At 70.8% G+C, this 55,499-nt stretch carries 55 protein-coding genes and 2 tRNA genes; 16 read left to right on the plus strand and 41 right to left on the minus strand.

The genetic code is table 11. From position 1 onward, the window contains the following. Together K933_RS04255 and K933_RS04260 are read right to left on the minus strand one after the other, a co-directional pair. On the minus strand, nt 1-374 hold a 374-nt coding region (locus tag K933_RS04255; protein WP_023393456.1), incomplete at its 3' end, for an RDD family protein. Between the two features lie 69 nt (nt 375-443). Continuing rightward, entirely contained in the window at nt 444-902 is a 459-nt protein-coding gene (locus K933_RS04260) for an RDD family protein (protein ID WP_049947589.1), read from the minus strand. A gap of 124 nt (nt 903-1,026) precedes the next feature. Here K933_RS04260 and K933_RS04265 point away from each other — a divergent pair, with 124 nt between their 5' ends. From K933_RS04265 to K933_RS04275, 3 genes are all read left to right on the plus strand, one after another. Continuing rightward, entirely contained in the window at nt 1,027-1,449 is a 423-nt protein-coding gene (locus K933_RS04265; RefSeq protein WP_023393458.1) for a cobalamin B12-binding domain-containing protein, read from the plus strand. Beyond that, nucleotides 1,446-2,672 carry a methylmalonyl Co-A mutase-associated GTPase MeaB gene (meaB, locus tag K933_RS04270; protein ID WP_023393459.1) on the plus strand — a complete coding sequence of 409 codons (1,227 nt, stop codon included), beginning with the start codon at nt 1,446-1,448 and terminating at the stop codon, nt 2,670-2,672. Before K933_RS04265 ends, meaB begins: the two co-directional genes overlap by 4 nt. Nucleotides 2,673-2,771: 99 nt before the next feature. Beyond that, nucleotides 2,772-3,752 carry an alpha/beta fold hydrolase gene (locus K933_RS04275; protein ID WP_023393460.1) on the plus strand — a complete coding sequence of 327 codons (981 nt, stop codon included), beginning with the start codon at nt 2,772-2,774 and terminating at the stop codon, nt 3,750-3,752. Between the two features lie 57 nt (nt 3,753-3,809). On the opposite strand, the gene K933_RS04280 is transcribed toward K933_RS04275, so the two are convergent. The 5 genes from K933_RS04280 to K933_RS04300 form a co-directional block, all read right to left on the minus strand. After that, the gene (locus tag K933_RS04280; RefSeq protein ID WP_023393461.1) at nt 3,810-4,241 is read right to left on the minus strand and encodes a Zn-ribbon domain-containing OB-fold protein; all 432 of its coding nucleotides are present in this window, start codon (nt 4,239-4,241) and stop codon (nt 3,810-3,812) included. After that, nucleotides 4,238-5,413, minus strand: coding sequence for a thiolase C-terminal domain-containing protein (locus K933_RS04285; protein ID WP_049947590.1), 1,176 nt, complete (start codon nt 5,411-5,413; stop codon nt 4,238-4,240). Before K933_RS04285 ends, K933_RS04280 begins: the two co-directional genes overlap by 4 nt. A gap of 110 nt (nt 5,414-5,523) precedes the next feature. Continuing rightward, nucleotides 5,524-6,054: a 50S ribosomal protein L16 gene (locus K933_RS04290; RefSeq protein ID WP_023393463.1), complete on the minus strand. Its 531-nt coding sequence runs from the start codon at nt 6,052-6,054 to the stop codon at nt 5,524-5,526. Between the two features lie 84 nt (nt 6,055-6,138). Then, nucleotides 6,139-6,993 carry an endonuclease NucS gene (gene nucS, locus K933_RS04295; protein ID WP_023393464.1) on the minus strand — a complete coding sequence of 285 codons (855 nt, stop codon included), beginning with the start codon at nt 6,991-6,993 and terminating at the stop codon, nt 6,139-6,141. Between the two features lie 136 nt (nt 6,994-7,129). Further along, the gene (locus K933_RS04300; protein ID WP_023393465.1) at nt 7,130-7,324 is read right to left on the minus strand and encodes a cold-shock protein; all 195 of its coding nucleotides are present in this window, start codon (nt 7,322-7,324) and stop codon (nt 7,130-7,132) included. 324 nt (nt 7,325-7,648) lie between these two features. Between K933_RS04300 and K933_RS04305 the strand changes: the two genes are divergently transcribed. Continuing rightward, nucleotides 7,649-8,515 (plus strand): FkbM family methyltransferase, encoded by an 867-nt coding sequence (locus tag K933_RS04305; protein ID WP_023393466.1) that lies wholly within the window; start codon nt 7,649-7,651, stop codon nt 8,513-8,515. A 144-nt stretch (nt 8,516-8,659) separates the two neighbouring features. Here the strand turns inward: K933_RS04305 and K933_RS04310 are convergent, their stop codons facing one another. The 5 genes from K933_RS04310 to K933_RS18590 all read right to left on the minus strand — a co-directional run bounded on the left by K933_RS04310 (nt 8,660) and on the right by K933_RS18590 (nt 12,057). Then, complete coding sequence (locus K933_RS04310) at nt 8,660-9,478, minus strand: lamin tail domain-containing protein (protein ID WP_023393467.1); 819 nt, start codon at nt 9,476-9,478, stop codon at nt 8,660-8,662. Between the two features lie 115 nt (nt 9,479-9,593). Then, the gene (locus K933_RS04315) at nt 9,594-10,007 is read right to left on the minus strand and encodes a DoxX family protein (protein WP_049947609.1); all 414 of its coding nucleotides are present in this window, start codon (nt 10,005-10,007) and stop codon (nt 9,594-9,596) included. Nucleotides 10,008-10,186: 179 nt separating this feature from the next. Continuing rightward, nucleotides 10,187-11,041 carry an MBL fold metallo-hydrolase gene (locus K933_RS04320; RefSeq protein WP_023393469.1) on the minus strand — a complete coding sequence of 285 codons (855 nt, stop codon included), beginning with the start codon at nt 11,039-11,041 and terminating at the stop codon, nt 10,187-10,189. 248 nt (nt 11,042-11,289) lie between these two features. After that, nucleotides 11,290-11,363 (minus strand) — tRNA-Phe (locus K933_RS04325). A gap of 61 nt (nt 11,364-11,424) precedes the next feature. Then, nucleotides 11,425-12,057, minus strand: coding sequence for a hypothetical protein (locus K933_RS18590; protein WP_023393470.1), 633 nt, complete (start codon nt 12,055-12,057; stop codon nt 11,425-11,427). A 134-nt stretch (nt 12,058-12,191) separates the two neighbouring features. Between K933_RS18590 and K933_RS04335 the strand changes: the two genes are divergently transcribed. Next, nucleotides 12,192-13,154: a DUF7351 domain-containing protein gene (locus K933_RS04335; protein WP_023393471.1), complete on the plus strand. Its 963-nt coding sequence runs from the start codon at nt 12,192-12,194 to the stop codon at nt 13,152-13,154. Between the two features lie 32 nt (nt 13,155-13,186). Here K933_RS04335 and K933_RS04340 read toward each other — a convergent pair whose 3' ends face one another. The 5 genes from K933_RS04340 to K933_RS04360 form a co-directional block, all read right to left on the minus strand. Beyond that, on the minus strand, nt 13,187-13,669 hold the full coding sequence (locus tag K933_RS04340) for a RidA family protein (protein ID WP_161631403.1): 483 nt from the start codon (nt 13,667-13,669) through the stop codon (nt 13,187-13,189). A gap of 88 nt (nt 13,670-13,757) precedes the next feature. Next, nucleotides 13,758-14,591: an ABC transporter permease gene (locus tag K933_RS04345; protein ID WP_023393473.1), complete on the minus strand. Its 834-nt coding sequence runs from the start codon at nt 14,589-14,591 to the stop codon at nt 13,758-13,760. Further along, nucleotides 14,588-15,520, minus strand: a complete 933-nt coding sequence (locus tag K933_RS04350; RefSeq protein ID WP_023393474.1) for an ABC transporter permease — start codon at nt 15,518-15,520, stop codon at nt 14,588-14,590. The genes K933_RS04345 and K933_RS04350 overlap by 4 nt, the downstream gene beginning before the upstream one ends. Nucleotides 15,521-15,524: 4 nt before the next feature. Continuing rightward, nucleotides 15,525-16,757, minus strand: a complete 1,233-nt coding sequence (locus tag K933_RS04355; RefSeq protein WP_023393475.1) for an ABC transporter ATP-binding protein — start codon at nt 16,755-16,757, stop codon at nt 15,525-15,527. Nucleotide 16,758: 1 nt separating this feature from the next. Beyond that, nucleotides 16,759-17,880 carry an ABC transporter substrate-binding protein gene (locus K933_RS04360; RefSeq protein ID WP_023393476.1) on the minus strand — a complete coding sequence of 374 codons (1,122 nt, stop codon included), beginning with the start codon at nt 17,878-17,880 and terminating at the stop codon, nt 16,759-16,761. A gap of 317 nt (nt 17,881-18,197) precedes the next feature. Between K933_RS04360 and K933_RS04365 the strand changes: the two genes are divergently transcribed. Beyond that, nucleotides 18,198-19,307 (plus strand): pyridoxal phosphate-dependent aminotransferase, encoded by a 1,110-nt coding sequence (locus tag K933_RS04365; RefSeq protein WP_394295676.1) that lies wholly within the window; start codon nt 18,198-18,200, stop codon nt 19,305-19,307. A gap of 39 nt (nt 19,308-19,346) precedes the next feature. On the opposite strand, the gene K933_RS04370 is transcribed toward K933_RS04365, so the two are convergent. From K933_RS04370 to K933_RS04380, 3 genes are all read right to left on the minus strand, one after another. Then, nucleotides 19,347-20,621 (minus strand): M20/M25/M40 family metallo-hydrolase, encoded by a 1,275-nt coding sequence (locus K933_RS04370; protein ID WP_023393478.1) that lies wholly within the window; start codon nt 20,619-20,621, stop codon nt 19,347-19,349. 73 nt (nt 20,622-20,694) lie between these two features. Then, nucleotides 20,695-22,032 (minus strand): hemolysin family protein, encoded by a 1,338-nt coding sequence (locus K933_RS04375; RefSeq protein WP_023393479.1) that lies wholly within the window; start codon nt 22,030-22,032, stop codon nt 20,695-20,697. A 488-nt stretch (nt 22,033-22,520) separates the two neighbouring features. Continuing rightward, nucleotides 22,521-22,593, minus strand: a tRNA-Val gene (locus tag K933_RS04380). Nucleotides 22,594-22,748: 155 nt separating this feature from the next. Between K933_RS04380 and K933_RS04385 the strand changes: the two genes are divergently transcribed. The 3 genes from K933_RS04385 to K933_RS04395 all read left to right on the plus strand — a co-directional run bounded on the left by K933_RS04385 (nt 22,749) and on the right by K933_RS04395 (nt 26,680). Then, nucleotides 22,749-23,258: a DUF192 domain-containing protein gene (locus K933_RS04385; RefSeq protein ID WP_023393480.1), complete on the plus strand. Its 510-nt coding sequence runs from the start codon at nt 22,749-22,751 to the stop codon at nt 23,256-23,258. A gap of 111 nt (nt 23,259-23,369) precedes the next feature. Beyond that, nucleotides 23,370-25,328: an ABC transporter ATP-binding protein gene (locus tag K933_RS04390; RefSeq protein WP_023393481.1), complete on the plus strand. Its 1,959-nt coding sequence runs from the start codon at nt 23,370-23,372 to the stop codon at nt 25,326-25,328. A 110-nt stretch (nt 25,329-25,438) separates the two neighbouring features. Further along, nucleotides 25,439-26,680: a phosphoglycerate kinase gene (locus K933_RS04395; protein WP_023393482.1), complete on the plus strand. Its 1,242-nt coding sequence runs from the start codon at nt 25,439-25,441 to the stop codon at nt 26,678-26,680. Here K933_RS04395 and K933_RS04400 read toward each other — a convergent pair. Together K933_RS04400 and K933_RS04405 are read right to left on the minus strand one after the other, a co-directional pair. Continuing rightward, nucleotides 26,642-26,992, minus strand: coding sequence for a hypothetical protein (locus tag K933_RS04400; protein ID WP_023393483.1), 351 nt, complete (start codon nt 26,990-26,992; stop codon nt 26,642-26,644). The two genes, K933_RS04395 and K933_RS04400, sit on opposite strands and share 39 nt — an antisense overlap. Before the next feature lie 284 nt (nt 26,993-27,276). Next, on the minus strand, nt 27,277-28,077 hold the full coding sequence (locus tag K933_RS04405; RefSeq protein ID WP_320408817.1) for a YihY/virulence factor BrkB family protein: 801 nt from the start codon (nt 28,075-28,077) through the stop codon (nt 27,277-27,279). Between the two features lie 282 nt (nt 28,078-28,359). Between K933_RS04405 and K933_RS04410 the strand changes: the two genes are divergently transcribed. Beyond that, nucleotides 28,360-28,848: a metallophosphoesterase gene (locus K933_RS04410; RefSeq protein WP_049947593.1), complete on the plus strand. Its 489-nt coding sequence runs from the start codon at nt 28,360-28,362 to the stop codon at nt 28,846-28,848. 46 nt (nt 28,849-28,894) lie between these two features. Here the strand turns inward: K933_RS04410 and K933_RS04415 are convergent, their stop codons facing one another. Together K933_RS04415 and K933_RS04420 are read right to left on the minus strand one after the other, a co-directional pair. Continuing rightward, nucleotides 28,895-29,602, minus strand: coding sequence for a universal stress protein (locus tag K933_RS04415; protein ID WP_023393486.1), 708 nt, complete (start codon nt 29,600-29,602; stop codon nt 28,895-28,897). Nucleotides 29,603-29,656: 54 nt separating this feature from the next. Next, the gene (locus K933_RS04420) at nt 29,657-30,730 is read right to left on the minus strand and encodes a type II glyceraldehyde-3-phosphate dehydrogenase (RefSeq protein WP_023393487.1); all 1,074 of its coding nucleotides are present in this window, start codon (nt 30,728-30,730) and stop codon (nt 29,657-29,659) included. A gap of 143 nt (nt 30,731-30,873) precedes the next feature. On the opposite strand from K933_RS04420, the gene K933_RS04425 reads away from it, so the two are divergent. After that, nucleotides 30,874-31,824 carry an aminopeptidase gene (locus K933_RS04425; protein WP_023393488.1) on the plus strand — a complete coding sequence of 317 codons (951 nt, stop codon included), beginning with the start codon at nt 30,874-30,876 and terminating at the stop codon, nt 31,822-31,824. A gap of 273 nt (nt 31,825-32,097) precedes the next feature. On the opposite strand, the gene K933_RS04430 is transcribed toward K933_RS04425, so the two are convergent. Further along, entirely contained in the window at nt 32,098-33,030 is a 933-nt protein-coding gene (locus K933_RS04430; RefSeq protein WP_023393489.1) for a branched-chain amino acid transaminase, read from the minus strand. 227 nt (nt 33,031-33,257) lie between these two features. Here K933_RS04430 and arcD point away from each other — a divergent pair, with 227 nt between their 5' ends. Next, entirely contained in the window at nt 33,258-34,697 is a 1,440-nt protein-coding gene (gene arcD / locus K933_RS04435) for an arginine/ornithine antiporter ArcD (RefSeq protein WP_023393490.1), read from the plus strand. Between the two features lie 40 nt (nt 34,698-34,737). On the opposite strand, the gene ribB is transcribed toward arcD, so the two are convergent. Beyond that, nucleotides 34,738-35,418 carry a 3,4-dihydroxy-2-butanone-4-phosphate synthase gene (gene ribB, locus K933_RS04440; protein WP_023393491.1) on the minus strand — a complete coding sequence of 227 codons (681 nt, stop codon included), beginning with the start codon at nt 35,416-35,418 and terminating at the stop codon, nt 34,738-34,740. Continuing rightward, entirely contained in the window at nt 35,415-36,206 is a 792-nt protein-coding gene (locus K933_RS04445; protein WP_023393492.1) for a DUF120 domain-containing protein, read from the minus strand. Before K933_RS04445 ends, ribB begins: the two co-directional genes overlap by 4 nt. Nucleotides 36,207-36,541: 335 nt before the next feature. On the opposite strand from K933_RS04445, the gene argS reads away from it, so the two are divergent. Continuing rightward, nucleotides 36,542-38,320 carry an arginine--tRNA ligase gene (gene argS, locus K933_RS04450; protein ID WP_023393493.1) on the plus strand — a complete coding sequence of 593 codons (1,779 nt, stop codon included), beginning with the start codon at nt 36,542-36,544 and terminating at the stop codon, nt 38,318-38,320. 16 nt (nt 38,321-38,336) lie between these two features. On the opposite strand, the gene K933_RS18595 is transcribed toward argS, so the two are convergent. Both K933_RS18595 and K933_RS04455 read right to left on the minus strand, forming a co-directional pair. Beyond that, nucleotides 38,337-38,486: a hypothetical protein gene (locus tag K933_RS18595; protein ID WP_200862284.1), complete on the minus strand. Its 150-nt coding sequence runs from the start codon at nt 38,484-38,486 to the stop codon at nt 38,337-38,339. 60 nt (nt 38,487-38,546) lie between these two features. Continuing rightward, on the minus strand, nt 38,547-39,812 hold the full coding sequence (locus tag K933_RS04455; RefSeq protein WP_023393494.1) for a P-loop NTPase: 1,266 nt from the start codon (nt 39,810-39,812) through the stop codon (nt 38,547-38,549). A 249-nt stretch (nt 39,813-40,061) separates the two neighbouring features. On the opposite strand from K933_RS04455, the gene prf1 reads away from it, so the two are divergent. Further along, a complete protein-coding gene (gene prf1, locus K933_RS04460) occupies nt 40,062-41,318 on the plus strand; it encodes a peptide chain release factor aRF-1 (RefSeq protein WP_023393495.1) in 1,257 nt (418 codons plus the stop codon). 49 nt (nt 41,319-41,367) lie between these two features. On the opposite strand, the gene K933_RS04465 is transcribed toward prf1, so the two are convergent. Then, nucleotides 41,368-41,781, minus strand: a complete 414-nt coding sequence (locus K933_RS04465) for a DUF6276 family protein (RefSeq protein WP_023393496.1) — start codon at nt 41,779-41,781, stop codon at nt 41,368-41,370. Nucleotides 41,782-41,902: 121 nt separating this feature from the next. Between K933_RS04465 and K933_RS04470 the strand changes: the two genes are divergently transcribed. Next, a complete protein-coding gene (locus K933_RS04470) occupies nt 41,903-42,763 on the plus strand; it encodes a GNAT family N-acetyltransferase (protein ID WP_023393497.1) in 861 nt (286 codons plus the stop codon). A gap of 163 nt (nt 42,764-42,926) precedes the next feature. Here the strand turns inward: K933_RS04470 and K933_RS04475 are convergent, their stop codons facing one another. Beyond that, nucleotides 42,927-43,625: a V-type ATP synthase subunit D gene (locus K933_RS04475; protein ID WP_023393498.1), complete on the minus strand. Its 699-nt coding sequence runs from the start codon at nt 43,623-43,625 to the stop codon at nt 42,927-42,929. A 66-nt stretch (nt 43,626-43,691) separates the two neighbouring features. Here K933_RS04475 and K933_RS04480 point away from each other — a divergent pair, with 66 nt between their 5' ends. Beyond that, complete coding sequence (locus K933_RS04480) at nt 43,692-44,939, plus strand: bifunctional metallophosphatase/5'-nucleotidase (protein WP_023393499.1); 1,248 nt, start codon at nt 43,692-43,694, stop codon at nt 44,937-44,939. A gap of 45 nt (nt 44,940-44,984) precedes the next feature. Here K933_RS04480 and K933_RS04485 read toward each other — a convergent pair whose 3' ends face one another. The 10 genes from K933_RS04485 to ahaH form a co-directional block, all read right to left on the minus strand. Continuing rightward, on the minus strand, nt 44,985-46,061 hold the full coding sequence (locus tag K933_RS04485; protein ID WP_023393500.1) for a Brp/Blh family beta-carotene 15,15'-dioxygenase: 1,077 nt from the start codon (nt 46,059-46,061) through the stop codon (nt 44,985-44,987). Then, nucleotides 46,052-46,867 carry a lycopene cyclase domain-containing protein gene (locus tag K933_RS04490; RefSeq protein ID WP_023393501.1) on the minus strand — a complete coding sequence of 272 codons (816 nt, stop codon included), beginning with the start codon at nt 46,865-46,867 and terminating at the stop codon, nt 46,052-46,054. The genes K933_RS04485 and K933_RS04490 overlap by 10 nt, the downstream gene beginning before the upstream one ends. A 121-nt stretch (nt 46,868-46,988) precedes the next feature. Continuing rightward, on the minus strand, nt 46,989-48,425 hold the full coding sequence (locus K933_RS04495) for a V-type ATP synthase subunit B (protein ID WP_023393502.1): 1,437 nt from the start codon (nt 48,423-48,425) through the stop codon (nt 46,989-46,991). A gap of 5 nt (nt 48,426-48,430) precedes the next feature. After that, complete coding sequence (locus K933_RS04500) at nt 48,431-50,194, minus strand: ATP synthase subunit A (RefSeq protein ID WP_023393503.1); 1,764 nt, start codon at nt 50,192-50,194, stop codon at nt 48,431-48,433. After that, nucleotides 50,191-50,541, minus strand: coding sequence for a V-type ATP synthase subunit F (locus K933_RS04505; RefSeq protein ID WP_023393504.1), 351 nt, complete (start codon nt 50,539-50,541; stop codon nt 50,191-50,193). Before K933_RS04505 ends, K933_RS04500 begins: the two co-directional genes overlap by 4 nt. Then, a complete protein-coding gene (locus K933_RS04510; protein WP_049947595.1) occupies nt 50,538-51,590 on the minus strand; it encodes a V-type ATP synthase subunit C in 1,053 nt (350 codons plus the stop codon). The genes K933_RS04505 and K933_RS04510 overlap by 4 nt, the downstream gene beginning before the upstream one ends. Continuing rightward, a complete protein-coding gene (locus tag K933_RS04515; RefSeq protein WP_023393506.1) occupies nt 51,583-52,167 on the minus strand; it encodes a V-type ATP synthase subunit E in 585 nt (194 codons plus the stop codon). Before K933_RS04515 ends, K933_RS04510 begins: the two co-directional genes overlap by 8 nt. A gap of 21 nt (nt 52,168-52,188) precedes the next feature. Next, nucleotides 52,189-52,449, minus strand: a complete 261-nt coding sequence (locus tag K933_RS04520) for an ATP synthase subunit K (RefSeq protein WP_049947596.1) — start codon at nt 52,447-52,449, stop codon at nt 52,189-52,191. Nucleotides 52,450-52,736: 287 nt separating this feature from the next. Next, a complete protein-coding gene (locus K933_RS04525) occupies nt 52,737-54,974 on the minus strand; it encodes a V-type ATP synthase subunit I (RefSeq protein WP_023393508.1) in 2,238 nt (745 codons plus the stop codon). 4 nt (nt 54,975-54,978) lie between these two features. Next, a complete protein-coding gene (gene ahaH / locus K933_RS04530; protein ID WP_023393509.1) occupies nt 54,979-55,311 on the minus strand; it encodes an ATP synthase archaeal subunit H in 333 nt (110 codons plus the stop codon). Between the last annotated feature and the right edge of the window lie 188 nt (nt 55,312-55,499).

Raw genomic sequence — 55,499 nt, forward strand, 5'->3', positions numbered from 1 at the left:
CCGTCGGCGCCCACCGCGACGACGGCCGCGCCGAGGAGGTAGCCCGCCGGCAGCCAGTCGACGACGCGACACAGCGTCCGGACCGCCGCGGCCGCGGCGTCCGGGCGGCCGCCGGCGTCGGTGACGACGGTCAGGCCGAGCAGGCGCTTGCCGAGCGTCCGGCCGGCGAGCGCCTCCAGCCCCGCGAAGTAGCCGAACCAGACGACGGTGCCGACGCCGACGAGCAGCGACGGCTCCACCCGCCCGAACACCGCCAGCGGGACGCCGGCGACCGCCGCGAGGAGGGCGACGAGCGCGTGGTCGACGGCGGCGGCGACCGCTCTCCGGCCGAGCGTGCGGAGGTCCGCGCCGTTCGGTGGGGGCGGGCTGGACACGGTTCGCGCGTCGGACGGCCGCGAGAAAAGTCCTCCGGGGAGCGGGCCGACGCGCCCGTACGACCGCCGTTACTCCGCTTTCACGACGACGGTGTCGGCTACGATGTCGCCGATACGCTGGTTGTCGTCGGTGAGGAAGATGAGGATGAGCGCGACGAGATACGGGATGACGATCCCGAGTTGGTCGACGATCCGGAGGAGGTTCCGGACGGTGGCGGAGCCGTAGTCGCAGGCGCTGCCGTCCTCGTGGACCACCACGATGTCCAGCAGGCGCTTGCCGGGGGTCTGGCCGGACTTCCCCTCGAAGTAGATGAAGTAGCCGAACTGGAGGAGGAGTCCGACCAGCCCGGCGACGAGCAGACCGGCGCCGAACACGCCACGGCTCCCGAACCCGGCGCCGAGCAGGCCGAAGACGAGCGCCAGCGCGAAGACGACGACGCCGATCACCACCGTGTCGACGATGTACGCCAGGATTCGCGCGCCGATCACGTCACCCTCGGTTCCCATCCGCGGCTGTGGTCGAGCCATGCGGGGTCGGTTAGTTGTCGGTCTCAAAAGCGTTCCGACGCGGTCGGCGCTCCCCGCGGGTCGAGAGCCGTCACGCGGGTGACCCTCCGGTACAGTCAAACGCCGCGAACGCGAACCGTGTGACATGAGCACACAGGAGCGGGAGGAGCGGACGGTCCGCTGTCTCATCGCCAAGGTGGGGCTCGACGGACACGACCGGGGGGCGCACGTCATCTCCCGGGCGTTCCGCGACGCCGGCTTCGAGGTGGTCTACTCGGGGCTCCACCGCGCGCCCGAGGAGATCGTTCAGGCGGCCGTCCAGGAGGACGTGGACGTGCTCGGCATCTCGATCCTCTCGGGGGCGCACAACACGCTCGTCCCGAAGGTGATCGAGGGGCTCGAGGAGTACGGCGCGTTCGACGACACCCTGATCCTCGTCGGCGGGATCGTCCCCGACGAGGACCGCGAGAAGCTACTGGAGATGGGTGTCGCCGCCGTGTTCGGACCCGGCACGCCGATGTCGGAGACGGTCGAGTTCGTCCGCGAGCACGCGCCCGACCGCCGATGACGCCCGGCGACTCCGACGGCGAGACGACCGAGCGGGACGGGGCGTCGACGGCGAGCGGCGCGGCCGGAACCGAACGCGATACCGGCGGCGACGGCCGCGACGCCGACCTGGTCGACGCGCTCCTCGACGGCGAGCACCGCGCGCTCGCGCGCGTCATCTCGAAGATCGAGAACCGCGCGCCGGGCTACCGCGACATCGTCTCGCGGCTCCACGAGCACACGGGGAGCGCGTCGGTGGTGGGCGTCACCGGGTCGCCCGGCGCGGGCAAGTCGACGCTGGTGGACAAACTCGCGCGGGCGTACCGCGACCGCGGCGAGACCGTCGGCGTGATCGCGGTCGACCCCTCCTCGCCGTACACCGGCGGCGCGGTGCTGGGCGACCGCATCCGGATGGCGTCGAACGCGGGCGACATGGACGTGTTCTTCCGGTCGATGTCCGCCCGGGGGACGCTCGGCGGTCTCTCGACGGCGACCGCCGACGCGGTGAAGGCGCTCGACGCGTTCGGCAAGGACCGCGTCGTGATCGAGACGGTCGGCGCGGGCCAAAACGAGGTGGAGGTGGTGCGCACCGCCGACACCGTCGCGGTGTTGGTCCAGCCCGGCTCCGGCGACGACGTCCAGATGCTGAAGGCGGGCATCCTCGAGATAGGCGACGTGTTCGTGGTCAACAAGGCCGACATGGACGGCGCGGGCCGGACGGTCGCCGACCTCCGCGAGATGCTCCACATGCGCGACGGCGACGCGAGCGGCGTCGGCGCGGCTGCGGGCCACCACGGCGTCGACGGGGACGGCCGCGGGGCCGACGCGAACGGCGCCGCCGGCTCCGACGGTCCCGTCGGCGCCGCGGGCGACGCCGACCGACCCGACGACGCGACCGACGACGACTGGGACCCCGAGGTGCTCGAGACCGTCGCCACCGACGGCGAGGGGGTCGGGGAGCTGCTCGACACGCTCGACGCCCACCGGGCGTGGCTGGAGTCGTCCGGGCGGCTGGCCGACCGGGAGCGCGAGCGCCACGCGGCGGAGATCAGACACCTCCTCCGGAGCGACGCCGCCGCGCTCCTCGAACGCGAACTCGACGCGCGCGGCGGGGTCGACGCGCTCGCCGAACGGGTGCGCGCCCGCGAGACCGACCCCTACGCGGTCGCCGACGAGGTGCTGGCCCCGCTGGCCGACTGCGTCGGCGAGGGGCGCGAGACGGGCGACCGTTCGGGCGACGAGTGACCGACGGTCCCGGGTCGGCCCCCGCCGGCGGGTCCGTCGTCGCCGGGTCGCCGGGTCCGTGCCACCCGAACTAAGTCGTCCGGGACCGAACCGCACGACATGCGACCGAAGTCAGTTCTCAAGTCGACGCTCGCGGCGACGGCGGCGGGTGCGGTCGGGACGCTGGCGGCGACGCGCGCGCTCCGCCGGAGGGCCGGCCACCTCGAAGCCCCGCTGGCCGGCCAACAGGAGGCGTACCGCTGGCGCGGGATGGAGGTGGCGTACGCCGAACGCGGCGAGGAGAACGACGAGACGCTCGTCTTCCTCCACGGGATGAACGCCGCCGGGTCGGCCGGCGAGTGGCGCGAGGTGTTCACCGACCTCGGCGAGCAGTACCACGTCGTCGCGCCCGACTTCCCCGGCTTCGGCCGGTCGGACCGCCCGCCGCTGCGCTACTCGGCGGCGCTGTACGAGGACTTCGTCCGCGACTTCGTCTCGGAGTTCGACGACGCCCACGTGGTCGCCTCCTCGCTGACGGCCGCGTACGTCGCGGCGGTCGCCGACGACCTCGCCCTCTCGGGGCTCACGCTGGTCTGTCCGACCGGGACCGCCGGCCCCGAACCGCCCAAGACGTGGCTCCGTGAACTCCTCCGCGCGCCGGTCGCGGGCGACGCCGCCTTCGGTCTGCTGACGACCCGCGCGGGCATCCGCTACTTCAACGCCGACCACGGCTACTGGGACCCCGAGAAGGCGGGCGACGACTGGTCCGACTACGAGTGGCGGACCACCCACCAGCGGAACGCCAAGTTCGCGCCCGCGTCGTTCGTCTCGGGCCACCTCAACAGCGATATCGACCTCGGGAGCGCGCTCGCCGCCCTCGACGCGCCGGTGACGGTCGTCTGGGGGCGGGAGGCCGACCTCCCGCCGCTATCGGCGGGCCGCGACCTCGCCGAGACGGCGGACGCCGAACTCGTCGTCTTCGACGACGCGATGCTGCTGCCGCACGTCGAGTTCGGTCCCCAGTTCGCGGCGCTGGTGCGCGGCGACCTGCCCGACGGCCGGTCGGTGACGGTCGAACAGGAGTCGGGGTCGGAGCCGTAGCGACCCGGACGGAATCGGCTCACCCCGCGTCCGTGGGTCCCCGGGGCCCGAGTCACCTCACCGCGGGTCGAAGACGACCCGCCGGCGGGACCCGCCGTCGGTTCCCTCTCTCGGGTCGGTCGCCGTCGCGCCGACCGCCAGTCCGACGTCGACCGCGTCGGCGTCGACGCCGCGGACGACGCCGGTGAGCCGGACCGGCCCGAAGTCGGCTATCGCGGTCACGTACGGCGTCTCGTCGGCGAACGCGGGCGCGGCGACGTGGAGTTCCGAGAACGTGACCACCTCGCCCGCCTCGGGGAGCGGTTCCTCCGAGAGGTCGCGCGACTCACAGTCGGGGCAGACCCGCCGGGGCGGGAGCGAGCCGTGGCCGTTCGAGCACGCGAGGTAGAACCCCTGGCCGGCCGCGAGCGCCTCGACCCACTCGTCGTAGCCCGTGGCGCGCGGCGGGCCGCCCCCGCCCCCGTCTGCCCCCCCGCCGGAGCCGCTCACTCGACCACCTCCAGCACGTGGACCACCGCACTCGCGACGGTGCCGCCCGCGTTGTGGGTGACGCCGACGGTGGCGTCGGACGCGGCGTCGCTGTTGGGGTGGTCGCCGCGCAGCAGGCGCGTCAACTCGGCTATCTGGGAGCCGCCCGTCGCGCCGACCGGGTGCCCCTTCGCCTTCAGCCCGCCCGAGAGGTTCACGGGCACCGCGCCGTCGCGCGTCGTCTCGCCCCGCCGGGCGGCGCCGACCGCCTCCCCCGGTTCGTACAGCCCGAGCGACTCGAGCGCGAACACCTCCGCGACGGTGAAACAGTCGTGGACCTCCGCCACCCCGACGTCGGCGGGACCGACGCCCGCGTCGGCGTACGCCGCCTCGGCCGCGCGGTCGGCGGCGGGCGTCCGCGCGAGCTGTGCGCGGTCCTGGAGCGCCATCCGGTCTGCGCCCTGTCCGGTGCCGGTGACCGCGACGGGGGCGTCCAGATCGTTGTCGTCGGCGTACGCCTCCGAGACGAGCACGACCGCGCTCGCGCCGTCGGTGATGGGACACGCGTCGTACAGCGACAGCGGCGAGGCCACCGTCGGCGAGTCGAGCGCCTGCTCGACGGTTATCTCGCGCTGGTACTGGGCGTACTCGTTGTCGAGGGCGTTGGCGTGGTTCTTGACCGCGACGTGCGCGAGGTCCTCCCGGCTCCCGCCGTACGCCTCGAAGTACGCCCGCGCCATCAGCGCGTACGCGCCGGGGAAGGTGACGCCCGCGCGCACCTCGAACAGTTCGTCGGCGGCGACCGCGAGCGCCTCCGTCACCTCCGGCGTCGGGAGGTTGGTCATCCGCTCCATCCCGCCCGCGACGAGCACGTCCGCCTCGCCGGCGCGGATCGTTTGGACCGCGGCGCGGACCGCCACTCCGGCGGAGGCGCACGCCTCCTCGTAGCGCGTCGCCGGACACCGCAGGCCCGCCGCCTCCGCCACGAGCGGCGCCTGGTGGCCCTGCCGCTCGGCGAGCGCGCCCATGAAGTTGCCGTAGTCGAGTCCCTCCACGTCGCCCGCGGCGACGCCCGCGTCGTCGAGCGCCGCGAGCGCCGCCTCCGCGAACAGGTCCCTGCCGGTCCGGCCGGCGTGTGCGCCGAAGGGAGTCAGCCCGACGCCCGCGACCCGGACTCCGCTCGCGCGGCTCATGTGGGGGAGGAGCACGCGAGCGGCCATAGACCTGCCGGCGCGGCGGCGGCACTACGGAACGGCGAGAGCGCGGGAGAAGCCGGAGTCGGTGTCGGTCGTCGGCGACCGGGTTACCGGACGAGGAGGTCCTCGCCGCGTTCGACGACGATCCGGCAGGGCGGCGACATCTTGTTGTACGCCCGACGGAACGCCTCCTTGGCCGCGGTGGCGTCGTCGACGTCGACGTAGGCGGTGAAGATGTTCTCGCCGGCGCCGACGCGGGCGGCGGTGCCGACGGGCTTGCCGAACGCCTGGCGCATCCCGTCGGAGACGCGGTCCGCGCCCGCGCCGGTCGCCTGCTTGTTCTCCCGGAGCACCTGGTGGGGGAACTTCCGGAGCACCATCTTGTAGTTACCCTCGCCGAGTTCCTTCAGGAGGTGGCGGTTGGCCGACAGCCGCGCGGACTCCAACGAGCCGTGGCGGATCTGGAGGTCCTCCTCGCTCCGCAGCGAGATCTCGACGGGGTAGTCGTCGGGGTCGGCCTTTAGGTCGCCCATGTTGTGCTGTGCGATCTTCGAGCCCGGGATCCCCGTGATGTACTCGCGACGGGTGTACGACGGCTTGTCGATGTTCCGATACATCGACGCGGGTTTGTCGGACATGGTTACTTAGCGGGAGAACGGCGGTCCGGCGAATAAACCCTGCGTTTTGACTCCCGGCGTGCGGGGGGCCGTCAGAGTCGCTCGCTACGTCCGCTCGTCCGCGCCGCTCCCGTCGGTCGCCGCGGCGTCGCCGTCCCCCCGGCCGACGCCCTCGGAGGCTCCCGCGGCGCCCGACCCGTCCGACTCGGCGGCGTCCGGAGCGTCGGCCGCGCCCGCGGCGTCGTCGGGCGGGTCGACCGCGACGTGGCCTAACCCCTCCTCGGCCAACAGGTCGCGCGCCCGGTCGGTGATCGAAGGGGCGACCAGCACCCCCCGGACGGCGACGCCGTCGGGTTCCTCGCGTTCGACCGCACCGACGTAGCGGGCGAGTTGGCCCACCGCGTCCGGGCCGACCCGCCGGCGTTTGAGTTCGACGACCAGCGGGTTGCCGTCGGCGTCCGTCCCGAACACGTCGACCGGACCCGCCGCGGTCTCGCGTTCGGTCGCGGCCGGCTCGAACCCGTCTTCGACCAGCGACGGCTCCTCGACGACCCGCTGTTTGAGGTCGGCCTCGCTCCCAACGACGTCGACGCCGCGCCCGCCGGTCACGGGGTAGGACGCGAGATGCGAGACGGACGTGAAGCGCACGTCGAGCGTCTCGTCGGGCGAGGTGCGACTGCTCCGCACGCGGAGGCGGCCGTCGCGGACGGCGGCGCGGTGTTCGCTCCCCGGCGGCTGCCAGTTGACCGGCGTGCGGCCCTCGTCGGTGTGGACGAGCGCCGACCCGTCGGGTTTCAACACGAGCAGGCGCGCGCCCTCCCCGAGCGAGGAGGCGGCGCGCCCGTCGTACTCGACGGTGCAGGCGCCGAAGACGGTCACCATGTCGCCGCGGTCGAACGCCGCCTCCAGTTCCCACAGCGTCTCGCGGTGGCTCGGGTCGTGGAGGCTGACCGGACTCACGTTCTGGCGTTGGCCGTCGGCGGTGATAAGCCGTCTGCCGCCCCCGCCCGCCGAGTGGGGAGGGACGTGCGGGACGCTGTCCGGTCGTGAAAGAGGAGAGAAACCGTAGTTCGTCGTCGCGTCGGACGCGGCGGCCTTACAGGCGCTCGAGGTTCGTCGCGCGCGGACCCTTCGGGGCCTGCTCGATGTCGAACTCGACTTCCTGCCCCTCTTCGAGGTCGGGGCCGCCGATGTCCTCCATGTGGAAGAACACGTCCTCGTCCGAATCGTCCGTCTCGATGAAACCGTAGCCGCCCGTGTCGTTGAAGAAGTCAACTTTCCCAGTTGCCATACCGGTCAGAGCGGACGACGCCGTATAATCCTTGCGAGACCGGACGCGGCGCGTGAGACGGTGACGATGCCCGGATCGCCCGCAGAGTGGGTCGAGACCGGTTCCCGCCCGCGGTCCGGCGTGCGGACGAGCGACCCCGAGGGCCCCCTCACCGAGGCTTCCCCGTCGCGAAGCGCCCGACTCAGGTCTCTCCGCTGGAGGTAGTCGGCGTCGTCCGGAGTGTCGGCGTCCACAGGCCGTCGAAAACGCAGTCGATCGGCAATCTATTATCTATTCCGATAATTGGTTGATCACGTCTAAGTATCGGTAGACGGAGGAGTGAGTATGAGCGTCACCCGGGAGAGTTCGGTCGGCGAGAAGTACAGGCGGAGCGTCGAGGTGTTCGACGGGGAGGGCCTGAGCGGGCTAGCCGCGAGGGCGAACAAGTACCTGTACCACAACTACTACCGGCCCGTACAGACGCGGCTGACCGTCCGGCAGGGGACGATGGAACTCGACGTGAACGGTGTTCGGGGTCGATTCGACGTCTCGTCGGCGGCGAAAGCGAACGCGGTGTTGTACGCACGGGGGAACGAGCGGCGGCTGCTGGCCGACCTGCTCGGCGAACTCGAACCCGACGACACGGTCGTCGACGTCGGCGCCAACATCGGGATCGTCTCCTGTCTCGCCGCCGAAGCCGTGACCGACGGCCGCGTGGCCGCGGTCGAACCGTTCGGGCCGAACGTCGCGGCGCTCCACCGGAACCTCGAACTCAACGACGCCGCTGTCACGGTGGTCGAGTCGGTCCTCTCGGACGAACCCGGACTCGTGGAGTTCGCGTCGCCCGTCGACGAGGTCTGCGGGGTCGCCGCCATCGACCCCGCCGACTCGTGCGACGCGCAGGTCCGCGCGGAACGCGGCGACGAACTGGTCCGGCGCGGCGACCTCCCCGCCCCGTCCGTCGTCAAGATCGACGTGGAGGGCGCCGAGCCGCTGGTGATCGACGGGCTGGAGCGGACGCTCGGCGACGACGACTGCCGACTCGTCTACTGTGAGGTCCACCACGACAGCTCGAACCGGCCGTCGTCGGACGACTTCGGCGCGTCGTACGACGCCGTCGTCGGCCGTCTCGAGTCGCTCGGGTTCGACGTGTCCGTGCTCGTCGAACGCGAAACCGAGACCCACCTCAAGGCGGAGAGGCCGGTCCGGTAGCGGTCGACGACGCGTTCGCCTACGCGGTGACGAAGCGACGAGGTCGTCCGACCGACCGGTCGCTCGGACGCGAACGCGGGAGACCGGACGTTGCGCGACCGGGAGCGTGCGCGCGTATTCGGTTCCTCGGTCCCGCCGCCGTCGCTACTCCCGACCGCCCTTGTACCGCTCCTCGACGATCCGGTCGCCGTCGGGCGACTCGACGAAGACGGTCTCCCCGCGGGTCGCCCAGACGGGGTCGTCGGCGCCCCAGTAGCGGTCAGCGTCGGTGTCCTCGCCGTCGCCGGCGTGGAGTGTGACGCGGGCGCCGGGGTCGAGCGTCAGGTCGTCGAACTCGTAGCGGCTCCCCGCCTCGTTGTGGACCGCCACGCCCGACAGGTCGAGCGGTCGTTCGCTCGCGTTCTCGAACGTGACGTACTCGTCGGACCCCGGGTCGAGGCTCCCGCCGGCCTCCCTGATCTCGTCGACGACGAGTCCCTCGTACCCCGTGCCGGTCGCGTCCGCCTCGTTCCGGGTGGTACTCGTGCCCGGCGTCGCGGACTCGGGGTCGGTCGGCGACTCGGCGCGGTCGCTCGACGCCACCGGTTCGCCCTCGCCCGTGTCGCTCACGGGACCGAAGTCGCCGGCGGCGTCGGGGTCGTCGACGTTCCGCGCCGCGGCCGCGCGGTCGTCGATCGAGTCGCGGTCGACGACCGCCCACGGCTGGTTCGACCCGGTCGTCCCCTCGGCAGTCCCGGACGCCTGATAGAGGAACGCCTTCCCCTCGGCGTCGAAGCGGGCGAAGAACGCGTCCCACGACGACCCGTCGCCTACCCCCGCGTCGGGGTCGCGTTCGAGTCGGAGGCTGTCGGTCCCGTCGCCCTCGTCGACCACGGGGCGGACGCCACGCACGTCGGCCCAATCGCGGATCAGTCGGTGGTTCGTCGTCCACCACTGCTCGCGCTCGCGAGTGTCGTCGACCATGGGCGCCCTTCGTCCCCTCGCGCGTTAGGCGCTTGGGCCGGCAGGGGCAACGTCCCGCGGGCGGACGACGCTCGTGGGCGGAGTGGAGGCGGCCGCACGGAGCGGCGTGGCCCGCTCACTCCCCCGCGAGCGTCGGGCGCGTGTACCACCACGCCCAGAGGACCAACGCGCCCTGCAGCGGGAGGCGGAGCCACGCCGCCGCGCGTGCGACGCCCGCCGCCCGGTCGGGGACCATCTCGGCCGCGATATCGTGGGTCGCCATGTAGACGTTCGCCGGGAACACCGCGACCAGGAGCGCGACCAGTCCCCACGCGGAGACCCGGCGCGTCCGGCGGACCGCAACGCCCACCCCGAGGACGACTTCGGCGACGCCCGAGAGGTACACCAGCGCGAGCGGTCGGGGGAACGACGGCGGGACGACCCGCTCGTACGCCCCGGGGACGAGGAAGTGAGTTACGCCCGCGACCGTATAGAAGAGGCTCATGACGTACAGCAGCGGCCGCTCGAGTCGGGTCGGGCTGTCGCGCATCTCCTCGCGGGGACGGGGCGGCGCTCCAAGAGCGTTTCCCACGGCCCCACGGCACGCGCGCCCGCCGACGCGCGCGTCGGGTGTCGCCGGCGTCGTGTTGGCGCCGGCGTCGTGTTGTGGCGCCGGCGTCGTGTTGGCGCCGGCGACGGCGCTGTCGGCGCCGCTCGCGTCGTCGCCGCTCACTCCCCGCCGACCCACGCGGGCGTGACGACGCCCGGCCGGTCGAGGCGGAGACGGTCGCCCACCTCCACCTCCTCGATCACGTGCGGGTAGTCGAACGTCGTCGCCGCCGTCTTGAGCGCGCCGGGGTCGGCCTGGATCGACCGCCAGCGCCGCCAGTGCGTCGGGACGAGGCGGTCGATGCCGACGGCGTTCGCCGCGTCGATCACGTCCTGTGCGTCGTTGTACAGTTTCCGTCGGACCGGCTCGCCGTCGTCGCCCGGCAGGCGGCCGGTGGTGCCGTACGAGAGCATGCCGAGGTCGACGTCGAACTCGTCGCCGACCGCCTCGAACGCCTCACAGGGGCGGTTGTCGCCGCCGTGGAAGATCGTCCCCTCGGGCGTCTCGATCACGTAGGTGACGCTTCCGTCCGCGTCGGGGTCGCGCCCGCCGCGGACGTGGACGGTCAGGTCGCCGACCGCGTAGCTGTCGCCGGGGTCGACCGGGACCCGCCGGTCGTCGGGGACGCCGCTCACGTCGTGGTTCTCGTAACACTCGGGGGGCGCGTGGACCGACCCGCCGTGGTCGAGCAGCGGCCCGAACGAGGGGGGCCAGAAGTGGTCGCGGTGGTCGTGGGTGCAGAACACCGCGTCACAGGCGCTCGCCCACCCCGGCTCCATCGGCACCGGGGGCATCCGGGCGACGTGTTCGCGGTCCCGTTCGGTGCTGAAGTACGGGTCGATGTAGACGGTGGTCTCGGGCGTCCGGACCGCCCACCCGGTCACGCCGAGGAACCACATCGAGACGCCCTCGACCGCGGCGCCTTCGAGTTCCTCGCGGATCCACCACTCGCCCCAGTCGCTGGTGATGGTCATCGGCCTCCTCCCCGTCCGCCGCCGGTTGCGCCGCGGTGGTTCACGGGTGAGCAGTTCACACACCCGTCGGTAAAGGTTCCGACGCGACCCGTGGGTCGCTCGTTCGCTGTGTCGGACGCAGAAACGTGCCGCCTCCCGGATTTGAACCGAAACCGGACGTGCTCGCTTCGCTGCGCGCGTCTGGTAGGGTTCAGAATTCGTTCGGCGTCGTTTCTTCGGCTACTCACTCCGTTCGTAGCCGCAGAATATGCCGCCTCCCGGATTTGAACCGGGGACAGCTCGATCTTCAGTCGAGTGCTCTCCCAGTCTGAGCTAAGGCGGCGCGTCTCGAACGAGCCGCGCGGGTGAAAAAAGGATTTCGAAACCCGTCCGCCGTCGCCGACTCAGATCACGTCGCGGCGTTCGGTGAACGTCCGCGTCACGTCGGCCGACTCCACCGTCGTCCGGATCGTGATCCAACCGTCGTTCTGCTGGACCGACAGCGCCGCGCCGAAGCCGAGGCTCACGCGCTTGGTCGCGGTGGTCGTCGCCCCCGCGTCGAGGCGTCCGACCGCCTCGCGCCCCCGCCAGACCCGCGCGTCGGCGTCGGTGGTGTTGCCCGCGAATATCCGGGTGCGGACCACGACGTCCTCGGCGGCCTGTCGGCGGTTGTTCGTCAACTCGACGGTCACGTCCCGGCAGGTCCGCCCGCAGTTCTCTATCGCCGCGACGCTGAACGTGTACGGCGGCCGGTCCGCGTCGCCGCCGTCACCGCTCCCGCCACCCCCGCCGCCACCGGTACCGCTCCCTCCACCGCCACCGGTACCGCCGCTCCCCCCACCGCCGCCGGACCCGCCCGACCCGCCGGAGGGCGAGGGGCTGGCGGTCGCGGTGGGAACGTCGCCGGTCCCCGCGTCGGTGCCGCCGAACGGTCCGACGCCGACGACGAACGCGGCGACGCCGCAGGCGACGACGACGATAGCGACGGCGACGACGGCGCGTCTCCCGCCGAACTGCGGCTCTCCCTCCGTGGGCATACGACCCGACACAGTGTCCGCGCGGGCAAAGATATGCTGTCTTCGCACGCAGCCCCGCGGTCGCCGGGGGAGAAGCCAGTGGCTACCGCGGTATCGGTCCACATAGTTATACGGACTGCCACACCATTCGGCCCATGGCCGAGGCACCCGCCGACCTCGACCCCGTCTCGATGTTCTCGCTCCTCGGCGACGAGACGCGTCTGGCGGTCCTACAGGCGCTGTACGACGAGACGCGGGGTCGGGGGACCGGCCGGGGCGCCGTCGCCTACTCGACGCTACGCGAGGCGGTGGGCGAACCCGACAGCGGGCGGTTCAACTATCATCTGACGCAGCTCACCGGCCACTTCGTCGAGAAGTTGCGCGGCGGCTACGCGCTCCGCGCTCCGGGCCGGGAGGTGGTGCGCGTCCTGCGCGCGGGGACGCTCACCCAGTCGCCGAGGGTCGACCCCGTCGGGACGGGCCGCGTCTGCCCGCGGTGTGGCGGGCAGGTCCGTCTGTCGTACGCCAACGAACACGTGTTCGTCCACTGCGCCGACTGCGTCGGCCTACTGGAGTTCGACTACGTCCCCGACGGCACGCTCCTCGCCGTCTCGTTTCCGCCCGCGGGCGCGAACGCCCGCGACCCGTCGACGCTGCTCGCGCCGGCGACGCTCGGGTACGAACGTCGCCTCCAGACGATGACCGACGGGCTCTGTCCGGACTGCGGCGGCGTCGCGACGCCGAGCGTCCGCCGGTGTGAGTGCCACCGCCAGACCGGGTCGACCACCTGCGACCGGTGTCACACCGGGTTCGAGGCGCTGGTGGAACTGTCGTGTGAGACGTGCGAGCGCCGTCGGGTCGCCCCACCGGCGTTCGCGTTCACCCACCGCGACCCGGTCCGGGAGGCGCTCTCGGCCGCCAACGCCGACGGCGACGCCTGGCGGCGGTACGTGACGGTGGTCGACTGGCCGACTCGCGTCCGCCGCGCCGACGGGGGCACCCCGGAGGTGGTGTACGCCCCGCCCGACGACCGCGAGGTCGTCGTCGCCGCCGACGGGTCGGTCCGCAGGGAGGCGCCGTCGCCGCCCGACGAACTCGGCGCGCACCTCAGCGAGTGAGCCGGAGCGGACGGTAACGGGTCGTTACCGCGTCACTCCTCGGGGTCGGTCTCGACGGGCGCGGCGACGTCCCAGCCGTCGTCGGGGACGACCGCGTCGGCGTCCACCTCGATCAGCAGGTCGTCGAACGCCAGCGACTCGACTTCGACCAGCGTGCTCGCGGGGTAGTGCTCGGGGTCGAAGAACTCGTCGCGCACCTCGTGGACGGTGACGAACTCCTCGTCGGCCACGCTGTCGACGTACACCCGGACGCGCACGATGTCGTCCATCCCCCCGCCGAGTTCCGCGAGGTAGCTCTCGATGGTCTCGAGGACGGTCCGCGTCTGCGTCTCCACGTCGCCGACGCCGACGACGTTCTCCTCGTCGTCGAGGGCGACGACACCCGAGAGGAACACCCGGGTGTAGCCGTCCATCCCGACCGCGACGCCGTTCGAGTGGACCAGCCCGTCCACCTCGCTGTCGTCGAACGCGTCCAACTGCTCGCCCACGCCGGGGTCGATGACGGTCTTTCTCACTCCGTGTCGGTCTCGCCGCTCGTACATCACCGTTTCGCACGGGGTGGCGGTCTCGGGACCGAAACGCCGGACGAGCGGCGTCCGGCCGTCACCGCCGCGCGACCAGTTCGACCCGCGTGAGCGAGACGGCGACCAGCACCATCCCCACCGCCACGAGCAGGAAGACGACGCTGATGACGTTCACCTCGGGCGTGACGTCGTACCGGATCTGGTTCCAGATGTACACCGGGAGCGTCGGCGCGCCCGACCCCTTCACGAAGTAGGTGAAGACGAACTCGTTGAACGACATGGTGAACGCGAGCAGGCTCCCGGCGACGATGCCGGGGAGGATGTTGGGGAGGGTGACCTGCCGGAACGTCCCGAACTCGTCGGCGCCCAGGTCCTTCGACGCCTCCTCCAGCCCGCGGTCGAACGTCAGCATCGTCGGGAGGATGACCAGCGTGGCGAACGGCAGCGTCCGGATCACGTGTGCGAGCACCGTCGAGACGTAGCCGGGCAGCCCGAGCGTGCCGTCGAAGAACAGCACCATCGCCACGCCCGTCACCACCAGCGGGACGACGATGGGGAGCGTCGCGAGCAACTGGAGCGCGTCCCGGCCGGGGAACGCGTACCGGTCGACGGCGTACGCGATCATCGTCGCGAGGGTGACGGTGACCACCGTCGCGGGCAGCGAGATGGTGAGCGTGGTCACGATGGCTTCGAGCGCGGCGTCGTTCGAGAGGAACGCGCCGTACCACCGCAGGGTGAGTTCCTCGGGCGGGAACGACAGCACGCCCCCGTCGGCGAACGACATGAACACGAGCACCGCGATGGGCACCCAGAGGAACGCCACCACGAGCGCGGTCACGGCCGCGGCCAGCCGCGAGGCGTGCGCGTGCGCGAACCGCTCGACGGGCCGCGAGAGTCGGTCGAGCGGGCTCACGCCTCCTCACCCCCAGAGCCGAGCAGGCCGCCGCCGAGCCGCGTCCCCGCGAGCAGCAACAGCACCACCACCGCCGAGATGATCATCCCGATGGCGGCGCCGAACGGCCAGTTGAACGCGCTCTTGAACTGGTTCTCGATCACCATCCCGATCATGATGTTGCTGGTCCCCCCCAGGAGCCGGGGCGTGACGAACGAGCCGAACGTCGGGATGAACACCAGGATGACGCCCGTGATCACGCCGTTGACCGTCATGGGGAGCGTGACCGAGCGGAACGTCCGGATCGGTCCCGCACCCAGGTCCTTCGACGCCTCGATCAGCGCCGGGTTCAGGTTGGTCAACGACGCGTAGAACGGCAACACGGCCAGCGGGAGCCAGACGTACGTGAACCCGATGATCACGGCGGGCTCGCTGTACAACAGCCCCACCGCGGGCAGGCCGAGCAGTTCGAGCGTCGAGTCGAGCACGCCGTCGCTCTGGAGGATGTTGATCCACGCGTACATCCGGATGATGTAGCTGGTCCAGAAGGGGAGGATGACCAACAGCAGCAGCGCGGTCGTCCGTTTCGAGAACCGGACGATGCTGTACGCCAGCGAGTAGCCGACCACGGTGACGATGGCCGTCACCTGCACGCTGACGACGAACGTCTTCCAGACCACCGTGAGGTACGTCGACGAGGTCACGAACCCCGTGTAGTTCGACAGCGTCCACGCGCCGCCGATCTCGCCGGTCTGAAACGAGATGACGACCATCGCGACCAGCGGGACCGCGAAGAACAGCAACAGCACCGCGTACGGCGGGCCGGCGACCGCGAGCGTCCGCAGCCGCGGCCGGTCGCGGAGGTACGCCGTCAGCCCGCCCAGCCGCCCGTCGCGGGCCGCCGCCCCGTCCGCGCGGGTCGACCCCGTCGACCCCGAACCCTCGGCCACGGGGTCAGCCCCCCGCTCCCGGCCCGGTCTCGGCCTCGGGTCCGGATCCGGACTCCGCACCCGCCGCCCCGGTCCCGGTGGCCGCGTCGCGTTCGTAGAGGTGGACGTCCGCGCCGTCCCACGCGACGGTGACCGCGTCGTCGACGTCGAACGAACCGGTCCGCACCTCCGCGGAGACCGGCCCCCACCGCTCGGTCTCGACGGCGTACAGCGAGTCGCTCCCCTGGTAGCTCCGGCTCCGCACCGTCCCCGGCGACGAGAACGTCCCCGCCACCCGGTCGGCGTCTGTGTCCGTACCGGCGTCCGCGTCGGTATCCGTGCCGGCGGCCACGGCCGCGTCGGCCTCGGTGTCGCCGGCCGGCGGCTCGGCGGTGACGCGCACCAGATACGGCCGGACGCAGACGTCGACGGCGTCGCCCGCCGCCACGTCGGGCGAGCGCTCGCGCGGGACCCCGACCGGCCCGGAGCCGGCGTCGACCACGACCCGGTCGGTCTCGACCGCCTCGACTCGCGCCTCGACGGCGTTGACGTCGCCGATGAAGTCCGCGACGAACTTGTTCGCGGGCGCCTCGTACAACTGTTCGACCGGGCCGACCTGCTGGATCCGGCCGTCGTCGAGCACGATCAGCCGGTCGGACACCGCGAGCGCCACCTCCTGGTCGTGGGTGACGTAGAGGAACGTGGTGTTCGTCTCCGCTTGGATCCGCTGGAGTTCCCCCTGCATGTGCTGGCGGAGCTTGCGGTCCAGGCTGGAGAGCGGTTCGTCGAACAGCACGAGCGCCGGCTCGTTCACGAGCGCGCGCGCGAGCGCGACCCGCTGCTGTTCGCCGCCCGACAGTTCCGCGGGGTTGCGGTCGCCGTACCCCTCCAATCGCACCATCTCAAGCATCCGCTCGGTCCGTTCGCGTCGCTCGTCGGCGGGGACGCCCCGCTGTTTGAGCCCGTAGCCGATGTTGTCGGCGACGGTGAGGTGGGGGAACAGCGCGAGGTCCTGAAACACCATGTTGACGTCGCGCTCGAACGGCGGCGACCCGACCACGTCGTCGCCGGCGAGCCGTATCTCGCCGTCGGTGGGCTGTTCGAACCCCGCGACCATCCGGAGGACGGTCGACTTGCCCGACCCGCTGGGGCCGAGGATCGAGACGAACTCGCCGTCCTCGACGTCGAACCCCGCGTCGTCGACCGCGGTGAGGTCGCCGAACTCCTTGGTCAGACTGCGGACGCGAAGCAGCGACATCCTACGCCGCCTTGACCGCGGTCCAGATCTCGTCGTACTGCGACCGGACCTCGTCCGAGAGCGTGGCCGAGAAGACGAGGTTCCACTCGTCGGGCCAGTCGACGAACTCGGCGTCCTCCTCCGAGAGCTGGTCGGTGATGTCGACCGCGGGCAGGTAGCCCATCGTCTCGAACAGCCGGGAGGCGTTCTCGGGCTGGCTGGCCCAGTTGGTGAACTGGAGGCTCGCCATCGGATTGGGCGCCCCCCGCGGGATGACGAACAGGTCGCTGGTGTACATCGCCCCCTCCTCGGGTGCGGTGTAGTGGACGGGCGCCCCCTCGCCGAACCGCGCGGTGTACGTCCGGCCCATCGTGAGCGGACCCGCGACCACGTCCTCGTTGACGAACAGGCTCATGCCCTGCTGGTAGTCGCCCCAGTAGGTGCGCAACAGCGGCTTCTGTTGGATCAGCACCTCCCGGATCTCGTCGAAGTCGTCGGGGTCGATCGGGTCCTGGCCGGTGTACATCGCCGCTATCTGACACGAGACGGTGGCGTTGTCCCACATGCACAGCTCCCCCTCGTGTTCGTCGTCCCAGAGGACGCCCCACGAGGTGGGTGCGGAGTCGAAGTACTCGTCGTTGTACGTCAGCGGGTACAACACCAACGCCTCCGGGACGGCGTAGACGCTGCCGTCCTGCTGGTAGGAACTCGCCTGCTTGACCCGGTCGGTGATGTTCTCCCAGGCGGGCATCACGTCGACCGGGAGTTCGTGGAGGAAGTCGTTCTCGATCGAGCGTTCGACCCAGTTGGTCGTGGCGGCGATGTTGTCTATCTCGGAGTTGTCCGCCTCCAACTGCGAGTACCACTGGTCGGGCGAGGAGTAGCCCGTGTTGCTCACGCTCACGTCGAACTCCTCCTCGAACGCCCCGCTGGCCCACTCGACCCAGCTGTCGTACCAGTTCCACATGTTCAACTGCGAGCCGATGTCCTCGGGCGGCCACTCGGCGACGTCCATCGGGACGCGGTCGTCGCCGCCGCCACCGCCGCCGAGACAGCCCGCGGCCGACGCGGTGATCCCCGCCGCCGCGGCGCCTTCGAGGAACCGCCGGCGGTTCAACGCCGGCGGGTCGGACCGCTCACGCATCCCGCTCACCCCGGAAGGGACCCTCTCCCGTCCCGCGGTCGTGGTGATGTGCCATGCGATACTCACTCTAGGTGGGGGAGATAAGAGTGTCGGATGGGTTCCCGCCGCGGCGGCCGAACCGAACGCTCGACCCGCAGTTCCCGATCGGTTCGGCGCCGCGTTCGCCCGTCGGTAGACGTTCGGTCGGCGTTCGCGACGTCGACCGGAGGATTACCCCAACACCGACCCCTATGGTCCCCCCGGGGTGTAGTCGGGGTATGACAGTCCGAGACGCGGACGCGTTCGACGAACCGGTCGGGAGCCGGCGGGTGCGCGGCATGAACGAGTCGGTCATCCGCGAGATGACCCGCGAGGCCCGCCGCCACGACGCGGTCAACCTCTCGCAGGGCATCCCCGACGAGGACGAGACCCCCGCGTCGGTCAAGCGCGCGGCGAAGGAGGCCATCGACACGTCGAGCCAGTACACCATCACGTGGGGGCTGCCCGAACTCCGCGAGGCGGTCGCCGAGCGGTACGCCGACTGGAAGGGCGTCGCGTACGACCCCGAGACGGAGGTGACGGTGACCTGCGGCACCAGCGAGGCTATCATGTCGACGCTGCTGTCGCTGTGCGACCCCGGCGACGGCGTCGTCTACTTCGAGCCGACGTACGAGAGCTACATCCCCGGCGTCCAGTTCGCCGAGGGCCGGCCGCTCCCGCTGGACATCACCGACGGCCTCGCCGTCGAGGAGGAACCGCTCCGGGCGGCCGCACGCGACGCCTCCGTTCTGATCTTGAACCACCCCCAGAACCCCACGGGGAAGGTGTTCACGCCCGCCGAACTCGACCTGATCGCCGACGTGGCCGTCGCGGAGGACCTGGTCGTGATCACCGACGAGATATACGAGCACATCGTCTACGCCGACCACTACCGCAGCCCCGTCACCGTCGACGGCCTCGCCGAGCGAACCGTCGTCTGTACGGGCATGTCGAAGACGTTCTCGGTCACGGGCTGGCGCGTCGGCTTCGCGCTCGCGCCCGAACCGCTGTCGGCGGAGCTCCGGAAGTTCCACGACTACACCAGCATCTGCGCGCCCACGCCGTTCCAGCGCGCGGGCGTCGAGGCGCTCTCGCTGCCCGACGACTACTACGACGACCTCTCCGACTCGTACGAGCGGCGTCGCGAGCGGCTGTACGACGGGCTGCGCTCGGTGGGGCTCGACCCCGTGAAACCCGACGGCGCCTACTACATGCTGACCCGCTACCCGACCGACGAACCGGACACCGAGTTCACCCTGCGGCTGATCCGCGAGGCGGGCGTCGCCGCCGTCCCCGGGAGCAGTTTCTACACCGACGAGGGCGAGGACTGGGTCCGGTTCACCTTCTCGCGCAACCGCGACACCATCGACGAGGCGCTCACCCGCCTCGACGAGAACCGCTTCTGGTAGCTGACGCGGCGACGGCCCGACGCCGGAGACGACGCGGCGTCACGACAGCAGTCGCCGGGCGGCGTCCGCGACGACGCCGCCCGCCGTCGACACCTCCGGCCACGCGATGCTCTCGTTGGGGAAGTGCGCCTCGTCGATGTCGCCCGGGCCGAAGAGGACGGTCGGTATCCCGGCGTGGATGTAGTGCCGGGAGTCCGCGCCGTACGTCTCGCCGACCGGTTCCCCCTCGACCCCCGCGGCGGCCATCGCCTCGCGGAGCGCCCCCACGACCGCCGCGTCGGGGTCGGTCTCGCCGGGCGTGAACTGGATGGCGGTCCGCTCGAACGTCGGCGGGTGCGCCGAGAGCCACTCGCTGTCGGCGACCACCTCGGCCAACCGCTCGTCGTACTCCGCCTCCACCTCCTCGAGCGTCTCGCCCGGCGCGACCCCGATCCGCACGTCCGCGTCGAGCGACGCGGGCACCGACGAGGGCCACGACCCCGCGCGGACCACGCCCACGTTGACCGGCCACGGCGAGTCGAACCGCTCGTACAGCGGGTGGCGGACCCGTTCCGCTCGTTCGGCCTCCAGTCGCTCGAACGCCCGTCGAATCCGCTCGAAGTGCGGGAGGACGGACTCGCCGTTCCACCGGCGCGCGGCGTGCGCCGACCGGCCGTCGACGTGGAGCCGCTTCATCACGCTCCCCTCGGTGGCGACCACGGGGGTCAGCCCCGTCGGCTCGGCGACCAGCGCGGCGTCGCGGTCGAACGGGTACGGGTTGTCGAGCGCCGCCGTCGCGGCGCCGACGCCGCCCTCCTCCTCGCCGACGACGCTCTCGACTACCACCCGACCGTCCAGGCCCGACGCCTCGCCCGCCTCGGCCGCGTCCATCAGCAGTCTAGCGGCGAAGACGCACGCGCTCAGCCCGGCTTTCATGTCCGCCGCGCCCCGAGCGGTCAGCGTCTCCTCGCCGTCTTCCTCGCCCCACACTGGGTCGAACGGGTCGGTCTCCCACAGCGTCTCGTCGGCGGGCACCACGTCGACGTGGCCGTTCAGTACGACCGTCGGCCCGGCGTCGGGGTCGCCGAACTCGACGGCGCCCGCGACGCTCGGCCGATCTTCGACCTGTATCTCCGCGGGGTCGTCGGGGAACTCGGGGTGGACCGCGAGCGCCTCGGCGTCGGCGGCCCACTCGTACGTCTCGAAGCCGAACGCCTCGAACCGTTCGCGGAGCCACTCCTGGGCGGCGAGTTCCCCCCCGCCGGTGGTGTCGAACTCGATCAGCGACTCCACGAACGTCCGCAACTCCTCGTCGTACTCGGAGAACTCGGGCATCTATCGCGTTGTTGCTCCGAGAATCGACACAAAAACGTGTCGGTGGCGGCGGCCGAACGGGAGGAGTCGGTCTCTACTCCCGCTCCTCCGGCGGTTCGTCGGTGTCCGTCTCGTGGATCCGCACCGTCACGATTCGGGCCCCCTCGACGCTCGTCACCTCGGCGACGTGACCGGTGATTTCGACGCTGTCACCGACTTCCGGCGTGCGGTTGAGTCGTTCGAGCACCAGTCCGCCGATGGTCTCTACCTCATCGCTCTCGAAGCCCGCACCGAGAGCGTCGTTGAGTCTCGACAACGGAACCCCTCCGTCGACGTCGTACCCCCCGTCGTCGCGCGGGCGAATCGAGGGTTCGCGCTCGTCGAGGTCGAACTCGTCTCGGAGGTCCCCGACGAGGGCCTCGACGATGTCTTCGACCGTCGCCATCCCCTCGAACGCTCCCCACTCGTCGATGACCGCGGCCACCTGTTGGCGGTCCTCCCTGAACTGCCGCAGGAGGTCGCCGATCGTCATCGTCTCCGGGACGACGAGAATCTCGCGGGCGACGTCGCCGACTACCTCGGCGTCCCCGTCGCCCACCTCCGCTCGCAACACGTCCTTGACGTCGACGAATCCGACGACTTGGTCCCCGTCGTCGGCGTCGAGAACCGGGTAGCGCGTGTGGCCCGCCTCGAAGACGATGGACTCGAGCTCCGACAGCGCGGCGTCCTCCGGAACGCTCACCACGTCCGGTCGCGGAACCATGACCTCCCGCACCACGATATCGTCGAGATCGAACACGCGCTCGATCATCTTCACCTCGGCCACGTCGATGTCTCCCTCTTCGCCGGATCGAGCGAGTACCCGGAGGAGTTCCCGTTCGCCGAGCGTCTCGTCCGACTCGGAGGCGGACGGCACGCCGAGCGACCGCGTGAACGCGTTTGCCGCCCCGTTGAAGACGACGATCCCCGGATAGAGGAGGTAGTAGAAGAGTTTCATCGGCGGAGCGAGGAACAGCGAGAGTCGCTCGGTCTGGGCGATCGCGAGCGTCTTCGGCGCGAGTTCGCCGAAGACGACGTGGAGGAACGTGATGATACCGAAGCCGATAGCGAAGGCGACGAGGTGGAGCGTCGTCTCGGGGAGAATCGGAGCCAGTACGGGTTCTATGAGCGCCGCCACGGCGGGTTCGCCGACCCACCCCAGCCCCAGCGACGCGATGGTGATGCCGAGCTGCGTCGTCGCGAGGTAGTTGTCGAGGTTCGTCATCACCCCCTGGAGCGCCCCCGAGCCGGGTCGCCCCTCCGCGGCGAGCTGTTCGACCGACGTTCCCCGGATCCGGACGAACGCGAACTCCGAAGCGACGAAAAAGCCGTTCAGAACCACGAGAAACAGCGCGACGACGACCTGTCCCACCGAGAGCGCGACGTCTACCATCGGCGCTCCCGAGACGTGCCGTCGTTCGCTCGTAGCGTGTTCACACCGGTTCCTCTCGTTCCATCTACTAAAACCATCTAAATACGCCGCGGACGGTGGCCCGCCGTCGTCGGCGAAGCGGAGAAGAACGCGTACGAGATACGTTCCACGCCGTCCAGCCGATGCGGGCTCGTCGCGTCCGCTCACTCCGTTCGCTCCGCTCCTCGCGGTGGCGGCGTCAGAAGTGGGCTCGGGCGGAGTCGAACCACGCCGACGTCGCTCGCTGGCACTCGCTCGTCGTCTACTTCGACGCCGCCTCGCGGGACGTCTCGGCCCTCGCTACCGCTCGGGCACTCGACTGGGCTCGGGCGGAGTCGAACCGCGGTCGTTCCGCTCGCGCTGCTCGCTCCACTCCCTGATTCGACTCCGCTAACGCCACGCAGACGCCACCGGCTCGTCGCGTCCGCTCACTCCGTTCGCTTCGCTCCTCGCAGTGGTGGCGTCAGAAGTGGGCTCGGGCGGAGTCGAACCACCGATCTCTTCCTTGTAAGGGAAGCGTCATAACCACTAGACCACGAGCCCGCACCCGTTCGAACCCGCCGCGGTCGAATAACGCTTTTCGTTCCGACCCGGCGCTCGGGGGTCGCGTCGCCCCGCGTTCGCGCCGGGACCCCATCCGGTCGGCCTCTCCTCGCCCGCTCCGACACGCTTTCGGTGACGGACGGCCTCGTACGGTCGTGAACGTACGCGACGTAGCGGTGTCGGTGCTCGCCGTCGCTCTCGTGTTGGCGGGCGTGTACGCCGTCGCCCCGGGCGCCGTCGGGTCGGCGGTCCCCGGTCTCGGCGGGGGCGGCGACTACGACCGCACCACCGTCGCCGTCCGCGACGAGAACGGGTCGTCGCTGGCGACGGTCGAGGTCCGTATCGCCGACACGCGCGCCAAGCGGTACACCGGTCTCTCGGACACCGAGTCGCTCGCCGACGGCGAGGGGATGCTGTTCGTCCACCCGAACGGCGGCCGCCACGCGTACGTGATGCGCCGGATGGAGTTCCCGCTCGACATCGTGTTCGCGTCCGCGAACGGCACCGTCACCCGCATCCACCACGCCGAACTCCCGCCCGAGGGCGCCGACAGCCTGCGGCGCTACCCGGGCGAGGGGCGGTACGTCCTGGAGGTGCCGTACGGCTACGCGAATCGGACGGGGATCGACGTGGGCGACCGACTGGTGGTCGGCGGCGATTACTGACGCTCGGGGGCGCGACGCGAACCGACGCGGAGCCGGCGGGAACCCCCGCGAACCGGCGTGTTTCGATTCGAAGGGAACCCTTTAGGGCGACCGTCTCGTGTCCTCTGCTCAATGAGTCACCCCGCCGAAGAAGACGACCCCTTCGAGGACGTCCGTGAGGAGACGGACAACCCGATGCGGCGGCTGTTCGCCGAGTACGGTCGGGAGAACTCCCTCCAGTTCGTCGTCGGTACGCTCGCGAGCGTCGTCGCCCGCGTGCTCGACCTGATGCCGCCGCTCGTGTTGGGTGTCGCCATCGACGCGCTGTTCAACGAGGGGGCGAACCTCACGTTCGCCGAGGCGGCCGCCCAGACGCTGCCGCTGTTGACGCCCGCCATGTTGGATGGGGTGGTACCCGCGACCCGCGAGGGGCAGTTCTACCTCGCCATCGGGCTCATCGCGCTCGGCTTCTTCGGCGGGTCGGCGTTCCACTGGACGCGCAACTGGGGGTGGAACTCGTTCGCCCAGAACATCCAACACGACATCCGCGTCGACACGTACAACAAGATGCAGCGGCTCAACATGGACTTCTTCGCCGACAAGCAGACCGGGGAGATGATGTCGGTGCTGTCGAACGACGTCAACCGGCTGGAGCGGTTCCTCAACGACGGGATGAACTCCTTCTTCCGGCTGTCGGTGATGGTGGTCGCCATCGCGGTGATCCTCTTTACGATGAACTGGCAGCTCGCGCTCGTCGCGCTGGTGCCGGTGCCGCTCATCACGTTCTTCACGTGGAAGTTCATCAAGACCATCCAGCCGAAGTACGCCGACGTGCGCTCGTCGGTCGGGCAGATGAACTCCCGGCTGGAGAACAACCTCGGCGGCATCTCCGTCATCAAGACGTCGAACACGGAGGACTTCGAGTCCGACCGCGTCGACGACGTGTCGATGGAGTACTTCGACGCCAACTGGGACGCCATCGGCACCCGGATCAAGTTCTTCCCCGGCCTGCGCGTCATCGCGGGTATCGGCTTCGTGCTCACGTTCCTCGTCGGCGGGCTGTGGGTGCTGAGCGGGCCGCCCGGACCGTTCACGGGGTCGCTCGAACTCGGGCAGTTCGTCGTGTTCATCACGCTGACCCAGCGGTTCATCTGGCCGATGGCGCAGTTCGGGCAGATCATCAACATGTACCAGCGGGCGCGCGCCTCCTCGGCGCGCATCTTCGGGCTGATGGACGAACCCTCCCGGATCGCCGAGGACCCCGACGCCGACGCCCTCGACGTGACCGACGGCGAAGTGGTGTACGACGACGTCACCTTCGGCTACGACGACGACGAGACCATCGTCGAGGACGTGAACGTCACCGTCCCCGGCGGCGACACGCTCGCGCTCGTCGGTCCGACGGGCGCCGGGAAGTCGACGGTGCTGAAACTGCTCCTCCGGATGTACGACGTCGACGAGGGGTCGATCACCATCGACGGCCAGGATCTCCGGGACGTCACGATCCCGAGCCTGCGCCGACAGGTCGGCTACGTCTCACAGGACACGTTCATGTTCTACGGGACGGTCGCCGACAACATCGCGTACGGCACGTTCGACGCCGACGAGGAGTCGGTCGTCGAGGCGGCGAAGGCCGCGGAGGCCCACGAGTTCATCACCAACCTCCCCGACGGCTACGACACCGAGGTGGGCGAACGCGGCGTGAAGCTGTCGGGCGGCCAACGCCAGCGGCTCTCCATCGCGCGCGCCATCCTCAAAGACCCCGAGATCCTGATCCTCGACGAGGCCACGTCGGACGTGGACACGGAGACGGAGATGCTGATCCAGCGGTCGCTCGACGACCTGACCGCCGACCGCACCACGTTCTCCATCGCCCACCGGCTGTCGACGATCAAGGACGCCGACCAGATCGTCGTCCTGGAGGGCGGCCGGATCGTCGAGCGCGGCCAGCACGACGAACTGCTCGCCGAGGACGGCCTGTACGCGCACCTCTGGGGCGTCCAGGCGGGCGAGATAGACGAACTCCCCCAGGAGTTCATCGAGCGCGCGACCCGGCGCACCTCCCGGACGGGCGCCGAGAGCGACGACTGAACCGGGGGCGGGCGCGGGGAACGGCCGACCGTCCGACGCGACCCGCGACCGGCCGTGGGTCGGGCCCGCGGCCTCACAATCTAAGTGGGAGTCGGGCGACGTTCCGCCCGATGGCATCCGCATCCCCCTCGTTTCAGACGCTCGACGACCTGGCGTCCGGACGGCGCGTCCTCGCCCGCCTCGACCTCAACTCCCCCGTCGAGGACGGCGCGGTCCGGGACAACCGGCGGTTCTCCCGACACGCCGAGACCGTCGCCGAACTCGCCGACGACGGCCACCGCGTCGCGCTGTTGGCCCACCAGGGTCGGCCCGGCGACGACGACTTCGTCTCGCTCGAGGGCCACGCCGAGGTCCTCGCGGAACACGCGGGCGTCGACGTGGAGTTCGTCCCCGACACGTTCGGCGAGGCGGCGCTCGCGGCGATAGACGACCTGGAGGCGGGCGACGTGCTCCTCCTGGAGAACACCCGGATGTGCGGCGACGAACTCCCCGAGGAGGAGCCGGAGACCAAAGCCGACACCGAGTTCGTCCGGACGCTCGCCCCCGAGTTCGACGCGTACGTCAACGACGCTTACTCCGCCGCCCACCGCAAGCACGCCTCGCTCGTCGGCTTCCCGCTCGTCTTACCCAGCTACGCGGGGCGGGTGATGGAGACGGAGTACGAGGCCAACACCGCCATCGCCTCCCGCGAGTTCGACGGCGACGTGACGATGGTGGTCGGCGGGACGAAGGCGACCGACGTGGTCGGCGTGATGGAGGCGCTCGACGAGAAAGTCGACACGTTCTGTCTGGGCGGCGTCGCCGGCGAGTTGTTCCTCCGCGCGGCGGGCTACCCCGTCGGCCGGGACGTGGACACCGACCTGTTCGACGACCAGTGGGCCGACAACGAGGACACCATCCGCTCGGTGCTCGAAGACCGCGAGGGGCAGGTTCGTCTCGCCTCCGACCTGGCGTACGAGGACGACGACGGCGACCGCGCCGAGGTGGCGGTCGACGACGTCGACGAGAAGGAGCGGTCGTTCCTCGACGTGGGGAGCGACACCGTCGACGAGTACGACGAGGTGATCCGCGGGTCGGAGGCGGTGTTCGTCAAGGGCGCGCTCGGCGTCTTCGAGGACGAACGGTTCAGCGATGGGACCGTCGGCGCGCTGTCGGCCATCGCCGAGACCGACTGCTTCTCGGTGGTCGGCGGCGGCGACACCTCCCGCGCCATCGAGATGTACGGGCTGAGCGAGGACGACTTCTCGCACGTCTCCATCGCGGGCGGGGCGTACATCCGCGCGCTGACGGGCGAACCGCTGCCCGCGATCGAGCTACTCGAACGGAACGCGGCCGGCGAGTTCGACGGGTGACGGACGGGTCCCGGGAGGCTCCTCCCCGTCGCCCTCGCCGTCGTCCGCGCTTCCGTCATCATCGTCGGTATGGTCGCCGCCGCCGGAGCCGTCGGCGGCCGTGCCGTCCGAACCGGCCTCGCCACCACCGGCGGTCGCCTCGCGGACGGCCGCGAGCGTGCCGTTCAGCAGGCCGTGGGCCGCGAGCCACCCGCCGGGGACGGCGGTCACGACGGCGCCGTGGCTGTGCGGTTCGGCGACGGCGTAACAGATACCGTACGCGGCGACGGTGAGACCGACCGCGACGTACGCCGGGTAGCGGAGGGGGACCATACCGCTTCGTTACCGGTCAGCCACATAGCGGTTTCGTCGCGTTCCGAGCCCTCGGGGACGAGGGTTACACTGTCGAACGGGAGACCAATCACACGGTCGACCTGCCGGCGTCGCTCGCGTCCCCCTTCTACGCCGCCCACCTACTGACGCTCGCCCTCGTCGGCTACTGGCTGGTGTGGTGGTACGGGTGGGCGCGCCTCCACCGGGAGTTCGGCTGGGTCCACGAGTCGGAGCGGCCGGAGCGGTCTGAGCGGCCGGGTCGGGTGTGAGTCGGTCGCCGACCGTCAGCGCTTCCGCGGGAGCGTCGCGAGCGGCGTGGGCCGGGCGAGGACGACGTTGACCACCGCGCCCACGAGCAGGATGATCCCTGCGAAGTAGAGGAACAGCACGAACAGCACCAGCGCGCCGAGGAGGCCGTACGCCTGATACCGGGTGGCGCCGCTGGCGTAAATCCGGAAGGCGATCTGGAGGAGGAGCCACCCGACGGCGGTGAACACCGCCCCGGGGAGCGTGTGCCGTACCGTCACCGGAACCGGCGGGAGCACGTAGTACAGCGGGAGGAGCGCGACGGCCACCACGACCAACGCGGTCAGGTTCCCGACCACGCGCGGAAACGGGACCTCGAACGACCCGTACGTCAGCGCGATGCTCGTCGCCGACAGCAGGACGAACGCGAGCAAGATCAGCCCGAGGACGACCACCCCGTCTTTGAGTTCGTCGACCAGCGACGGCGTGTCGCCCGTGTCGTACACCTCGGCGAACGCCGTCGAGAGCCCGCGGAACACCTTCAGTCCGCTCCAGAGCGCGAGCAGCAACCCCACGACACCCGCGGCGCCGTGGCCGGCCTCGGCGGACAACAGCGGCTGGAGGACGCCCGCGACGCTCTCGGGGACGTTCGACTCGACGGCGGAGACCACCGCACCCGCCGCGCCGACGTACGAGAGGAGCGCGATCACGACGACGAACAGCGGGATCAGCGACGCGAGCGCGTAGTGGGCGAAGCTCGCCGCCATGAACGTGATCTCCCTGTCCCGAGCCGTATCGACCACCCGACGTGCGTTGCTCTCAAGCGACACCGGATTCACCCGACATGCCCGCCCCTGCTCGCGCCGACACTATCAGAGTTGTCGCCGATCCGGCCGCGCGACCCCCCCGCGGCCGTTGATTTCACGCACCAGGCGTCGTATCTTCTGCGGCCAGCCCCGCGGGACCGGGGGGCGAGGGGGTGAGCGACGAGCCGAGTCGAGGCAGTGCGGGCGCGGAGTGGCGCGGGGCGCGGGGCGACGCGGGGGCGAGGAGCGGCGCGGGGCGAGGAACCGCACGTGACCGCCCGGGGGTTGATGAGCGACGAGGACGGAACGTCGCCCATGCAGATCGGCGTCGTCTCCGACACCCACGACAACGCACGCTACGTCGAACGCGCGGTCGACCTGTTCGAGAGCCGGGCGGACGCGGTGGTCCACTGCGGCGACGTGGTGGCGCCCTTCTCGGCGGCGCCGTTCGACGCCGACTTCGACTTCTACGCCGTCCGCGGCAACAACGACGGCGAGTGGGCGCTCTCCGGGACGATAGACGAGTTCGGGACGTACCTCGGCGAGATGGGCGAACTGACGTTCGACGGGGTCGAGTTCGCAGTCTACCACGGGACGAGCGAGCCGATAGTCGACGCGCTGTGTGCGTGCGGGTCGTACGACTACGTCCTCCGCGGGCACACCCACGAGCGGGTCCGCGAGGAGCGCGGCGGGACGGTCCACCTCAACCCCGGCGGCGTCCCCATCCCCGGCCAAGAGGCGGAGCCGGCGGCGATGCTCGTCGACACCGAGTCGGGCGAGGTGACGACCGAGTCGCTCGGGTAGCGGTGCGAGCGGGAAGCGTGCCGTCCCGCCTAGACACCGGTGGGGTCTACTCCCGGACGACGATGATCGGGAGGTGAGTCTGCTCGGCGACCGACTCGTACATCTCGCCGAACACCCGCTCGTACCCGGTGTCTTGCGTCTCGCCCATGATGATCAGGTCGTAGCCGTCGGCCGCGCTGCTGACCGCGAACGACGGGTCGTCGGAGACGACGACTTCGGTGTCGACGCCGGTCGAGGGGTAGCCCGCCTCGACCAGGCCGGTCTTGACCTCCGAGAGGAACGCCTCGGCGTCCGCCACCGCGTCGTCGTCGTCCGCGACGTGCAACAGCGTCGTGTGGATGAGTCCGGACTCCTCGAGCGTGCTCACGAACTCGACGACCGGATCGGCGAACTTGCGGTCGCGGATCGGGACCAGGATCCGGCCGAGCGTGGTGATGGGGTTGGTGATCAGGAGCGCGTCGGCGTCCCGTTCTTCGGCCACGGTGGAGGGGACGTCGGTCAGGTCGTGCCCCATGACGAGTTCGACCTCCGCGGTCTCCCCCTCCCGGACGAAGTTCGACGCCAGACTGTACAGCGTGTTCTTCGCCTCTATCTCACGGCGGTGTCTCTCGTCGTCGTCGACGCCGTCGGGGAGTTCGTACACGCCGAGCAGGACCACCCGACAGGGTGTCGTGACGTCGATGAACGTCGGGGGGAGCGGGTCCGGGTCGGGAAACTCGATCGGGATGACGACCGTCTGGGGTTGTGCGTCCATCGGGTACGATGTCCGGCGGAGCGTGCTAAAAGCGATGGGGACACGCGCCCGGGTTCAGTCGCCGGCTTCCCGGGGGACGACCCGCTGGCGCGCGCCGCCGAACAGCGATTCGAGGCCGACCCCGAGCGTCTCGTCGGTGGTCGCCATGCTCGTCGCCCGGTCCTCCCGGTCCAACAGCGCGCGGACCGCGTCGATGTTCTCGGGGATCACGTCCGACTCCTGGTGGATCGACTGGAACAGGTACAGATCCGCCCCGTCGACCGAGATGGAGTCCTCCCAGATGCAGTTCTCCCAGAGGTCGCCGCGCGGGCGGCCGGTGTCCATCGCGAACTCCTTCAGCTTCCCCGTGCCGTCGATGCCCGTCTCCTCGGGGACGAGGAACAGCCGCGACTCCGCGTCGAGCAGGTCGTGAACCGCCTCGACGTCGGGTTCCGCCTCGAGCGTGACGTTGACCGAGTGGAGATGCATCAGCGTCGCGGGCACCTTCACGCCGAGCGTGTCGATGTCGACGTCCGGGAGGATGGTGTTCACGTCCGGGCCGTGATGGGAGGGGATGTGGACCGGGTCGGGGAGGATGTCGTTGATCGGGCCGCGGGAGGTCTGGCCGGGGTCGCCGCCGCGGCGAACCAGCGTCACGCGCGCCTTCTCGACGCCGTACTCCTCGTCGAGCGGCGCGAGCAGTCGCGAGAGCCCCGTCGTGTTACACGAGACGACGCGGACGTACTCCACGTCGTCGTCGGTCGCCAGGTCGTAGTTCGCGCGGGCGTTGAAGCTGGCGTCGCCCACGTCGGCGCCCTCGCCGCCCTGGAAGATGGCGGGCGTGTCGTACTGCTCGTACAACTCGCGGTTCTGCTCGCCGATGCCCGACGGCGTGGTGTCGATGACCACGTCCGCTCGCATCACCATGTCCTCGACCTCGCCCGCGATGTCGATGCCGGCGTCGTGGAACAGTTCCGCGCGCTCGGGGATCGCGGCGTACAGCGGGTACCCCTTCCGGACGGCCGCCTCCGCCTCGTAGTTCGGGCTGGTCTTGGCCACGCCCGCCAACTCCATGTCGGGCTGTCCCGCCACCGCGTCCGCGACCCGCTTTCCGATCGTGCCGTACCCGTTGACGCCGACCTGTATCATTGGTGGTGAGTCGCCGGGCTGGTAGGTTAATAGTTACGTGCCTACTCGAAAAGGAATAATCCGGTCGCGAGTAACTCCCCGCGTCGGGGACGGCCGCCCGGCGCGAAAGGAAGACCTAACGCCCGGGCGACCGACCGGCGGGTATGGACGACGACCTCCGGACGGCCGCCGAGACGGCGGTCGAGCAGTGTCTGTCGCTCGGTTCCGAGGAGTCGCTCGTCGTGGTCACCGACGACGAGCGCGTCGAGATCGGCGAGGCGCTGTACGGCGTCGCGAGCGGCGTGACCGACGACGCGAGCGTCGTGCGCTACCCGCCGGGCGACCAACACGGCGGGGAACCGCCCGCGCCCGTCGCCGCCGCGATGGAGGCGGCGGACGCGTTCCTCGCGCCGACGACCAAGAGCCTGAGCCACACCCGCGCGCGCGGCGCGGCCTGCGAGGCGGGCGCGCGCGGCGCGACGCTCCCCGGCATCACCCGCGAGGTGTTCACGGCGGGGCTCGACGCCGACTACGACGCCATCGCGGCCGCCTGCGACGACGTACTCGCGCAGGTCGCAGACGCCGAGACGGTGCGCGTGACGACCGAGGCGGGCACCGACATCACCGTCGAAGCCGGCGACCGGGCGTGGCGGAGCGACACGGGCGACGTGAGCGACCCCGGCGCGTTCTCGAACCTGCCCGCGGGCGAGGTGTTCGTCAGCCCCGAGACGGCCGACGGCACCTACGTCGTCGACGGGACGATGATGCCCCACGGGCTGTTGGAGGGCGAGCGGCTCCGGTTCGAGGTGGCGGACGGCTACGTGACCGACATCTCCGACGACGAGGTCCGCGCGCAAGTCGAGACCGCCGCCGATGAGGTGGGCGACGACGCGTACAACCTCGCGGAACTCGGCATCGGGACGAACGTCGCGGTCGACGAACTGGTGGGGTCGGTGCTGCTCGACGAGAAGGCCGCCGGCACCGTCCACCTCGCCATCGGCGACGACGCCGGCATCGGCGGCGACACCGACGCGCCGCTCCACCTCGACGGGATCGTTCGCGAGCCGACCGTGTACGCGGACGGCGAGGTCGTAGACCTCCCGGTCGAGCGGTGAAACCGCGAGACGGCGGGGCAGTGGAACTGCCTCGGTAATGTGAGCGGTGACGCGGGAGCCGCGAGCGGGGGCGGTCGGAGCGGTCCGGCTACGGACCGGACGGCCGTCCCGTTCGTCCCGTCCGCACGCCGCGTTCAGCCGGCCGTACGTGCGGGGACGCCAGGCGTCACCTCGCCGCGGAGCCACCGCTCTCGGGGTCGGCGCGTCGTTCCCGGCAGGCGCCCGCCTCGGCGAAGCGGGGGCGGGCCGGCCGGGTGACGGGACCCGACCGCCTCAGAGGTAGGTGAACCAGTCGTCGTGGTCGTCGGTCCGCCGCTCGACCAACTCGAAGAACGCCGACTGGAGTTCCTCGGTGACGGGACCGCGCGAGCCGTTGCCGATCTCGACGTTGTCCACCTTCCGGATCGGCGTCACCTCAGCGGCCGACCCGGTGAAGAACAGTTCGTCGGCGGTGTTGAGTTCCCCCCGCGAGATGGAGGCGGTGTCGTTCACCTCGTAGCCGCGCTCGCGCGCGAGCGTGATGACCGTATCGCGGGTGATGCCGTCGAGGATCGACTCGCTCAGACCGGGGGTGTAGATCGTGTCGTCGCGCACGAGAAACAGGTTCTCGCCGGGACCCTCCGCGACGTTCCCCTCCTTGTTGAGCACGACGGCCTCGGCGTAGCCGTTCCGACGGGCCTCCTCGCCCGCGAGCAGCGAGTTGACGTACAGCCCGGTGGTCTTGGCGTTCGTGGGGATCTGACTCGACGCGTGCTTGCGCCACGACGACACCATCACCTCGATGCCGTTCTCCAGCGCCTCCTCGCCGAGGTACGCGCCCCACGGCCACGCGGCGATGGCGACGTCGGTCGGGCAGTCGCGCGGGGAGACGCCGAGGCTGTTGTAGCCGTAGTAGGCGATCGGGCGGATGTACGCCGATTCGAGGCCGTTCCGGCGGACGGTTTCGAGCGCCGCCTCGGTGAGTTCCTCCCGACCGTACTCGATGTCCATGTCGTACGGCTTCGCCGACTGGTAGAACCGGTCGAGGTGTTCGTCCCACCGGAACACCGCCGTCCCCTCGTCGGTGTCGTACGCGCGGACACCCTCGAACACGCCCGTCCCGTAGTGGAGCCCGTGGGTGAGCACGTGGGTGGTCGCCTCCTCCCAGTCGAGGTACTCGCCGTTCTTCCAGATGGTGTCGACGTCCATCTCCGCGAAGCCAGCCATGCCCGAGCGCAGGAATCGACCGACAATAAATACCGGAGATGCGGCACTCGACGTGTCGGACCCGCCCGGGGGTGCCGCCCGTCCCGCGGACCGAGACGGGAGCGGCCGACCGCCGGGCCGCCGTGCGACCGCTCGCCGACCGTGCGTGTCGCCGCCGCGACGGTAACCAACGACCGGGAATAATAAATCCGCTCCGCTTAATTACTTCAGTGAATTAGTCGGGGGTGATGGGAACCGGAACTCCCCGCACGTACGACGACTTCGACCCCGACCGGCGGCCGAGCACCGCGGAGGCGCTGGTGCCGATGCTGGTCGTGGTCGTCTCCTTGGGCGTCGGCTCCGGTCTCTTGGGGCTGGCGCCGCACGGCCCGCTGCTGTGGTCGGTCACGCTCGTCGGACTGTTCGCGCGCTACCGGCTGGGGTACGGGTGGTCGGAGGTGTACGACGCCGCCGAGGGCGGTCTGCGGATGGGCCTGCAGGCGATACTGATCCTGTTCGTCATCTACGGGCTGATCGCGACGTGGACGAGCGCCGGCACCATCCCGGGGCTGATGTACTACGGGCTGGGGCTGCTCTCGCCCGGCGTGTTCCTCCCCGTGACGGCCGTGCTGGCGGCGGTCGTCGCGTTCGCCATCGGGTCGTCGTGGACCACCGTCGGGACGCTCGGCGTCGCGTTCATCGGCATCGGCAACGGGCTGGGCGTGCCCGCGCCGATGACCGCGGGCGCCATCGTCTCGGGGGCGTACGCGGGCGACAAGCAGAGCCCGCTGTCGGACACGACCAACCTCGCCGCCGCGGTGACGAACACCGGCCTGTACGACCACATCCGCGCGATGCGGACCGGAACCGCCGTCGCGTTCGGCCTCTCGGTCGTCGGCTACGCCGCGCTCGGGCTGTGGGCCGTCACCGGCTCCGGCGGCGACACCGCCGCGATCACCGGCCCGCTGGCGTCGACGTACGCGCTCGGGCCGCTCGTCTTCCTCCCGCTGGCGGTCACGTTCGGGCTGGCGCTGCGGGGCTACCCCGCGCTGCCGTCGCTGGTCGCGGGCGTGTTCGCGGGCGTCGGCACCACCATGCTGACGCAGGGCGCGTCGTTCACTCGCGCGTGGGAGGTGTTCCTGAACGGGACCAACCCCGCGACGGGCAGCGAGACGGTGAACACCCTGCTGACGACCGGCGGCATCTCGGGGTCGGCGTGGACCATCGCCGTCGTCGTCGCGGCGCTCGCGCTCGGCGGACTCCTGGAGGGGACGGGCGTGCTCGCGACGCTCGCCAGCCGACTGGCGGACGTGGTCTGGTCGGGCGGGTCGCTGGTCGTCGGCACGGGGGTCGCCGCGCTCGCGACCAACGCGTTCTCCGCCCAGCAGTACATGAGCATCGTCGTGCCGGGCGTGAGCCTCCGCGGGCTGTACGACGACTACGGGCTGGACTCGCGGGACCTCTCGCGGGCGGTCGAGGCGGCGGGCACGCCCACCGGCCCGCTGTTCCCGTGGCACGCCGGCGCGGTGTTCATGGCGTCGGCGCTGGGCTTCTCCTCGTCGTGGGCGTTCGTCCCGTACTACTTCTTCGGGCCGCTCTCCGTGTTCACGCTGTTCGCGATGGCGGGGACCGGTCACGCGACCACGCCGTCGACGGTGCCGGGCGACCCGGCGGCCGACGACGACTGACGGGCGGGCGGAGACCCGAGAATCGAGAGCCGAGCGCCGGTCAGTCGAGCGCCGCGACCAGGTCCGCCCCCTCGACGTACGGGAACTCGTGGCGGCGGGCGTACTCGCGGGCGGCGTCGGGCGCGAGCGCCCGGCCGGTCTCGTCGTCGAGCATCTCGCAGACGACGACCGCCGGGGGTCGCTCGGCGGCGGCCGCCAGCGCCAGCCCGAGTTCGGTGTGGCCGCGGCGGTCGCCGAGACCGTCGGGCGCCCCCCGGAGGACGTGGACGTGCCCCGGCGCGCGGAACTCGGCGGCGAACTCCTCGGGGCCGTACCCGACGCCGGTCTCGACCGCCGACGCCGCGGACGCGAGTTCGGTGATGGTGCGCGCGCGGTCCTCGTCGGTGATCCCCGTGAACGTGTCGCGGTGGTTGACCGGCAGCGAGAACGACGACCGGTCGTCGTACCCCAGGTCGTGGGCGTCGGCCGTCGGGTGGGCGAGTTCGTCTTCGAGGAACGGCAGGTCGACCGCGTCGGCGACCGAGTCCGACAGGGCGACACAGACCAGCCCGCCCGCGTCGTTGCGCATCCGCGCGACGGCCTCCGGCGTCACCACGTCGGCGGGGTAGACGAGGTCGGTCTCCCCCTCGCGGTCGTCGTGGTCGTGGACCAACACCGGGCCGCCCGCGCGGAACGCCGCGAGCGCGCGGTCGGACCGGCTGGCCTGCGAGCGGTGGCTCACGCGTCCTCCGCGTCGGCGGGCGCGACCCCGCTCGTGCTCCCGCCCGCCGTCTCCCGCTCGCCGTCTCCCGTCTCGGACGAGTCGCCGTCGCCGAGGTCCTCGATGCGGACGGTCACGTCGTCGCCGTCGTCGATGCCGAGTTCGTCGCGGAGCTTCGCGGGCGCGATGACTTCGAGCTGTGCCTCGTCGTGGTGGGTCCGCTCGGGGACGATGACGTGGGCCGGTTCGACCGCCCCGCCGTTCGACTCCACGACCGCGGCGTAACACGTCGCCGGGCCGAACGTGCGCTCGTCGTCCTCCCAGCCGTCGATGGGGACGCCCGCGACGGAGTCGAGGCCGGCGCGGGCGCGCACGCTCGCCTCCGCGAGTTCGACGTTGAGCGTGCCGGGAAACGGCTCGTACCCCAACCGCTCGACGAACTGCTCGTGGTACCCCGACAGCTGGATGTAGTGGCGACCCTCGCCCATCCCGCTCGTGGCCGCCCCGGACAGCGCCAGCCCCGTCTCGTCCTCGAACAGCCGGCGGTAGTCGGCGTACTCGCCGCGGAGGCGGCGCTCGCCCGCGCCGGTGACCGACACCCACTGGCCGTCGCTCACCACGTCGCGGTCGACCAACCCCGCGGCTTCCAGCCGCTGGAGCCGGCGGGAGGCGGTCTGACTCGACGCGCCGAGGCGGTCGCCGAGCGCCGAACACGACACCTTGACCGGTTCGGCCAGCCCGCCCCGGAGCGCGACGGTCTTGAGCGCGGCCACCTCGTCGTGGCCGACGGTCGATGCGCTGGTTGACATTGCCACCACTCCGACCGCCGGACCCAAAAGCGTAGCGGATGTGAGACGCGTTCCAGAACTGAGACGGTTCGTCACGGTCGACGGTGTAGGTTCGCCGGCCCGTCACGGACGCGTGACGCGTATCCGGGTCGGTGTGGGAGCGTTCGCCGGGAAAAGCCGTCGGTTCCGACACCCGCCGGCTCGTGGGTTTCGACGCCGCCGGACGGACGGGCGAGCGGACGGAACCGGTCCCGTCGGTCCCCGGTCGGAACGGGGAGCCGGCGCGGAGCGGGCCGGCAGGGGGCCGGCCGGCGCGGTTCGGAAACCCCTTATCGGCGGCGGCGGAACCCCCGCGCATGTTCAGGCAGTTCCGGTCGAACGTCGAGGCGGCGCTCGAAGGGGCGCTCGCCGACCTCGACTACCCGACCGACGACCTCGGCATCGAGGAGCCGCCGGGCGACGTGGACGCGGCACTCGCCTCCAGCGTCGCGTTCCGGCTGGCGAGCGAGGCGGGCGCGCCGCCGCCGCAGGTCGCCGGGGAGGTGGCCGACGCCGTCGACCCTGCGGGCGTGGAGTACCTCGCGCGCGTCGAGACCAGCGGGCCGTACCTCAACTTCTTCACCGACGACGCGTACGCGGCCGACACGCTGGAGGCGGCCCGAGACGAGCGCTACGGTCGGCTCCCCGACCGCGGCGAGTCGGCGGTGGTCGAACACACCTCCGCGAACCCCACCGGACCCGTGCACGTCGGCCGCGCGCGCAACCCCATCGTCGGCGACGCGACCGCGAACGCGCTGGAGTACGCGGGCTACGACGTCGACCGCCACTACTACGTCAACGACGCCGGTCGGCAGATCGCGGTGTTCACGTGGGCGTACGAGACGTTCGACGAGGCGGACCTGCCCGAACCGGAGCGCGACAAGCCCGACTACGACCTCGTGCGCTACTACCGCGCGGGCAGCGAGTTGCTCGAAGAGGGCGACGAACGCGAGGTCGAGGCGGCCGAAGCGGAGGTCCAAGCGATCCTCCAGGGGTTAGAGGAGGGCGACGAGGCGACGTACGACCGGGTCGAGGAGGTGGTCGACACGGTGCTCGCGGGAATGCGCGAGACGCTCGAACGGCTCCCCGCCGAGTTCGACGAGTTCGTCAAGGAGACGCGGTTCATGCGCGACGGGAGCACCGACCGGGTGGCCGAGCGCCTCCAAGCGATGGACGAGGCGACGCTCGAAGAGGGCGCGTGGCAGCTCGACCTCTCGGAGTTCGGCATCGAGAAGAAGCTCGTCTTCCTCCGGTCGGACGGCACGTCGCTGTACACGACCCGCGACCTGGCTCACCACGAGTGGAAGTTCGAGCGGTACGACCGCGCGGTGACGGTGATCGGCGAGGACCACAAGCTGGCGTTCGACCAGCTCAGGCACGCGCTCGGCCTGCTGGGCAACGACACCGAACAGCTGGAGCAACTGTTCTACTCGTGGGTGAACCTCCCCGGCGGCGAGGGGATGAGCACCCGCGCGGGCACCGGCGTCGACCTCGACGACCTGCTCGACGAGGCGGTCGCCCGCGCCCGCGAGGAGGTGGAGACGCGGATGGACGACCGCATCCGCGACGACGACCTCGGGGAGGCGGACGTCGACCGGATCGCCCGCCAGGTCGGCATCGGCGCGGTCCGGTACGACATCGTGAGCAAACAGCCCACCAAGGCGATCACGTTCGAGTGGGAGCGCGCGCTCGACTTCGAGGCGCAGTCCGCCCCGTACGTCCAGTACGTCCACGCGCGCTGTTGCGGCATCCTCGCGGAGGCGGAGAAGGGTGACGCCGACGAGTCGCAGGCGGCTGCCGGCGCCGAGGTCGACCCCGACGCGCTGTCGACGCCCGAGGAGCGCGCGCTGGTCGCCGAGATAGCGCGCTTCCCCGCGGTCGTCGAGGAGGCCGCCGAGGACCTGGAACCCCACCGGGTGGCGACGTACACCCGGTCGTTCGCGGAGACGTTCAACGCGTTCTACCGGGAGTGTCCGGTGCTGTCGGCCGACGACCCCGACACCCGGACCGCCCGGCTGGCGCTGGTGGCCGCGGCGCGTCACACCGTCGCGAACGCCCTCGACGTGCTCGGCGTCGCCGCTCCGGAGTCGATGTAGGTCGAGGGAGGCCGGCTCAGGCCGGGAACGCCGGGAAGATGGCCTCGGCGGGTGCGATCAGCGACCCGCCCGAGGAGACGACCGCGAGCGCCCCGAGCCCCAGCGCGAGAACGACGAAGACGAGGATCCACCACAGCGGGACGGAACTGCTCTCTGCTTGGCTCATACCCGGTGTGCGACCGCGCGCGTAGAAGAAAGTCCCGATACCCGCCCGGGGAGCCGCCGGTCAGCGGAACAGCCGACCCAGCAGGCCGCCGCCGGCCGGGGCGTCGCCCGCCTCCGTGTCGTCGTCGACGCCCGCGACCGGTCCCTCGACCACCTCGCCGAGCACCGTCCGCGGGGCGTCGACCGCGTCCGCGTCGCCGTCCGCCGGGTCGGCGTCGACGACCGCGTCGGCGTCGTCGAGCGGCGTTATCGCCGGTGGGGCGCCGTCGTCGAGCGACCGGGGCGCCGGCGCGTCGTCGGCGCTCCCGGTATCACCGTCGACAGCGTCGCCGGCGGCCGTCTCCGCCCCGCTCCCGCCGTCGGCCGTGGCGTCCAGCCGGACTATCGCGGGCGTCACGTCGCCGTCGACCGAACGGGGGGCGGGTGTCGGAGCGGCGTCCGCTCGCCTCCCCAGCCCCGCGTCCGCGTCGGCGTCTACCGGGTCGAGGTCGGTGGCGGCCGGGTCGGCGGCGGTGTCGTCGGCGTCGTCCGCGTCCGTGGCAGTGTCGGCGGACGGTTCGGCGGCAGTGTCGTCGAACGGTTCGGCGGCGGTGTCGGCGGACGACTCGGCGTCGATGTCGACGAGCGCGGACGCGACCGCGCGGTACGCCGCCGCGGCGTCGCTGTCGGGTGCGAACGCCGAGAGGGGTTCGCCCGCCGCCGCGGCCGCTTCGACGACCGGGTCCTCGGGGACCCGCCCGAGCACCGGCACGTCGAGCGGCGAGGGGTCGACGCCGCCGTCGGCGCCGTCCGGCACGCCGTCGGCACCCACGCGCGTCAGCGTCAGCCCGACGACGTGCCCGCCGAGTCGCTCCGCGAGTTCGAGCGTCCGACTCGTGTCCGCGAGCGCGTTCCGCGTCGGCGTCGACGCCAGCACCACCCCGTCGGCGACCGACAGCGGCAGGACGCTCTCGTGGGTGACCCCCGCGCCCGTGTCGACGACGACGTACTCCGCGCCGGTGACGGCCCCGACCGCCTCCGTGATCCCCGAGGGGTCGGCCGCGCGGAACGCGTCGAGCGTCCGCCCGCCGGGCATGACCGCCAGCCCGTCGGGTCCCTCGTACGTCGCCTCGACCGGGTCCGCCTCGCCCGCGAGCACGTCGTGGAGCGTCGCACCCCCCTCGGGCACCTCGACCCCGAGCGTCGCCGCGAGGTTCGGCGTGCCGAGGTCCCCGTCGACGACCACCGTCGTATGGCCGGCGGCCGCGAGCGCGGCCGCGAGGTTCGCGGCCGTCGTCGTCTTCCCGACGCCACCTTTCGCGCTCGCGACGGCGTACATCGTCGGCATTTGCGTGTTGGTGACGACTTCGGGGTATAAACCTACGCGCCGAGAACTCAGTTCTGAGTCTCGGCTAGCCGACGCGGGGACTCCGCCTCTGTGCGACGGGAGCGGCGGGCGGTCGAGCGGTCGTGCCGGCGTTCGGACGGGAGCGGCGACTGGGACGGCCGAACGGGGCGGATAGCGGTTACGGACGTGTGCGATCCGACCACAGTATTCAACAGGTACTTACACCGCGGCCGGCCAACGTTCCGTATAATGAGTAGCGACGCCGAAGAGGGAGCTCCGTCAGACGACAGACGCCGATACGAGTTCCTGAAAGTCCTCGACGAACTCGACGAGTTCGAGGGGTCGGGAACCCAGCTCGTCACCATCTACATCCCCGAGGACAAGCAGGTCTCCGACGTGGTGGCACACGTCACCCAGGAGCACAGCGAGGCGTCGAACATCAAGTCGAAGCAGACCCGGACGAACGTCCAGGACGCGCTCACGTCCATCAAGGACCGCCTGCGCTACTACGACACGTTCCCGCCGGACAACGGGATGGTCATCTTCTCGGGCGCCGTCGACTCCGGCGGCGGCCAGACGGAGATGGTCACCCGGGTGTTGGAGTCGCCGCCGGACCCCGTCCAGTCGTTCCGCTACCACTGCGACTCGAACTTCCTGACCGGGCCGCTCGAGGACATGATGGCCGACAAGGGGCTGTTCGGTCTCATCGTCCTCGACCGGCGGGAGGCCAACGTCGGCTGGCTCAAGGGCAAGCGGGTCGAACCCGTCAAGTCGGCGTCGTCGCTCGTCCCCGGGAAACAGCGGAAGGGCGGCCAGTCCGCACAGCGGTTCGCCCGTCTCCGGCTGGAGGCCATCGACAACTTCTATCAGGAGGTCGCGGAGATGGCGAACGACCTGTTCGTCCCCAAGCGGCACGAACTCGACGGCATCCTCGTGGGCGGTCCCTCCCCCACCAAAGACGAGTTCCTCGACGGCGACTACCTCCACCACGAGCTACAGGACAAGGTGCTCGGGAAGTTCGACGTGGCGTACACCGACGAGTCCGGGCTGTCGGACCTGGTCGACGCCGGCCAGGAGGTGCTCGCCGACCAGGAGGTCGTCAAGGACAAACGCCAGATGGAGGAGTTCTTCGAGAACCTCAACACCGGCGGCGAGGCCACCTACGGGTTCGAACAGACCCGGCGGAACCTCGTGATGGGGTCGGTCGACCGCCTGCTGCTCTCGGAGGACCTCCACCACGACGTGGTCGTCTACGAGTGTCCCAACGACCACGAGGAGTACGAAGTGGTCGAGCGCCGCCACGCCACCCCCGAGCACACCTGCAGCGAGTGCCGCGAGGAGGCCGAACCCGAAGAGCGCGAGGACGTGGTCGACCACCTGATGAACATCGCCGACCAGCGCGGCACCGAGACCAAGTTCATCTCCACCGACTTCGAGAAGGGCGAACAGCTCATGGACGCGTTCGGCGGCATCGCCGGCATCCTCCGCTACTCAACGGGCGTCTAAACCTACTCGACGGGCGTTTAAACCGTCTCCCCGGGCGTCGCTCGCACCCTCACTCCAGCAGCGCGTCCGCCTGCGCCGCCCGGCGTTCGAGGTCGAACTGCGGTTCGACGCCGGGCGCCCCGGCGAGTCGGTCGAGCGCCAGGTCGACGTCGACCCCCTCGCGTTCGGCGGCCGCGCGGAGTCGACTCGCCGACTCCTTCCGGAGCGTCACCGACGGCAGCGTGCCGACGAACAGCGCGAACGCGACCCCGCCGGCGCCGGCGGGAAACCGCTCGTGGACGCGCGAGAACGCGGGGTCCTCTCCGTCCGACTCGTCCGCGCCGAACGCCGCCGCGGGCGCGACCGCCAGACACCGGGGGCACACCGCCGCGACGGCCGCCCGGTCGGGCGCCGCCTCCCGGAGGTCCGGGGGGACCGCGAAGGTGACCGCCGCCGCCTCGGCGCCGCAGTCCGGACACGTCATGGTCGGGCGTGCGGGGGCGAGGGGCAAAGACCCACCGACGCGGGGACGGCCCGCCGGCCGGACGAACGGGCGGCGACGAACGGCCACCACACTCAATTCGGGGGCGAGCGAACGTCGACCGATGACCGACGAGCCAGCCGTCCGCACCGCGGAACCGGAAGACGGCGACAGGGTCCACGAGCTCGTGGAGAGCGCGATGACCGTCTCGTACGCCCTCAGCCCCGACCAGATCGAGACCATACTCGAAACCGAGTACGGCGAGGAGGCGTTCGAGGAGAAACTGAACGACGAGACGGCCGTCCTGTTCGTCGCCGAACTCGACGACCAGGTGGTGGGCGTGATCGACGGGACCGTCGACGGCGAGGGGACGGTCCGCAGGCTCCACGTCGACCCCGAACAGCGCGGACGCGGCGTCGGGACCGCGCTCGTCGAGCGGGCGGTCTCGGAGATGCACGACCGCGGCGCCGACCCCCTCCGGGCGCTCGTCGTCACCGCCAACACCGAGAGCGGCGACTTCCTCACCACGTTCGGCTTCGCCCGGACCGACGAGCGCGAGGTCGACGTCGGCGGTATCGACCTCGTCGAGGAGGTGTACACCGAGGGCGCCGAAGAGGCGGACGACGAGGCGGTATCCGACGGGGACGTAGCCGAGACCAGCGAGAGCGGGTCGCCCGCCTCCGACCTCTCCGACGACGACGCGGAGTCGGACGAGGAACGGCCCTCGACGGGCGACCCGGACGACCTGCCGGACACGGTGACCCAGAACGGCGGGGAGCGGTACGTCGGCGACGACCTCCTGTCGGGCACCGAGGGTCCGTTCGCACCCACCTACGAGGACGAGGCGCGCGAGGAGGCGTACGGCTACTACTGCGGCAACTGCGGGTCGACCGACGTCTCGGTCGACAGCATGGACCGCCTGAAGTGCGCCGACTGCGGTAACACCCACCAGGCCGACGGCGAGTACGACGGGTCGTACCTGTAGCTCGACACGGGGTCGACCGTCGACGACCGGCGGGCCAAGTGAACGGAGAACGAGTCGAGAACCGAGCGAACGGAGAACGGGCCGAGGGCCGAGCGGACGGAGCCGGTGGGGCGGGGAGCGGACGGACGACCGCGCCCGCCGCCGGTGCCCACGTCAGTCCGTATCAGTCGTCCGCGGTGACCTTCTGCTCGCCGAGTTCCGCCTCCTCGCGGGCCTCCTCGGCTTCGAGTTTCTCCTCTTCCTCCTTCTTCGCCTTGATCTTCTTGAGCCGGAAGATCTCCTCGCGCTCCTGCTCTTCGAGTTTCTGCTCGATGAACTCCTGGTTCTCGCGGAGGTCGGGCAGCAGTTTGAACTCCAGGGCGTTGACCCGCCGCTTCGTGGTCTCGATCTCGGTGAGCATCTTCTTCATCGCCGTCTCCACCTCGGCGGCGAGGATGATCGACTCAAGCAGTTCCTCGTAGGCGTCGGCCGCCTCGTCGATCCGCGCGGACGACCCCAGCAGGCCGTACCCCCGCTCGTCGAGGTCCTTCCGCACCTTCGACGACTCGATCTGCGGGACGACCACGCCCATGATGTTCTTCGACTGGCTGGTGATCTCGGGGTGCTCTTTGAGCGCCGCCGCCGCGCCGCGGACCGCCACGTCCCCCTCCATGGCGCGGGCCTTGTTGATCTTCGATTGGGCCACCTCGTAGTTGGTCTCGACGTCGTCGCGGACGTCCTGCGCCTGGTCGAGGATGTCCATGAACTCCATGATCAGGCCGTCGCGCTTCTGTTCGAGCGTGTCGTGGCCCCGCTCGGAGAGGTCGATCCGGTCTTCGATCTCCATCAGGTTCTTGCGGGTCGGCTTGACGTCCTCGGCCATGGTCTTGGGGGCGATTGACGGCGGAGGATGTTAACCCTTGTTAGTCCCCACCTCGTCGCTCCGCCCGTGAACGACCCCTCGCTGCTCGTCGTCAACGACGTCGAGACGGCGTACGACGACCCCGACCGGGTGGGTCGACTCGCCGGCCTGCTCTCGGCGCTCGGTGACGACCGGACGCCCCTGCTCGACGCGGGCGACGCCACCGCCCTCGGGGCGCTCGCGTTCGCCACCGACGAGGGGCGTGCGCACGCGCTGCCGTTCTTCGAGGCGGTCACCCCGGACGCGCACGTCCCCGGCAACCACGACTTCGACGAGGGGGTCGACGCACTCCGGCGTATCGCCGAGCGCTCGCCCGGCGTCTGGCTGGCCGCGAACGTCCCCGCTCTCGGCTTCCCCGCCACGACGACCCTCGACGCGGGCGACGCGCGCGTCGGCGTCGTCGGGGTGTGTCACCCGGAGACGGCCGATATCTGCGCGGCGATCGACCTGGCGTTCGACGACCCCGTCGCGGCGGCCCGCCGCGGGGTGGCGGAACTCCGCGACCGGGGCGTCGACCGGACCGTCGTGCTCTCGCACTGCGGGGCGCTCGACGCCGACGTCGCCGCGGGCGTCGACGCCGACGCCGTCGTCGGCGGACACGACCACGACCGGGTCGTCGACCGCGTCGACGGCGCGCTCGTCGCCCGGAGCGCCGGCGTGGGTCACGAGGCGGTGGCGGTCGACCTCGGAGAGCCGCCGACCGCGACGGTCCACGCGACGGCCGACGCCGCGCGCGACGAGGAGGTGGCGGCGACGTACCGCGAGCGTCTCGCCGGCGCGGGCCTCGGCGAACGGGTGGCGACGCTCGACGCGCCCCTGTCGGCGGAGCGGACCGCCCGGTTCGTCGCCGACGCCTACCGGGTCCGCGCCGAGGCGGACGCCGGCGTGGTGCTCGCGGCGTCGGTCCGCGAACCGCTCCCGGCGGCGGTCACGGCCGCGGACGTCGTCGGCACCGTCCCGTTCGGCTCGCACCTCCTGACGTTCGAGATGCGGGGGGCGGACCTGCGCGCGGCGTTGCGCGCCTCCCGCGGCACCCTCGACGACACCCACGGCGCCGCGGTGTGGGCCGGCGCCGACCCCGACGCCCTGACGGTCGACGGCGCGCCGGTCGAGGCGGGCGAACGCTACCGCGTCGCCGGGATGAGCTACCTCGCGACCGTCGACGTACTCGCGGGGACCGACCGCGACCGGGTGGTCGACGACCGTGGCCCCCAACACGAACGCGTTCTCGCGCACGCGCGCGAGAGCGGACTCCCCGCCCCGGACGCGGAGTAGCTGACGCCGCGCCGTCGACGCGTTCCACGGCTCGCGGGGCGAGACTCACTCGTCCGCGGCCGACCGCCACACCCCTTCGGCGGCGTCCATCCACGACACGACGACGACGTGCGGGAGCGTGAGCAGCGAGACGAACACCAAGTAGAGCGCGACGGCCGCCGGCAGCGTCGACGGCGGCCGGGGGACGACGACGGCCGCCCCCGCGAGCATCGCGAGCGCGAGCGCGGACAGCGGCGCCGCCTCGCGGGCGAACCGCGCGAGCGGCCCGACCACGCGGCCGGCGTCGAGTGCGGCCGCGCTCGCGGGGTCGAGGCGGGCGAACCGGACGACGTGTCTAACCGAGTGCCAGCAGACGAAGTAGCCGCCCACGGCCGTCACCGGCGGGACCGCGAGGAAGAGCAGCGAGAGCAGCGCCGTCTCGGCGGCGTCGACTCGCCACGCGGACCGGCCGGCGTCGGTGGATGCGGAGCCGGACCGGGCGGCCGCCCACCCCGACGCCACCTCCCAGCCGACGAGACACGCGAACGCCGCGCCCAGCGCCGCCCGCACCGCCGGGTCGAACGGCCACGACGGCACCGGGCCGCCGCCGAACCGGGCGACGAACCCCCCGACCACGGTGCGGTACTGGTCGGGCCAGGCGACCAGCGGTACGAGCATCGGGAACCCGCCTCTGGCGGCGACGAACAGCACGCGCCGGCGGCGCGTCGGGAGGTACGCCCGGTCGACGAACGCCCGCATCGCGTGGAGGTCGCCCTGCCCCCAGTGGAACCACGTGAGCGCGATGAACGCCGCCGCGGCGACGACCGGGGCGACGACCCACACGACGGCGTACGCGACGCCGAGCAGGAGGTAGAGGATCCCCACACCGAGATACCAGTGCCGCCGTCGCGCCGCGGACGCCCCCGCGACGCGCGCGGCCGCCAGCGGGTCAATCGCGCCGTGCGGCAGCCCCAAGACGACGGCGCTGACGACCAGCGGGACGTACCGGTACCGACTCGGCAGGCCGACGAGCGTCACCGCCACGAGACCGACCGCGGCGACCCAGCCGGGCAGGAGCGCGACCCGACGCGTGCGGGCGCCGGCCGTCGCCGTCGCGCCGCCGGTGGGGGGACTCAGTCCCACTGCGCCATCACCCACCGCCAGAGCAGCAGCCCCTGGACGACGAACAGCGTCGTCACCACGAAGAACACCGCCTCCTCGACCGGGAGTCCGAACGGCTCGACCCCGAGGCTGTACCGGTCGCCGATCACCCAGATCCCCTCACGGATCGCCAGCCGGTCGACCGCACACAGGTACGCCGCCGGGACGACCACCCCGGCGGCGACCGTGCGCGCGTGCCGAACCAGGTGGGGCCAGCCGACCGCCCACTGGAGCGCGAGCACCGGTCCCGCCCACGCGAGGATCGCCCCGAGGTAGAACCCCGACGGGGGACCGAGACACAGCGCCGCGCCGACCGCGCCGACGGACGCCCCCGCGACGGCGCCGGCGAGCCGCTGTCGGCGGGAGACGCCCCGCGGCGTCGGCGGCGGCGAGGGGACCCGCGCGAGCCACAGCGCCACGACGAGCGTCTGGAACACGACGAACAGGTACTCCTCGATAGGGGCGCGCCAGACCACCCCGACGACGGCACCCTCGGCGTACTCCCACACCCCGCGACCGATCAGGTAGTTGTCCCACGGGGTCGTGTACACTAACGCGAGCGCGACCAGCAGGCCGACGGGCGCCGGCGGGACCCGCCGCAGCGACCGTCCGGGTCGGGCGACCGCCGCGAGCGCGAGGAGCGCGAGCGGCGGGAGGACGAACCAGAGGTGGAACTCGAGGTACGTGATCGGCGACGACGGCGAGAACGCGGCCGGCGCGGACCCCGGGCGGGACGCGAGACCGGACGCGGAGGCGACCGTGAACTGTCGGACGGTGTACTCGGACATGGGACGGGACGCGGTCGGCGACCGGCGAGCCGCGAGCCACGACCGGCTCTGACGGGCGTCACCCGGTCGCCGACCGTGCCCCCGCCCCCCGAACCTCCCCCGGTCGAGTCGAACGCTCGGCTCAGTCCGCGGAGAGTTCCTCGGCCGACTCCTCGTCGTCGGCCGCGGGCGTCTCCTCGCGGTAGTGCTCTTCGATCATCTCCTCGTCGATCCGGTTGAGCTCCGCCTTCGGGATCATCGACAGCAGGTCCCAGCCGATCTCGATCGTCTCGTCGATCGAGCGCTCGGTGTCGAACCCCTGGTCGACGAACTCGTCTTCGAACCGGTCGGCGAAGTCGAGGTACTTGTTGTCGAGTTCCGACAGCGCCTCGCGGCCGACGATGTTCACCAGGTCGCGGAGGTCCTTCCCCTCCGCGTACGCCGCGAACAGCTGGTCTTTCACGTCGGCGTGGTCGGCGCGGGTCAGCCCCTCGCCGATCCCGTCGTCCATCAGCCGCGAGAGGCTCCCCGAGACGTTGATCGGCGGCTCGATCCCCTTGGAGTTGAGCGCGTTGTCCATCATGATCTGCCCCTCCGTGATGTACCCCGTCAGGTCGGGGATCGGGTGGGTCTCGTCGTCGCCGGGCATCGTGAGGATCGGGAGCTGCGTCACCGACCCCTCCTCCCCCTTGATCCGGCCCGCGCGCTCGTACAACTGCGCCAGGTCGGTGTACATGTACCCGGGGTAGCCCCGGCGACCCGGAACCTCCTCGCGGGCGGCGCCGATCTCGCGGAGCGCCTCGCAGTAGTTCGTCATGTCCGTCAGGATGACGAGGACGTGGTAGTCCTTCTCGAACGCGAGGTACTCGGCGGTCGTCAGCGCCATCCGCGGCGTGACCGTCCGCTCGACGGCGGGGTCGTCCGCGAGGTTCATGAACACGACCGAGCGCTCTAGGGCACCGGTGCGCTCGAAGTCCTCCATGAACTCGTTGGCCTCCTCCTGGGTGATCCCCATCGCGCCGAAGATGACGGCGAACTCGCTGGCCTCGTCGCCCTCCTCGGCCGCCTCCTCGGGCACGGTGGCCTGGCGGGCGACCTGGAGTGCGAGTTCGTTGTGCGGCAGCCCCGACGACGAGAAGATGGGGAGCTTCTGGCCGCGCACGAGCGTGTTCATCCCGTCGATCCCGGAGACGCCCGTCTGGATGAACTCCTCGGGGTACTCCCGCGAGTAGGGGTTGATCGCCGCGCCGACGATGTCCTGTCGCTCGTCGGGCACGATCTCCGGGCCGCCGTCGATCGGCTGGCCCGAGCCGTCGAGCACCCGCCCGAGCAGGTCCTCGGTGACGGGCATCTTCAGCGTCTCGCCGAGGAACCGGACCGACGCGTTGCGGTCGATCCCGGTCGTCCCCTCGAACACCTGGATCGCGACGAGACCGTCCTCGCTTTCGAGGATCTGGCCGCGTTTGGTGTCGCCGCTCGGCGTCTCGATCTCGACCATCTCGTCGTAGCCGATCGGTTCGTCGACTTCCGCGTACACCAGCGGGCCGCTGACTTCCGTGATCGTCTTGTACTCTTTCATGGGGTTTAGTAGAGCGAGCGGAGCTGCTCTCTGATCTCCTCGCGCAGGTCCTCAACGTACGACTCCCAGTCCTCCTGGGTGGCGATGCGGTTGAGCCGCGGCGCCGCGTCGATGTCGGTGATGTCCTCGATCGGGACGCCCGCGTCGAGCGCGTCGAACGCCTCGTCGTTGTACACCTGGATCGTCCTGAGGATCGCGTACGTCTCCTCGGGCGGGCAGTACATGTCGGTCGGGTTGAACGCGTTCTGCTGGAGGTACCCCTCCCGCAGGTAGCGCGCGACTTCGAGGACGAGCCGCTGGTCTTCGGGCAGCGCGTCCTCGCCGACGAGCTGGACGATCTCCTGGAGTTCGGACTCCTCGTCGAGCGTGTCGACCGCCCACTGGCGCCGCTCGGGCCAGTCCTCGGCGACGTTCTCCTTGAACCACGGGTCGAGCTGGTCGCGGTACAGCGAGTACGACTCGTCCCAGTTGATCGACGGGAAGTGCCGGCGTTCGGCGAGGTCAGCGTCGAGCGCCCAGAACGTCTTGACGATCCGCAGCGTGTTCTGGGTGACCGGCTCCGAGAAGTCGCCGCCCGGCGGGCTGACCGCGCCGATCACCGACACCGACCCCTCGGTGCCGTTGACGTTCTCGAAGTAGCCCGCCCGCTCGTAGAACTGCGCGAGCCGCGCGGCGAGGTAGGCGGGGTACCCCTCCTCGCCGGGCATCTCCTCGAGGCGCGAGCTGATCTCGCGCATCGCCTCCGCCCACCGCGAGGTGGAGTCGGCCATCAGCGCCACGTCGTACCCCATGTCGCGGTAGTACTCCGCGATGGTGATCCCGGTGTACACGCACGACTCCCGTGCCGCCACGGGCATGTTCGAGGTGTTGGCGATCAGCGACGTACGCGCCATCAGCGGGTTGCCGTTCTTGGGGTCTTCGAGTTCGGGGAAGTCCTCGATCACCTCGGTCATCTCGTTGCCGCGCTCGCCACAGCCGACGTAGATGATGATGTCGGCGTCCGCGAACTTGGCGAGGCTGTGTTGGGTCACCGTCTTCCCCGAGCCGAACGGCCCCGGGATGGCGGCGGTCCCGCCCTTCGCGATGGGGAACAGCCCGTCGAGGACGCGCTGTCCGGAGACGAGCGGCGTCCGCGGCGTGCGCTTGTTCGAGGCGGGCCGCTTCTGGCGGACCGGCCACTCCTGCCGCATCGTGACCTCCTCGCCGTTCTCCAGCGTCACCACGGGGTCGGTGACCGTGAAGTTCCCCTCCTTCGTCGACTCGACGACGCCGCCCTCGAAGTCGGGCGGCACCATCACCTTGTGCTCGATGGTGACCGTCTCGGGGACGGTGCCGACGATGTCGGCGGGTTCGACCGTGTCGCCCGCCTCGACCGTCGGGGAGAACTCCCACTTCTCGTCGAGGTCGATCCCCGGGGCGTCGACCCCGCGGTCGAGGAACGCGCTGTCCATCTTGGATTCGAGCACGTCGAGCGGGCGCTGGACGCCGTCGTAGATGGCGTCGAGCATCCCGGGCCCCAGGTCGACCGTCAGCGGTTCGCCCGTGTTCTCGACGGGTTCCCCCGGGCCGAGGCCCGACGTCTCCTCGTACACCTGGATGGTGGTCACGTCGCCTTCGATCTCGATGACCTCGCCCATCAGGCCCTCGTCGCCCACGTAGACGACGTCGTTCATCCGCGCGTCGAGGTCGACGGCCGTGACGACCGGGCCGCTCACGCTGTCGATGCGTCCGGTGCCCTCGGTGGTCTCGGTCTGTGTTGCTTGACTCATGAGTTAGCTTCGTCTCCGTCCGCGTTGTCGTCGTCGCCCATCAGGTCGATCCCGATGGCGCGTCGGATCTGTTCGCGTAGGCCGCTGCCGGCGCCGGCGCCGAGCGTCACCAACACCGGCTCGACGCTCCCCTCGGCGGTCCGCCGCATCTGCCGGGAGAGGTGATCGAGGTCGGCGTCCCGCATCACCACGATGCCGACGTCGTCGTCGTCGAGCGTCCGCTCGACCGCGTCGTCGAGCCGTTCGTCCTTCTCGTCGTCGGGGACCGACTCGACCTTCCGGACGCCCGCGAGCCGGAACCCGGTCGTGAACTCCGGGCTGCCGACGACCGCGATCTCCTGGCTCATAGGATCACCAGTTCGTCTTCGATCTCGTCCTCGCTCAGCCCCGCCTCCTTGCCGCGGGCGATCGCGCGGATGTTCTCCACCTCGCGCTGCTTGGCGAGGATGTACGACACCACCGGCGTCACCGACACGGGGTGGATCCGGCCGAGCGAGTCGGCGTACTCCAGCAGCGACGCCTCCATCGCGCGCTCGAACGCGATCAGGCTCGTGCCCTCGTCGAGCGTCGACAGCGGCGTCGACAGCTCCTCGCCGTACCGGCTCTCGCGGATCCGGTCGGCGAGTTCGTCGGGCGACCCCACGAGCCCCCGTAGGTCCGCCGCCGAGAAGAGCGTGCCGCCGTCGATGAAGTACTCCGCCGGGTCGATATCCGCGCCCGACCGGGCGAGCCGGAGCGCGTTGATCGCGTTCCGGAAGTCGATCTCCGCTTCGAGGAACTCGCGGTACTCGACGAGCGCCTCCCCGCGGAGGTCCTGCGTCGAGAGCCGCCCGTAGTACGCCCGGTCGACCGCGTTCTCCAGTGGAACGAGCACGCCCGTCTCCTCGTACTCCTCGTACGCCGCTTCGAGCGGGTCGCCGAAGATCGTATCCGAGAGCACCTCGACGACGTCCTCGATCGTCGCCGCGTCGAGCAGTCTGGTGAGGCGGCGCTCGTCGAACTCGCCGGCGCGGATCAGGTCGACGTCGACCGTCTCGCGGTCGGCGTCGGCGTACAGCCCCCGCAGCACCGTCTTGACGTTCCACGCGTCGAACTGCCGGAGGTAGCGGGCGACCAGGTCGTACAGCCGGCCCTGACACCAGTCGAGGATGTCGTTGAAGTCGTCCGCGAGGCTCCGGTTGAGCGCGTACTCGATGAGGTCGACCCCCGAGAACCGCGAGCCGAGCGCGTTGATCTCCTCCTCGTACGCCGGCGACTCCTCGAGGTAGCGCGCGATCTCGGCGGGCCCCATCCGGAGCATCTTCCGGTAGTCGTCGTCGTCGAACAGCGCGCCTCGACGCGACCGGACGCGCGCGTTCACGTACTCCGGATTCGAGCTACCGGCGCGACTACTCATCGGCGAACAGTACGTCGCTCAGTTGCTTCAGGTTGTCCTCCCACACCTCGTCGAGCACCGAGTCGAACGTGTTGTTCACCCGGACGCGCGACTCCTCGCTCTCGACGACGACGCCGCCGAAACAGTCGTGTTCGCCGGCGTACGACCAGCCCTCGTAGTCGGCGAGCACGCGCGTCAACAGCGCCTCGTCGGACGCGCGGCCGTACACCGACACCGACTCGACCGTCCGGAACTCCTCGGCCGCCGAGTCGAGCAGCGACCGCGTCAGCGACTCGCGGCGGTCGCCCTCCAGGTTCGCCACCTCCGTCTCGACCGCCTCGCGGACCTCCTCGAGGACGTCCCGGCGGGCTTCAAGCCGGTCCTGTTTCGCCTCGAGCGTCGCGCTCGAGACGGTCTGCTCGCGCTCCTGTTCGATCTGTCTCTCGACCGTCTCCTGGCGCTCGTCGCGGATCCGCTCGGCCTCCGTTCGCGCCTCGGCGACGATCTCGTCCGCGCGCGCTTCGCCCTCTTCCCTGATTTCCTCCGCACGCGCGCGGGCCTCGTCCCGAATGTCTTCGACGACAGTATCCAAACTCATGGTGAAAAGAGCGGGGTGGAGTTACCCCAGGAAGAACGTGACCAGCGCGAGAATGACGAGCGTCTCGGGCAGGACCGTGAAGATCAGCCCCTGCACGAACAGGTCGTTGTCCTCGGCGACCGCGCCGATCGCGGCCGACCCGATGCCGCGCTCCGCGTACCCGGCGGCGAGTGCCGCGAGACCGACCGCGAGCGCCGCCATGGCGTTCTTCGTGAGCGCGGGACCGCCCGTGGTGGTATCTTGCAGTACGACGTTACCCAGTTCCGTGGTTAGCTCAAGCATGGGTTGGAGTGACCGATTGGCAGTCTTCGGACAGTCCGTGGTTGGGCCGACGGAAGGCATAAAGCTTCCCAAAGAAATCGACCGACGCGGCCGCGTACGGGCGGAACGAGACGCACTGCGTTCGACGCCTGCGCTTAAAAGTATCGCGGAATCGGTCGGGAGGCTGACGCGGGTGCTCCGACGAACGTGACGCGGTCGAGCGGAGAACGGGAACCGATCGGCGAGAGAGAACCGTCGCGTCGGGTCGCGGGTCGGCGCCGACCCGCGACCCGTCGACCCCGGACGGACTACTCCGAGGTGGTGTGTTCGCGTTCGTAGCCGAGCGGTTCGTACTCGGCGCCGCCGCCGTCGAAGAACTTCGAGAAGAACTCGTAGTACTCCAGACGCACGGCCTGCAGGCCGGCGGACGTGACCCCCAGGACGAGCACGATCAGGTGCCCGAACAGCAGGATCAGGATGCCGCCGACGACGGCGGCCGCGCCGCCGTGGACCAGGCCGCCGAACATGATCTCGGTCACCTCGTGGCCGTGGTGCATCGCGCCGACTTCGGGCATCTCCGAGAGCGCGAAGTGCCACTCGGCCTCCGACCCCTCGCCGGTGACGTACACGCCGAAGAACAGGAGGTTGACGACGAACGCCATCCCCGCCTTCGCGAGCAGCACCGCCGCCAGCCGGGTGTACGACAGGCCGTTGACGAACACCTGGAGGAACAGCGCCTCGATGGCCTCGCCCCACTCGCCCGACATCCAGATCAGCACCAGTCCGAGGAGGAACGCGCCGAACCCGAGCTGGCCGACGAGCACCGAGAAGCCGTCGAAGCCGAGCGCGATCGGTTGGCCGTCGAAGACGCTGAAGATGAACGCCGGTTTCGAGCCGCCGAGGAAGCCGCTGAGCACGAACACCCAGAAGCCGTTGAGCATCAGCAGCCACGAGCCGCTCTCGAGCATCGCGTCCTTCAGGCCGTGGAACTCGTAGTTCTCGGCGAAGCTGAACACGTAGCCCACGTCGAGGTGGACGACGCTGGCGACGATGCTGAGGACGAGCCACGCGGTCGCCCAGTCCGAGTAGTACGGCTGGAGCCCCTTGTGGATCGGCGGGCTCATCCCGAGCGCTCCCTCCCAGAAGTAGGTGGCGACCAGGTGGAGTCCGAACACCTCGCCGTAGAGCACGCCGAACAGCATCGTGAACAGGCCGGCGAAGACGGTGACCCCGCCCATGCTCTTGAACGCGTCCGAGTCGAAGTTGCTGTAGAGGAACGCCCCGATGAGCGTGTACAACAGCCCGTAGCCGAGGTCGCCGATCATGAACCCGAAGAACAGCGGGAACGTCAAGAACAGGACGATGCTCGGGTCGAACTCGGAGTACTTCGGCCGACCGACCGCGCGCACCAACACCTCGAACGGCCGAACCAGCCCGGGGTTGTCCTGAACCACCGGCGGGTCGTCGTTCCGCATCACGACCGGCCCGCCCGAGCCGTCGGCGACCGCCCGCTGTGGCTCCTCCTCCTCCTCGTCCGGCTGCTCCTCGCGGTCGGACGACGCCTCGGCGGTCGACGGCGGGACGTCCTCGCGGAGTTGGACCGCGCCGTCGGAGCCGAACGCGGCCCGCTCTAGCTCCTCGACTTCGACGTGCGAGCCGACCGCGTCCTGGATGGCCGACGCGAACTCGGTGTAGCGCTCGGTCGGGATCCACCCCTCGGCGACGAACGCGTTCTCCGTCGTCGCGAAGGAGAGCGGCGCCTCCGCCCGCTGGACCTCGATGGTGAGTCGCTCTTCGACCGCGAGCAGGAACTTCGCGGTGTCCATCCGGACCGTCTCGAGTTCGTCCTCGACGTCGTCGAGGTCCGACTCGATCCGCTGGCGTTCCGCCTCTATCTCCTGGAGGTGGTCCTCGGGGCTGACCCGCGACCCCTCGACCGTCGGCACCTCGTAGGTGGTGAACTCCACGCCGACGAGCACGTCCGAGAGCGCGTCGGCGTCGGCATCCGTTTCGAGGTACGCGAACACGCCGAGCACGTCGTCGCCCGAGAGCAGTTCGTAGTTGACGACCTCCTCGGCGTCGACGAGCGCGCGTTCCACCTCGTCGCGGTCACCCTCGCCGACGGCGACCGCGAGCGTGTCGTACCCCTGCAGCAGGTCGAGGTCGACCCCGAGGTCGGCGAACGGCGCGACCGCGTCGGCGCGCTCTTCGACCTCGCGCAGCCGGTCGCGGAGCTCGTCGCGCCGGTCGTCGAGCCGGTTCACCCGGTCGCGGACCTCGTCGAGTTCCTCGTCGAGCGCCTCGTCGGTGACGACCCACGGCTGGCCCTCCTCGTCGGCGGCGTCTTCGATGCCGAGGATCGACTGGATCGACCGGACCGTCACCAGCTTGTCCGCGGCGTCCTCGGCGCCCTCGGCGGGCTGGCCGGGGTCGAACCCCGCCCACGAGTCGTCGTAGTCGGTGACGTGGAGCTGGTGGAGGTCGTACACCGTCCCGATGACCTCGTCCATCACCCGCTTCGATCCCGTCACCGAGACCTTGCTCATTCGCTCAGGTCTGAGCATGTACCGCCTCCTCGAACCGCGTCAACGCGAGCTCGACCGCCTCGTCGGTGTGCTCGTGCGCCTCGTCCGCGAGTTCGGCCCGCTCGGTGTGGCCGTCCGCGATGATCTGCTCGCGCTCCCGCTCGATCTCCTCGCGAGCCTGTTCCAGCCGTTGTTCCTCCATCTCGTCGGCTTCGCGCTCCGCTTCGGCGACGATCTCGTCGGCCTCCGAGCGGGCCTCCGAGATGCGCTCCTCGCGGTCGGCCTCCGCCGCGGCGACGATCTCTTTCGCCTCGGCTTCGGCCTCCTTGACGCGTTCGAGAACTTCGGGTCTCGGCATAGGTGTTCGTCGTTCGTGGGTTGTGCCACCTGCGTATAAGGTGTTTGCGGAAGGCGGCGGCCACGAACCGCCGGGCGGCCGCGACCTGCCGGGGGTCACGCTCCGCTCGCCGGTCGGCCGCGCGGAGGCGCACACCGCCGGCCGGACGACCAAGTTCCCACCCGTTCCGGTCCGAGCGCTCGGCCGCG

Origin of the sequence: Candidatus Halobonum tyrrellensis G22 (assembly GCF_000495475.1) — an archaeon.
In the GTDB taxonomy this organism is placed as follows: domain Archaea; phylum Halobacteriota; class Halobacteria; order Halobacteriales; family Haloferacaceae; genus Halobonum; species Halobonum tyrrellense.

Excerpts from the sequence above, each read along its gene's own strand:
- prf1 (WP_023393495.1), top strand. The coding sequence starts at position 40,062 with ATGAGTAGCGACGCCGAAGAGGGAGCTCCGTCAGACGACAGACGCCGA.
- K933_RS04425 (WP_023393488.1), top strand. The coding sequence starts at position 30,874 with ATGGACGACGACCTCCGGACGGCCGCCGAGACGGCGGTCGAGCAGTGT.
- K933_RS04455 (WP_023393494.1), bottom strand. The coding sequence starts at position 39,812 with ATGCCGACGATGTACGCCGTCGCGAGCGCGAAAGGTGGCGTCGGGAAG.
- K933_RS04315 (WP_049947609.1), bottom strand. The coding sequence starts at position 10,007 with ATGCGCGACAGCCCGACCCGACTCGAGCGGCCGCTGCTGTACGTCATG.
- K933_RS04260 (WP_049947589.1), bottom strand. The coding sequence starts at position 902 with ATGGCTCGACCACAGCCGCGGATGGGAACCGAGGGTGACGTGATCGGC.
- meaB (WP_023393459.1), top strand. The coding sequence starts at position 1,446 with ATGACGCCCGGCGACTCCGACGGCGAGACGACCGAGCGGGACGGGGCG.
- K933_RS04415 (WP_023393486.1), bottom strand. The coding sequence starts at position 29,602 with ATGGACGCACAACCCCAGACGGTCGTCATCCCGATCGAGTTTCCCGAC.
- K933_RS04470 (WP_023393497.1), top strand. The coding sequence starts at position 41,903 with ATGACCGACGAGCCAGCCGTCCGCACCGCGGAACCGGAAGACGGCGAC.
- ahaH (WP_023393509.1), bottom strand. The coding sequence starts at position 55,311 with ATGCCGAGACCCGAAGTTCTCGAACGCGTCAAGGAGGCCGAAGCCGAG.
- K933_RS04365 (WP_394295676.1), top strand. The coding sequence starts at position 18,198 with ATGAACGAGTCGGTCATCCGCGAGATGACCCGCGAGGCCCGCCGCCAC.
- K933_RS04355 (WP_023393475.1), bottom strand. The coding sequence starts at position 16,757 with ATGTCGCTGCTTCGCGTCCGCAGTCTGACCAAGGAGTTCGGCGACCTC.
- K933_RS04285 (WP_049947590.1), bottom strand. The coding sequence starts at position 5,413 with ATGAGCCGCGCGAGCGGAGTCCGGGTCGCGGGCGTCGGGCTGACTCCC.
- K933_RS04490 (WP_023393501.1), bottom strand. The coding sequence starts at position 46,867 with ATGTCCGAGTACACCGTCCGACAGTTCACGGTCGCCTCCGCGTCCGGT.
- K933_RS04505 (WP_023393504.1), bottom strand. The coding sequence starts at position 50,541 with ATGAGCCAGGAGATCGCGGTCGTCGGCAGCCCGGAGTTCACGACCGGG.
- K933_RS04520 (WP_049947596.1), bottom strand. The coding sequence starts at position 52,449 with ATGCTTGAGCTAACCACGGAACTGGGTAACGTCGTACTGCAAGATACC.
- K933_RS04510 (WP_049947595.1), bottom strand. The coding sequence starts at position 51,590 with ATGAGTAGTCGCGCCGGTAGCTCGAATCCGGAGTACGTGAACGCGCGC.
- K933_RS04525 (WP_023393508.1), bottom strand. The coding sequence starts at position 54,974 with ATGAGCAAGGTCTCGGTGACGGGATCGAAGCGGGTGATGGACGAGGTC.
- argS (WP_023393493.1), top strand. The coding sequence starts at position 36,542 with ATGTTCAGGCAGTTCCGGTCGAACGTCGAGGCGGCGCTCGAAGGGGCG.
- K933_RS04360 (WP_023393476.1), bottom strand. The coding sequence starts at position 17,880 with ATGCGTGAGCGGTCCGACCCGCCGGCGTTGAACCGCCGGCGGTTCCTC.
- K933_RS18590 (WP_023393470.1), bottom strand. The coding sequence starts at position 12,057 with ATGCCCACGGAGGGAGAGCCGCAGTTCGGCGGGAGACGCGCCGTCGTC.
- K933_RS04410 (WP_049947593.1), top strand. The coding sequence starts at position 28,360 with ATGCAGATCGGCGTCGTCTCCGACACCCACGACAACGCACGCTACGTC.
- arcD (WP_023393490.1), top strand. The coding sequence starts at position 33,258 with ATGGGAACCGGAACTCCCCGCACGTACGACGACTTCGACCCCGACCGG.
- K933_RS04495 (WP_023393502.1), bottom strand. The coding sequence starts at position 48,425 with ATGAAAGAGTACAAGACGATCACGGAAGTCAGCGGCCCGCTGGTGTAC.
- K933_RS04300 (WP_023393465.1), bottom strand. The coding sequence starts at position 7,324 with ATGGCAACTGGGAAAGTTGACTTCTTCAACGACACGGGCGGCTACGGT.
- K933_RS04400 (WP_023393483.1), bottom strand. The coding sequence starts at position 26,992 with ATGGTCCCCCTCCGCTACCCGGCGTACGTCGCGGTCGGTCTCACCGTC.
- K933_RS04275 (WP_023393460.1), top strand. The coding sequence starts at position 2,772 with ATGCGACCGAAGTCAGTTCTCAAGTCGACGCTCGCGGCGACGGCGGCG.
- K933_RS04445 (WP_023393492.1), bottom strand. The coding sequence starts at position 36,206 with ATGTCAACCAGCGCATCGACCGTCGGCCACGACGAGGTGGCCGCGCTC.
- K933_RS04420 (WP_023393487.1), bottom strand. The coding sequence starts at position 30,730 with ATGATACAGGTCGGCGTCAACGGGTACGGCACGATCGGAAAGCGGGTC.
- K933_RS04265 (WP_023393458.1), top strand. The coding sequence starts at position 1,027 with ATGAGCACACAGGAGCGGGAGGAGCGGACGGTCCGCTGTCTCATCGCC.
- K933_RS18595 (WP_200862284.1), bottom strand. The coding sequence starts at position 38,486 with ATGAGCCAAGCAGAGAGCAGTTCCGTCCCGCTGTGGTGGATCCTCGTC.
- K933_RS04305 (WP_023393466.1), top strand. The coding sequence starts at position 7,649 with ATGAGCGTCACCCGGGAGAGTTCGGTCGGCGAGAAGTACAGGCGGAGC.
- K933_RS04430 (WP_023393489.1), bottom strand. The coding sequence starts at position 33,030 with ATGGCTGGCTTCGCGGAGATGGACGTCGACACCATCTGGAAGAACGGC.
- K933_RS04515 (WP_023393506.1), bottom strand. The coding sequence starts at position 52,167 with ATGAGTTTGGATACTGTCGTCGAAGACATTCGGGACGAGGCCCGCGCG.
- K933_RS04310 (WP_023393467.1), bottom strand. The coding sequence starts at position 9,478 with ATGGTCGACGACACTCGCGAGCGCGAGCAGTGGTGGACGACGAACCAC.
- K933_RS04500 (WP_023393503.1), bottom strand. The coding sequence starts at position 50,194 with ATGAGTCAAGCAACACAGACCGAGACCACCGAGGGCACCGGACGCATC.
- K933_RS04370 (WP_023393478.1), bottom strand. The coding sequence starts at position 20,621 with ATGCCCGAGTTCTCCGAGTACGACGAGGAGTTGCGGACGTTCGTGGAG.
- K933_RS04390 (WP_023393481.1), top strand. The coding sequence starts at position 23,370 with ATGAGTCACCCCGCCGAAGAAGACGACCCCTTCGAGGACGTCCGTGAG.
- K933_RS04395 (WP_023393482.1), top strand. The coding sequence starts at position 25,439 with ATGGCATCCGCATCCCCCTCGTTTCAGACGCTCGACGACCTGGCGTCC.
- K933_RS04320 (WP_023393469.1), bottom strand. The coding sequence starts at position 11,041 with ATGACCATCACCAGCGACTGGGGCGAGTGGTGGATCCGCGAGGAACTC.
- K933_RS04475 (WP_023393498.1), bottom strand. The coding sequence starts at position 43,625 with ATGGCCGAGGACGTCAAGCCGACCCGCAAGAACCTGATGGAGATCGAA.
- K933_RS04465 (WP_023393496.1), bottom strand. The coding sequence starts at position 41,781 with ATGACGTGTCCGGACTGCGGCGCCGAGGCGGCGGCGGTCACCTTCGCG.
- K933_RS04290 (WP_023393463.1), bottom strand. The coding sequence starts at position 6,054 with ATGTCCGACAAACCCGCGTCGATGTATCGGAACATCGACAAGCCGTCG.
- K933_RS04335 (WP_023393471.1), top strand. The coding sequence starts at position 12,192 with ATGGCCGAGGCACCCGCCGACCTCGACCCCGTCTCGATGTTCTCGCTC.
- K933_RS04375 (WP_023393479.1), bottom strand. The coding sequence starts at position 22,032 with ATGGTAGACGTCGCGCTCTCGGTGGGACAGGTCGTCGTCGCGCTGTTT.